At 70.8% G+C, this 56,644-nt stretch carries 53 protein-coding genes (1 of these 53 cut by a window edge); 20 read left to right on the plus strand and 33 right to left on the minus strand.

What is annotated here, in order from left to right; all coding sequences use genetic code 11:
* Window positions 1-1,361: MFS transporter (locus tag IMZ11_RS20890; protein WP_228643975.1), on the plus strand; the 1,361-nt coding region annotated here is incomplete at its 5' end.
* Between the two features lie 12 nt (window positions 1,362-1,373).
* Here IMZ11_RS20890 and IMZ11_RS20895 read toward each other — a convergent pair.
* The gene (locus tag IMZ11_RS20895; RefSeq protein WP_061257860.1) at window positions 1,374-2,186 is read right to left on the minus strand and encodes a tryptophan 2,3-dioxygenase; all 813 of its coding nucleotides are present in this window, start codon (window positions 2,184-2,186) and stop codon (window positions 1,374-1,376) included.
* A 186-nt stretch (window positions 2,187-2,372) separates the two neighbouring features.
* Between IMZ11_RS20895 and IMZ11_RS20900 the strand changes: the two genes are divergently transcribed.
* Entirely contained in the window at window positions 2,373-2,852 is a 480-nt protein-coding gene (locus IMZ11_RS20900) for an Lrp/AsnC family transcriptional regulator (protein WP_228643977.1), read from the plus strand.
* 46 nt (window positions 2,853-2,898) lie between these two features.
* Here IMZ11_RS20900 and soxR read toward each other — a convergent pair whose 3' ends face one another.
* The gene (gene soxR, locus IMZ11_RS20905; RefSeq protein ID WP_228643979.1) at window positions 2,899-3,387 is read right to left on the minus strand and encodes a redox-sensitive transcriptional activator SoxR; all 489 of its coding nucleotides are present in this window, start codon (window positions 3,385-3,387) and stop codon (window positions 2,899-2,901) included.
* Window positions 3,388-3,441: 54 nt separating this feature from the next.
* Between soxR and IMZ11_RS20910 the strand changes: the two genes are divergently transcribed.
* Window positions 3,442-5,007: an MFS transporter gene (locus IMZ11_RS20910; RefSeq protein ID WP_228643981.1), complete on the plus strand. Its 1,566-nt coding sequence runs from the start codon at window positions 3,442-3,444 to the stop codon at window positions 5,005-5,007.
* 24 nt (window positions 5,008-5,031) lie between these two features.
* Here the strand turns inward: IMZ11_RS20910 and IMZ11_RS20915 are convergent, their stop codons facing one another.
* The gene (locus IMZ11_RS20915; protein WP_228643983.1) at window positions 5,032-6,282 is read right to left on the minus strand and encodes an RNA polymerase sigma factor; all 1,251 of its coding nucleotides are present in this window, start codon (window positions 6,280-6,282) and stop codon (window positions 5,032-5,034) included.
* A complete protein-coding gene (locus IMZ11_RS20920) occupies window positions 6,279-6,647 on the minus strand; it encodes a YciI family protein (protein ID WP_228643985.1) in 369 nt (122 codons plus the stop codon). Before IMZ11_RS20920 ends, IMZ11_RS20915 begins: the two co-directional genes overlap by 4 nt.
* Window positions 6,648-6,964: 317 nt before the next feature.
* Between IMZ11_RS20920 and IMZ11_RS20925 the strand changes: the two genes are divergently transcribed.
* Window positions 6,965-8,581, plus strand: coding sequence for an MFS transporter (locus tag IMZ11_RS20925; RefSeq protein WP_228643987.1), 1,617 nt, complete (start codon window positions 6,965-6,967; stop codon window positions 8,579-8,581).
* A gap of 239 nt (window positions 8,582-8,820) precedes the next feature.
* Here the strand turns inward: IMZ11_RS20925 and IMZ11_RS20930 are convergent, their stop codons facing one another.
* Window positions 8,821-9,777 carry a LysR family transcriptional regulator gene (locus IMZ11_RS20930; protein WP_061257854.1) on the minus strand — a complete coding sequence of 319 codons (957 nt, stop codon included), beginning with the start codon at window positions 9,775-9,777 and terminating at the stop codon, window positions 8,821-8,823.
* A 216-nt stretch (window positions 9,778-9,993) separates the two neighbouring features.
* Here IMZ11_RS20930 and IMZ11_RS20935 point away from each other — a divergent pair, with 216 nt between their 5' ends.
* Window positions 9,994-10,776 carry an ATP-binding protein gene (locus tag IMZ11_RS20935; RefSeq protein WP_228643989.1) on the plus strand — a complete coding sequence of 261 codons (783 nt, stop codon included), beginning with the start codon at window positions 9,994-9,996 and terminating at the stop codon, window positions 10,774-10,776.
* 267 nt (window positions 10,777-11,043) lie between these two features.
* Complete coding sequence (locus IMZ11_RS20940; protein WP_228643991.1) at window positions 11,044-13,593, plus strand: collagenase; 2,550 nt, start codon at window positions 11,044-11,046, stop codon at window positions 13,591-13,593.
* Window positions 13,594-13,665: 72 nt separating this feature from the next.
* Here IMZ11_RS20940 and IMZ11_RS20945 read toward each other — a convergent pair whose 3' ends face one another.
* Both IMZ11_RS20945 and IMZ11_RS20950 read right to left on the minus strand, forming a co-directional pair.
* On the minus strand, window positions 13,666-14,118 hold the full coding sequence (locus IMZ11_RS20945) for an NUDIX domain-containing protein (protein ID WP_228643993.1): 453 nt from the start codon (window positions 14,116-14,118) through the stop codon (window positions 13,666-13,668).
* A gap of 126 nt (window positions 14,119-14,244) precedes the next feature.
* Window positions 14,245-16,374, minus strand: a complete 2,130-nt coding sequence (locus IMZ11_RS20950) for an AAA family ATPase (RefSeq protein WP_228643995.1) — start codon at window positions 16,372-16,374, stop codon at window positions 14,245-14,247.
* A 65-nt stretch (window positions 16,375-16,439) separates the two neighbouring features.
* Between IMZ11_RS20950 and IMZ11_RS20955 the strand changes: the two genes are divergently transcribed.
* Window positions 16,440-17,066: a TetR/AcrR family transcriptional regulator gene (locus tag IMZ11_RS20955; RefSeq protein ID WP_228643997.1), complete on the plus strand. Its 627-nt coding sequence runs from the start codon at window positions 16,440-16,442 to the stop codon at window positions 17,064-17,066.
* On the opposite strand, the gene IMZ11_RS20960 is transcribed toward IMZ11_RS20955, so the two are convergent.
* The 6 genes from IMZ11_RS20960 to IMZ11_RS20985 form a co-directional block, all read right to left on the minus strand.
* Window positions 17,041-18,099 (minus strand): alcohol dehydrogenase catalytic domain-containing protein, encoded by a 1,059-nt coding sequence (locus IMZ11_RS20960; RefSeq protein ID WP_228644000.1) that lies wholly within the window; start codon window positions 18,097-18,099, stop codon window positions 17,041-17,043. The two genes, IMZ11_RS20955 and IMZ11_RS20960, sit on opposite strands and share 26 nt — an antisense overlap.
* 230 nt (window positions 18,100-18,329) lie before the next feature.
* Window positions 18,330-18,599: a metal-sensitive transcriptional regulator gene (locus tag IMZ11_RS20965; protein ID WP_061257848.1), complete on the minus strand. Its 270-nt coding sequence runs from the start codon at window positions 18,597-18,599 to the stop codon at window positions 18,330-18,332.
* Between the two features lie 107 nt (window positions 18,600-18,706).
* Entirely contained in the window at window positions 18,707-19,021 is a 315-nt protein-coding gene (locus tag IMZ11_RS20970; RefSeq protein ID WP_228644002.1) for a hypothetical protein, read from the minus strand.
* 7 nt (window positions 19,022-19,028) lie between these two features.
* Window positions 19,029-21,950, minus strand: a complete 2,922-nt coding sequence (locus IMZ11_RS20975; RefSeq protein ID WP_228644004.1) for a DUF3626 domain-containing protein — start codon at window positions 21,948-21,950, stop codon at window positions 19,029-19,031.
* 1 nt (window position 21,951) lies between these two features.
* On the minus strand, window positions 21,952-22,272 hold the full coding sequence (locus tag IMZ11_RS20980) for a hypothetical protein (RefSeq protein WP_228644006.1): 321 nt from the start codon (window positions 22,270-22,272) through the stop codon (window positions 21,952-21,954).
* Window positions 22,269-22,508 carry a YbaB/EbfC family nucleoid-associated protein gene (locus tag IMZ11_RS20985; protein ID WP_228644008.1) on the minus strand — a complete coding sequence of 80 codons (240 nt, stop codon included), beginning with the start codon at window positions 22,506-22,508 and terminating at the stop codon, window positions 22,269-22,271. Before IMZ11_RS20985 ends, IMZ11_RS20980 begins: the two co-directional genes overlap by 4 nt.
* Window positions 22,509-22,825: 317 nt before the next feature.
* On the opposite strand from IMZ11_RS20985, the gene IMZ11_RS20990 reads away from it, so the two are divergent.
* Together IMZ11_RS20990 and IMZ11_RS20995 are read left to right on the plus strand one after the other, a co-directional pair.
* Window positions 22,826-23,935, plus strand: coding sequence for an ADP-ribosylglycohydrolase family protein (locus IMZ11_RS20990; RefSeq protein ID WP_228644010.1), 1,110 nt, complete (start codon window positions 22,826-22,828; stop codon window positions 23,933-23,935).
* A 13-nt stretch (window positions 23,936-23,948) separates the two neighbouring features.
* Window positions 23,949-24,113 (plus strand): hypothetical protein, encoded by a 165-nt coding sequence (locus tag IMZ11_RS20995; RefSeq protein ID WP_228644012.1) that lies wholly within the window; start codon window positions 23,949-23,951, stop codon window positions 24,111-24,113.
* Between the two features lie 184 nt (window positions 24,114-24,297).
* Here the strand turns inward: IMZ11_RS20995 and IMZ11_RS21000 are convergent, their stop codons facing one another.
* From IMZ11_RS21000 to IMZ11_RS21035, 8 genes are all read right to left on the minus strand, one after another.
* The gene (locus IMZ11_RS21000) at window positions 24,298-25,092 is read right to left on the minus strand and encodes an SAM-dependent methyltransferase (RefSeq protein ID WP_374462462.1); all 795 of its coding nucleotides are present in this window, start codon (window positions 25,090-25,092) and stop codon (window positions 24,298-24,300) included.
* Between the two features lie 248 nt (window positions 25,093-25,340).
* Window positions 25,341-25,928 carry a hypothetical protein gene (locus IMZ11_RS21005; protein WP_228644016.1) on the minus strand — a complete coding sequence of 196 codons (588 nt, stop codon included), beginning with the start codon at window positions 25,926-25,928 and terminating at the stop codon, window positions 25,341-25,343.
* A gap of 106 nt (window positions 25,929-26,034) precedes the next feature.
* On the minus strand, window positions 26,035-28,299 hold the full coding sequence (locus IMZ11_RS21010) for a cation-translocating P-type ATPase (RefSeq protein ID WP_228644018.1): 2,265 nt from the start codon (window positions 28,297-28,299) through the stop codon (window positions 26,035-26,037).
* A gap of 29 nt (window positions 28,300-28,328) precedes the next feature.
* Entirely contained in the window at window positions 28,329-29,342 is a 1,014-nt protein-coding gene (locus IMZ11_RS21015) for a hypothetical protein (RefSeq protein WP_228644122.1), read from the minus strand.
* A complete protein-coding gene (locus tag IMZ11_RS21020) occupies window positions 29,342-29,551 on the minus strand; it encodes a heavy-metal-associated domain-containing protein (RefSeq protein WP_061257841.1) in 210 nt (69 codons plus the stop codon). The genes IMZ11_RS21015 and IMZ11_RS21020 overlap by 1 nt, the downstream gene beginning before the upstream one ends.
* A gap of 80 nt (window positions 29,552-29,631) precedes the next feature.
* A complete protein-coding gene (locus IMZ11_RS21025; protein WP_061257840.1) occupies window positions 29,632-29,913 on the minus strand; it encodes a metal-sensitive transcriptional regulator in 282 nt (93 codons plus the stop codon).
* 114 nt (window positions 29,914-30,027) lie between these two features.
* Entirely contained in the window at window positions 30,028-31,458 is a 1,431-nt protein-coding gene (locus IMZ11_RS21030; protein WP_228644020.1) for an MFS transporter, read from the minus strand.
* A gap of 171 nt (window positions 31,459-31,629) precedes the next feature.
* Window positions 31,630-31,857, minus strand: a complete 228-nt coding sequence (locus IMZ11_RS21035) for a heavy-metal-associated domain-containing protein (protein ID WP_228644022.1) — start codon at window positions 31,855-31,857, stop codon at window positions 31,630-31,632.
* A 297-nt stretch (window positions 31,858-32,154) separates the two neighbouring features.
* Between IMZ11_RS21035 and IMZ11_RS21040 the strand changes: the two genes are divergently transcribed.
* Entirely contained in the window at window positions 32,155-32,364 is a 210-nt protein-coding gene (locus IMZ11_RS21040; RefSeq protein WP_061257837.1) for a heavy-metal-associated domain-containing protein, read from the plus strand.
* A gap of 156 nt (window positions 32,365-32,520) precedes the next feature.
* Window positions 32,521-33,396, plus strand: a complete 876-nt coding sequence (locus IMZ11_RS21045; protein ID WP_228644024.1) for a D-alanyl-D-alanine carboxypeptidase family protein — start codon at window positions 32,521-32,523, stop codon at window positions 33,394-33,396.
* 159 nt (window positions 33,397-33,555) lie between these two features.
* Here IMZ11_RS21045 and IMZ11_RS21050 read toward each other — a convergent pair whose 3' ends face one another.
* The 5 genes from IMZ11_RS21050 to IMZ11_RS21070 form a co-directional block, all read right to left on the minus strand.
* Window positions 33,556-34,371: an SAM-dependent methyltransferase gene (locus IMZ11_RS21050; protein ID WP_228644027.1), complete on the minus strand. Its 816-nt coding sequence runs from the start codon at window positions 34,369-34,371 to the stop codon at window positions 33,556-33,558.
* A 138-nt stretch (window positions 34,372-34,509) separates the two neighbouring features.
* Entirely contained in the window at window positions 34,510-35,139 is a 630-nt protein-coding gene (locus IMZ11_RS21055) for a hypothetical protein (protein ID WP_228644029.1), read from the minus strand.
* Window positions 35,139-35,321, minus strand: coding sequence for a hypothetical protein (locus tag IMZ11_RS21060; protein ID WP_228644031.1), 183 nt, complete (start codon window positions 35,319-35,321; stop codon window positions 35,139-35,141). The genes IMZ11_RS21055 and IMZ11_RS21060 overlap by 1 nt, the downstream gene beginning before the upstream one ends.
* A gap of 171 nt (window positions 35,322-35,492) precedes the next feature.
* On the minus strand, window positions 35,493-38,258 hold the full coding sequence (locus IMZ11_RS21065; protein ID WP_228644033.1) for a cation-transporting P-type ATPase: 2,766 nt from the start codon (window positions 38,256-38,258) through the stop codon (window positions 35,493-35,495).
* Between the two features lie 84 nt (window positions 38,259-38,342).
* The gene (locus IMZ11_RS21070; protein WP_228644035.1) at window positions 38,343-41,384 is read right to left on the minus strand and encodes an AfsR/SARP family transcriptional regulator; all 3,042 of its coding nucleotides are present in this window, start codon (window positions 41,382-41,384) and stop codon (window positions 38,343-38,345) included.
* Window positions 41,385-41,588: 204 nt separating this feature from the next.
* On the opposite strand from IMZ11_RS21070, the gene IMZ11_RS21075 reads away from it, so the two are divergent.
* On the plus strand, window positions 41,589-42,536 hold the full coding sequence (locus tag IMZ11_RS21075) for a M23 family metallopeptidase (protein WP_228644037.1): 948 nt from the start codon (window positions 41,589-41,591) through the stop codon (window positions 42,534-42,536).
* A gap of 117 nt (window positions 42,537-42,653) precedes the next feature.
* Window positions 42,654-43,076 carry an aspartate 1-decarboxylase gene (gene panD / locus IMZ11_RS21080; protein ID WP_061257829.1) on the plus strand — a complete coding sequence of 141 codons (423 nt, stop codon included), beginning with the start codon at window positions 42,654-42,656 and terminating at the stop codon, window positions 43,074-43,076.
* Window positions 43,077-43,183: 107 nt separating this feature from the next.
* Here panD and IMZ11_RS21085 read toward each other — a convergent pair whose 3' ends face one another.
* The 4 genes from IMZ11_RS21085 to IMZ11_RS21100 all read right to left on the minus strand — a co-directional run bounded on the left by IMZ11_RS21085 (window position 43,184) and on the right by IMZ11_RS21100 (window position 47,578).
* Window positions 43,184-44,068: a carbohydrate ABC transporter permease gene (locus IMZ11_RS21085; protein ID WP_228644039.1), complete on the minus strand. Its 885-nt coding sequence runs from the start codon at window positions 44,066-44,068 to the stop codon at window positions 43,184-43,186.
* Window positions 44,068-44,973, minus strand: a complete 906-nt coding sequence (locus IMZ11_RS21090; protein ID WP_228644041.1) for a carbohydrate ABC transporter permease — start codon at window positions 44,971-44,973, stop codon at window positions 44,068-44,070. The genes IMZ11_RS21085 and IMZ11_RS21090 overlap by 1 nt, the downstream gene beginning before the upstream one ends.
* 62 nt (window positions 44,974-45,035) lie before the next feature.
* Complete coding sequence (locus IMZ11_RS21095) at window positions 45,036-46,304, minus strand: extracellular solute-binding protein (protein WP_228644043.1); 1,269 nt, start codon at window positions 46,302-46,304, stop codon at window positions 45,036-45,038.
* A 488-nt stretch (window positions 46,305-46,792) separates the two neighbouring features.
* Entirely contained in the window at window positions 46,793-47,578 is a 786-nt protein-coding gene (locus IMZ11_RS21100) for a DeoR/GlpR family DNA-binding transcription regulator (protein ID WP_061257826.1), read from the minus strand.
* A 133-nt stretch (window positions 47,579-47,711) separates the two neighbouring features.
* On the opposite strand from IMZ11_RS21100, the gene IMZ11_RS21105 reads away from it, so the two are divergent.
* Together IMZ11_RS21105 and IMZ11_RS21110 are read left to right on the plus strand one after the other, a co-directional pair.
* Window positions 47,712-48,635, plus strand: coding sequence for a 1-phosphofructokinase family hexose kinase (locus tag IMZ11_RS21105; protein ID WP_228644045.1), 924 nt, complete (start codon window positions 47,712-47,714; stop codon window positions 48,633-48,635).
* The gene (locus IMZ11_RS21110) at window positions 48,608-49,447 is read left to right on the plus strand and encodes a class II fructose-bisphosphate aldolase (RefSeq protein ID WP_228644047.1); all 840 of its coding nucleotides are present in this window, start codon (window positions 48,608-48,610) and stop codon (window positions 49,445-49,447) included. The genes IMZ11_RS21105 and IMZ11_RS21110 overlap by 28 nt, the downstream gene beginning before the upstream one ends.
* Here IMZ11_RS21110 and IMZ11_RS21115 read toward each other — a convergent pair.
* Window positions 49,429-50,103, minus strand: coding sequence for a response regulator (locus IMZ11_RS21115; protein WP_228644049.1), 675 nt, complete (start codon window positions 50,101-50,103; stop codon window positions 49,429-49,431). The two genes, IMZ11_RS21110 and IMZ11_RS21115, sit on opposite strands and share 19 nt — an antisense overlap.
* Window positions 50,100-51,773: an ATP-binding protein gene (locus IMZ11_RS21120; protein ID WP_228644051.1), complete on the minus strand. Its 1,674-nt coding sequence runs from the start codon at window positions 51,771-51,773 to the stop codon at window positions 50,100-50,102. The genes IMZ11_RS21115 and IMZ11_RS21120 overlap by 4 nt, the downstream gene beginning before the upstream one ends.
* 99 nt (window positions 51,774-51,872) lie before the next feature.
* On the opposite strand from IMZ11_RS21120, the gene IMZ11_RS21125 reads away from it, so the two are divergent.
* From IMZ11_RS21125 to IMZ11_RS21145, 5 genes are all read left to right on the plus strand, one after another.
* On the plus strand, window positions 51,873-52,883 hold the full coding sequence (locus tag IMZ11_RS21125; RefSeq protein ID WP_228644054.1) for a tripartite tricarboxylate transporter substrate binding protein: 1,011 nt from the start codon (window positions 51,873-51,875) through the stop codon (window positions 52,881-52,883).
* On the plus strand, window positions 52,880-53,416 hold the full coding sequence (locus tag IMZ11_RS21130; RefSeq protein WP_228644056.1) for a tripartite tricarboxylate transporter TctB family protein: 537 nt from the start codon (window positions 52,880-52,882) through the stop codon (window positions 53,414-53,416). Before IMZ11_RS21125 ends, IMZ11_RS21130 begins: the two co-directional genes overlap by 4 nt.
* Window positions 53,416-54,912: a tripartite tricarboxylate transporter permease gene (locus IMZ11_RS21135; protein WP_228644058.1), complete on the plus strand. Its 1,497-nt coding sequence runs from the start codon at window positions 53,416-53,418 to the stop codon at window positions 54,910-54,912. Before IMZ11_RS21130 ends, IMZ11_RS21135 begins: the two co-directional genes overlap by 1 nt.
* On the plus strand, window positions 54,909-55,301 hold the full coding sequence (locus tag IMZ11_RS21140; RefSeq protein ID WP_061257818.1) for a universal stress protein: 393 nt from the start codon (window positions 54,909-54,911) through the stop codon (window positions 55,299-55,301). Before IMZ11_RS21135 ends, IMZ11_RS21140 begins: the two co-directional genes overlap by 4 nt.
* Window positions 55,302-55,399: 98 nt before the next feature.
* Window positions 55,400-56,572, plus strand: coding sequence for an MFS transporter (locus IMZ11_RS21145; RefSeq protein ID WP_228644060.1), 1,173 nt, complete (start codon window positions 55,400-55,402; stop codon window positions 56,570-56,572).
* A gap of 27 nt (window positions 56,573-56,599) precedes the next feature.
* Here IMZ11_RS21145 and IMZ11_RS21150 read toward each other — a convergent pair whose 3' ends face one another.
* Window positions 56,600-56,644, minus strand: partial view of a PP2C family protein-serine/threonine phosphatase gene (locus IMZ11_RS21150; protein WP_228644062.1) — the 3' end only. The gene runs 1,203 nt beyond the window's last position; 45 of the gene's 1,248 nt are visible here — the last part of the coding sequence; its start codon lies off the right edge, out of view — the gene reads right to left on this strand; the stop codon is at window positions 56,600-56,602.

Below are 56,644 nucleotides of genomic sequence, written 5' to 3' on the forward strand. Positions count from 1 at the left end.
AGGGCGGGGATCGGGGGCACGATCGGCGCGCGGTCCAGGCGGCGCCGAGCCCGCGCGACCTGCGCGGCTTCTTCACCGTGGCGATCGGCCAGCTCGTGTCGATGGTCGGCAGCTCGCTCAGTTCGTTCGGCCTCGGAGTGTGGACCTTCCAGCGCAGCGGCGCGGTCTTCGACTTCGCGCTGGTCACGATGCTGGCGTTGCTGCCCTCCGTACTGATGGGGCCGGTCGGCGGCGCGGTCGCCGACCGGTACGACCGGCGGCGGATCATGCTGGTCTGCGACGCGCTCAACGGACTCGGCATGGCCGCCGTGGCGCTCCTGCTGTGGCTGGACCGGCTCGACTTCGTCGTGGTCTGCGGCATCGTGACGCTCACCTCGGTGGTCACGGCGTTCCACCGGCCCGCGTACCTGGCCGCGATCGCCCAACTGGTGCCGAAGCCGTACCTGCCGCAGGCCAACGCGCTGGCGCAGGCGGGTATCGGCCTGGGCAACCTGGTCGCCCCGCTGGCGGGAGGCGCGCTCGTCGCGCTCGCCGGGCTGCCCGTCGTGGTCGGCGCCGACGTGGTGACGTTCGCGGTCGCGTTCTTCTCCCTGCTCGCCGTACGGATCCCGGACCGGATGTTCCGGCGCAGGGAGGAGTCGTTCCGCGCGGCCGTGGCCGGTGGATGGCGGTTCTTCGTCCGGCGGCCCCCGCTGATGGTGATGGCCGGGTACTTCATGGTCGTCAACTACTTCACCGCGCTGACGCTCGCCGTGGTCTCGCCGATGGTGCTGTCTCTCGGGGACGCCACGGACCTGGGCGTGGTGACGGCCGTCGGCGGCCTCGGCGCGGTGCTCGGCAGCGTCGTGATGATGGTCTGGGGAGGCACCCGGCGGCTGGCCGACGGGATGGTCGGGTTCGTGGCCGTGGCGGGCCTGGCGACGGTGCTGGTCGGGCTGACCGGCGCGCTGGCGGTGGTCCCGCTCGTCGCCGTCGGCCTGGCGCTGCGCTGGGGTGCCACCAGCGTGATCAACGCCCACTGGCTGTCGATCATCCAGCTCAAGGTCAGGATCGAGTTGCAGGGCCGCGTGCTGTCCACGAACCAGATGCTGGCCACCGTGATGACCCCGGTCGGGTACCTCACCGCGGCGCCGCTCACCACCTGGTCGGAGTCGCTGACGGGGGCCGCGACGGGGCCGGCCATCGGGGTGCTCCTGGGCGCGTCCGGCGTGCTGCTCTCGCTGTGGGGCGTCGCCGGGCTGCGGATCAGGCGGTTGCGCCACATCGAGGACGAACTGCCGGACGCCCTGCCGACGGCGGTGATCAGCACCGATCTCGACGAGCTCCAGGAGGAGGCCGACCGGCACGCCCTGGCCGGGTGACCGGCGGGCGGGTCACATCGCGGTGCGGGCGGACCACAGCTCGGGGAAGACCTCCCGGCGCATCGAGCGCTCCAGCCAGCCCGCACCGCTGGAGCCGCCCGTGCCGATCTTGGCGCCCATCGTCCGCCGCACCGACATCAGGTGCCGGTACCGCCACTCGGAGAACCGCTCGGACATGTCGGTGAGCGTCTCCGCCAGCTCCCACAGCTCGTCGCCGGGCCCGTGCTCGGTGTAGACGCGCACCCATGCGGCCTCCACCACCGGGCTCGGCGTGTACGGCTCCGCACGGTCGCGGGCGAGCGTCTCGGCGGGGATCGGGTGGCCGTGCCGGGACAGCAGGGCCAGCACGGCGTCGTACAGGCTCGGCGCGCGCAGCGCCTCCAGCAGTTCCCGGTAGTGTTCCGGGCTGCCCCGGTGCGGCCTCGTCAGCGGCTCCGACTTGTTGCCGAGCAGGAACTCCACGTGGCGGTACATCGCCGACTGGAATCCGGACCCCTCGCCCAGGCTGTCCCTGAAGGCGTTGAACTGGGGCGGGGTGAGCGCGCCGAGCGCCGACCAGGCGACGTTCAGCACCTCCAGGTAGCGCGTGACGCGGCGCAGGACGACGGTCGCGGCGGTGACGTCGTCCTCGTCCAGCCGCCGTACGGCGAGGCGCAACTCGGCCCGGATCAGCCCGAAATACAACTCCATGACCTGCGTGGTCACCAGGAAGGCGGGCTCCTCGGGGACGTCGGTCCGCGGCCGCAGCAGCGTGTGCAGGACGTCGGTGCCGACGTACTCGTCGTAGGGCGTGCCGTGTGCGAAGTCCACCGTGGGCGATCTCATGTTCCCTCCTCGTTCTCTTTCAATGATCTGCGACTACGGCAAAGCATGAAATAGCATGTGAAAGGCGATATGGCCGAGATGCTTTACGATCGGAAGCCAAATCGGCCGTTCACCTTTCACCTCTGCTCGTCTCTGCTCGTCTCTACGAGCTCGGCCCCGCGAGCTCATCCACCGGAGGGTGTGGTCATGGACACGATGGACTGGGCGATCCTGGCCGAGCTGCAGGCGGACGCGCGGCTCTCCTACAGCGAGCTGTCCCGCCGGGTGCACATGTCGGCCCCCGCCGTGGCGGAGCGGGTCCGGCGGCTGGAGGAGACCGGGGTGATCTCGGGCTACCACGCCCATGTGGACCTGGCGGCGGCCGGGCGGACGGTGCGCGCGCTGATCCGCATGTCCTGCTACGGCGCGCGCTGCGTGCTCCGGGACGAGCAGGCCCTGGCCCGTCCGGAGATCCTCCAGGTGTACCGGGTCACCGGCGACACCTGCTGCCTGCTCCTGGTCGCGGTGCCGTCGATGGGCGAGTTCGAGGCGCTGATCGACCGGCTCGCGCAGTACGGCAGGCCGTCCAGCACGATGGTCCTGTCCAGCCCGGTGCCCTGGCGCCCGGTCACCGCCCCTCCCGCCCCGCACCATCGGGATCGCCAGGACGCCGCCGAACCATGGTGAAGCCGCCTCGCGGCGGACGTTCCGGAGGATGTTCAGGGGTGGACGTTCACGATGAGGTGTAGTGGTCCTCCTGGGCGATCCGGCGGCTGAGCAGGCGGCGCGGACCGGGGCCGACGTCCCCCAGCCGGTCGTCCAGGTTGCGCAGCGCGCATCTGTCGAGGGACAGGCAGCCGCACCCGATGCAGTCGGACAACCGGTCACGCAGGCGGACGAGCTGGTCGATGCGGGCGTCGAGCTCGGCCCGCCACTCGGTGGACAGCCGCGCCCAGTCCTCCGGAGTCGGCGTCCGGCCTTCGGGGAGCGTCTCCAGCGCCTCGGCCACGACGCGCAGGGGGATGCCGACCCGCTGCGCCACGCGGATGACCGCGACCTGGCGCAGCGTGTCCCGTGAGTAGCGGCGCTGGTTCCCTGCCGTCCTGCGGCTGGTGATGAGGCCCTTGGCCTCGTAGAAGTGCAGGGCGCTCACCGCGACGCCGGACCGCTCCGAGAGCTGCCCCACGGTGAGCTCCTTGATCTCCAGGGGGAGTTTGGGCATGCGCCGATCATACGACTTGACCTCAATATTGCTTGAGGTTCCAGGATCGACCGCATGACGACACACGAGGAGAGAATCGACCCCGTCGGACACCGTCCGGCCGGCGGGCGTGAATGGGCCGGGCTCGCCGTACTGGCACTTCCCGCCCTGCTCGCGTCCCTTGAACTGACCGTGACACATCTCGCGCTGCCCGCCATCGGCAGGGACCTGTCCGCGAGCAGCACCGAGCTGCTGTGGATCGTGGACGTGTACGCGTTCCTGCTCGCGGGGTCGCTCATCACCATGGGCGCGTGGGGCGACCGGATCGGACGCCGCCGTCTGCTCCTGATCGGCGCCGCCGCGTACGGTGCCGCCTCGGTGCTCGCGGCGTACGCGTCCGGCGCCCCGGCGCTGATCGCGGCCCGCGCCCTGATGGGGGTCGCGGGCTCGACCCTGATGCCGTCCACGCTGTCCCTCACCGCGACCATGTTCCGCGACCCCCGGCAGCGGACGGTGGCGGTCGGGATCATCGTCGCCAGTGTCTCCGCCGGCACCGCGATCGGACCCCTGGTGGGCGGATGGCTGCTGGAACGCTACTGGTGGGGGTCGGTCTTCCTGCTGGGCGTCCCGGTGATGGCGTGCCTGCTGCTCGCCGGCCCCCTCCTGCTGCCGGAACACCGCGATCCGTCGGCGGGCCGGATGGACGCCGTCAGCGCGCTGTCGTCCCTGGCCGCCGTCCTGCCGGTGGTCTACGGGCTCAAGCGGATCGCGGCCGACGGCCCGGACCCGGTCTCCGTACTGGCTGTCCTGGCCGGTGGCGTTTTGGCGGTGTTGTTCGTGCGCAGGCAGCGTGGCCTCGCCGACCCGTTCGTCGATCCGCGCCTGTTCGCCGACCGGGCGTTCAGCACGTCGGCGGGCACGCTGGCGCTCGGCATCTTCGTGCTGTGGGGGTCGAACTACGCCGTCGCGCAGTATCTCCAGCTCGTGCACGGGCTGTCGCCGCTGGACGCGGGGCTGTGGACGGCGCCGTCCGCCGTCGGCGTCATCGCCGGGTCCATCCTCGCGCCGAGGATCGTCCGCCGGGTCCGCCCGGCGGCGGTCATCGGCGCGGGCCTGGCCGTGTCGGCCGTCGGGTACGGCATGCTCACCCAGGTGAGCGAGCCGGGTGGCCTCGGCCTGCTCGTGTCCGGGGCCGTCGTCGTCTCCGCCGGGCTGGGCCCGATGATGGCGCTGGCCACCGACATGGTCGTCGCCGCCGCGCCACGCGAGCGCGCCGGAGCCGCGGCGGCGATCTCCTCGACGGCACCCCAGCTCGGCGGGGCTCTCGGGATCGCGGTACTCGGCAGCGTCATCACCGCCGTCTACCGCGGCGAGATGTCGGAGAGCGTCCCGCCCGGTGTCCCCGCCGCCGTGGCCGCCGCCGCCCGGGACAACCTGGGCGCGGCCGTGTCCGCGGCGGGCACGTTGCCCGGCCGGTTGGGCGCCGAGACGCTCGACCTGGCCCGTGAGGCGTTCACGCATGGATTTCACCTGACCGCCACGATCAGCGCGGTGCTGATGGGCGGAGCCGCCGTCCTGGTCACGGTCCTGCTCGGACGCGCCGTCTCACCGCTTCATGCCACACCGCCCCGGTCCTCGTGACGCGGCCGTCCGGCGGGCCGGACGTCACGGGTCCGGTGGCAGCCGGGCGGCACGGGAGTGGAGATAGCGTTGCTCGGGCAGGCTGGCCGTACGGCGTGCGGCCAGCAGGTAGCACTCACGGGCGGCGACATGGTCCCCGGCCATCTCCAGCAGATGGGCGCGCACGGCGTGGAGGCGGTGGTGAGCGGCCATCCGATCGTCGTCCTCCAGCGTCCGCAGCAGGTCGAGCCCGGCTCGGGGCCCCTCGGTCATCGCGACGGCGACGGCGCGGTTGAGGGTGACCATCGGGTTGGGCGCGACTCGTTCGAGGATCCTGTACAGCACGGCGATCTGCCGCCAGTCGGTGTCCTCCGGCTTGGGGGCGTGGACGTGCACCGCCGCGATGGCCGCCTGGAGCTGGTACGGCCCGAGCGGGGACCGGGCCATGGCGTCGGTGACCAGCGCGGTGCCCTCCTCGATGGCCGCGGCGTCCCACAGCGTACGGTCCTGTTCCTCCAGGGGTACCAGGGCGCCGTCGTCCGTGGTGCGGGCCGGGTGCCGCGCGTCGGTGAGCAGCATGAGCGCCAGCAGCCCGGCGACCTCGCCGTCGTCGGGCAGCAGCCGGCGCAGCATCCTGGCCAGCCGGATCGCCTCCCCTGTCAGGTCGTGGCGGTGCAGGTCGGGACCGGAGGTCGCCGCGTAGCCCTCGTTGAAGATCAGGTACAGCACGTGCAGCACCACGCGCAGCCGCTCGGCCCGCTCGTCCTCCGGCGGCATCCCGAACGAGGCGCCCGCGTCCCTGATCTGCTTCTTGGCCCGGCTGATACGCGGGCCCATGGTCGCCTCGGGCACGAGGAAGGCGCGGGCGATCTGCGCGGTGGTCAGGCCGCCGACGGCGCGCAGGGTCAGCGCGACCTGGGAAGCCGGAGTCAGCGCGGGATGGCAGCACAGGAAAAGCAGGGTCAGCGTGTCGTCCCCGCCCGGCGGCCGCTCCTCCTCCGGCCCCGGCGCGAGACGCTCGTCGTACGGCGTGCGGGCGGCCACGGCGGCCTCCCTGTCGCGCCGCGCCTGGTCTCCGCGCATCTGGTCGATCACCCGGCGCCCGGCGACGGTGGTCATCCATGCCTGGGCGTTGCGGGGCACCCCCTCGACCGGCCACTGCAGCGACGCGGCGAGCAGCGCCTCCTGGACGGCGTCCTCACAGGTCTCGAACTGGCCGTACCTGCGGACGAGTAGGCCGAGGACCCGCGGCGCCAGCTCGCGCAGCAGGTCCTCGATCTCCGTTGTCGTCGTCACATTTCCATTCCGGCCGAGAACATGACCGGCCGCACCTCGATGCCCAACCCGGGAACCGCGGCGTCCGGGATCATGGCGGCCAACTCGATCGCCCGTTCCCTGCTCTCGCAGTCGACCAGGTAGAAGCCGGCGAGGTACTCCTTGGCCTCCAGGTACGGCCCGTCGGTCACGGCCGGGTTCCCGTCGCGGACGCGGACGACCGCGCTGGTGGACGGGTCGGCCAGCGCCTGGGTGCCGATCATCTCGCCGGACTCCTGGATCGTCTTGATGAATCCGCCGTGGCCGTTCATCACGTCCTGGCGCTCCTCCTCGGTCAGCGCGTCCCAGATCTGCGGGTTCATGTGCATGATCAACAGGAACTGCACGTCGTTCTCCTCGCTGTCGTTCGTACGACGTCCGTGGTGCCCCCGATGGGCGCCCTCATAGATGAGTCGTGGCGGGCGACGCGGTTTTGACATCCCCGCGGCATCTCCTCCGGACGACTTTCCGGCATTCCCCCGGACGTGCTTACGGACGTCCGCGCATACATTCAACCCGGCGTCCGCCCGGGTTTCCCGAGGACCCGCATGTCGCGCGCCAGGATCCCCGCGGCCGGGCGCAAGAATCGGCTTCCCGCTCCGACCCCCTGTGGGGGGACCGCGAATCTGCGCGGACCATTCGAGTCGACGAGGAAGGACATCTCATGCCCCAAGCTCCGAAAGCGGGCTGGCGCGAATGGGCCGGACTGGCGGTGCTGACGCTGCCCACGTTGCTGGTGGCGCTGGACATCAACTCACTGTTCCTGGCCCTGCCACATCTGAGCGCGGATCTCGGCACCAGCGGCGCCGAACAGCTGTGGATCACGGACATCTACGGGTTCATGGTCGCCGGTCTCGTCGTCACGATGGGCACCCTCGGCGACCGGATCGGTCGCCGCAGACTGCTCCTGATCGGCGGGACCGCCTTCGGTCTCGCCTCGCTGCTGGCGGCGTACTCCGTCAGCCCGGCGATGCTGATCGGCTCCCGCGCGGTCCTGGGCGTCGCGGGGGCCACCCTGATGCCCTCGACCCTGGCACTGATCGGCTCCATGTTCCGGGACGCGGCACAGCGGGGCACGGCCATCGCGATCTGGGCGACCTGCCAGTTCGCGGGCGCGGCCCTCGGGCCCGTGCTCGGCGGGGTCCTGCTGCAGCACTTCTGGTGGGGGTCGGTGTTCCTGCTGGCCGTGCCGATCATCGTCATCCTGCTGCTGGCCGGGCCGCTCCTGCTGCCCGAGTTCCGCAACCCGGACGCCGGACGGCTCGACCCGGCAAGCGTCGCCCTCTCACTGCTCGCGATCCTGCCGATCGTGTACGGCATCAAGCAGCTCGCGGTCACCGGGGCCGGCCTGTCGGCCGTGCCACTGTCGGCGATCATCATGGGAGCCGTCTTCGCGGTGGTCTTCGCCCGCCGCCAGATGCGGCTGGACCATCCGCTCCTGGACCTGCGCCTGTTCGCGCGGCGCTCGTTCCGCCTGATCCTGATCGCGCTGGCGCTCGCCGGGGTGGCCATGGCCGGAACCGGCCTGCTCGTGACGCAGTATCTCCAGAGCGTCCTCGGGTTCGCCCCGGCGGAGGCGGCGCTGTGGTTCGCGCCCATGGGACTGGCCGTGGCCCTGGGCACCATGCTGACCCCGATGATCGTACGGTGGCTCTCCCCCACCGCGGCCATCGCGGGCGGGCTGGCACTGTCCGCGGCGGGCACGGGACTGCTCGCCCTGGTCACCCGGGCCGACGGCGACGCGCAGGGGCCGGTCCTCATCGTGGCGGGCATCGCCGTACTCGCGCTGGGCACCGGGCCGTTGTTCGCGCTCGGCACCGACATGGTGGTCGGATCGGTCCCGCCGGAGCGGGCCGGTTCGGCGGCGGCGACGTCGGAGACCAGCAACTACCTCGGGGGGACGCTCGGCGTGGCCGTCCTCGGCACCGTCGGCGCGGCCGTCTACCGTCATCACATGTCCGGAGCCGTCCCGTCGCGGGTTCCGGCCGAGGCGGCGCGGGCCGCCCGCGAGACCGTCGCGGGCGCCAACGGCGCGGCGGCGGGCCTGCCCGGCGAGGAGGCGGCCGAGCTCCTGCACGCCGCGCACGACGCGTTCACCGGCGGGCTGGTCACCGTCAGCCTGATCGGCGTGGTCCTCTTCGCCCTCCTCGCGCTCCTCATGACACGCCTGCCCCGGCGGAGCGGTCACGACGGGGACACCGCCGACGCCGTCGAGGGGAGCGCCGTGGGCGAGCCCGACGCGACCGCCGGGCAGGCACGGGGGGCACACCGGGACGCGTGACGACCCGGCCGACGATCACGGTCTCCGCGCCGTTCACGCCGAGGGGACCGGGATCGTCGGTGATGAACCGGTGGCGATGCGACAGGTCCCCGATCCAGACCGCCGCGTGCAGGCTGGAGGGCCGCCGGTGGCGAACGCGCCGTGCACAGCCGAGTGCGCGGAGGTCTTGACGCGGGGACCCTCGTGGCGTTTTCATTAGGAAAGTTTCCTAATGGAAGTGAGGCATCGCCACATCGGCGTCACAGCAGCGGATGCACCTCGGGGTGCGCGTCCCACCAGCGTCCGAAGACGGGATTGTCGTCCACATGGTCGGTGAAAGCGGCGGCGAGGCCGCGATAGATCGCCCCGGCGGTCGCGTCGCTCAGGCGATCCCTGCGCCACGCGACGAGCAACCGGGCGACCTGCGGCTCTCCGGCGAGAGGCCGTACGACGGTCCCGTCCGGCGCGGGCCAGGAGGGATCGACCAGGCGCACGCCGTGCCCGTCCGCGACCAGCGGCCGCGCGGCTCCGCTCGGGGCCTCGAAGCGTATGTCGGGTTCGAAGCCCGCCGCGCGGCACGACGCCCGCAGCGCCGCGAGGGAGCCGTCGTCGGCGCCCGGCGGGCTGATCCAGGACTCGTCCTTGAGGTCGGCCAACCGGATCTCCTCGTTCCCCGACAGCGGGTGCGCGGCGGAGAGTGCGACAAATATCGGATACCGGGGGACCAGCGTCCTGCTGACGACCGGCGCCGCCAGCATGACGTCGAATCCCTCGATCACCCCGAGCAGTGCCGCGTCGAGACGGCCGTGGGTGAGCGCCTCGGCCAGCAACACCGCGGAGGGCTCGATGCGCAGTGAGATCTCGCGTCCGGGAAGCGCGTCGCCGACGCGGTTGACGATGCTCCCCACGCAGGCCACGTGCACCGATCCCAGCCGGAGGGAACCCGCCGCGCCGGAAGCTCCGCGCAGGTCACCGAACAGCGTGTCGACCTCCGACAGCACGATCCGGGCGCGGGCGATGACCTGGTCGCCCAGCGGTGTCGGCTCCACGCCGGAGCGGCTGCGGACGAAGAGCGCGCCTCCGACGAGACTCTCGACCCGGCGCAGCAGGTTGGTCATGGCCGGCTGGGAAAGCCCCACCTGGGCAGCGGCCCTTGTCAGGCTGCCCGACTCCGCTATCGCGCAAATCATACGGAGATGCCGGATATCGAGATCCATAACCGAGAATTATGCGACAACTAATAACAGCCGGCCGGGTTCCCCGGACAAACTGCCGCGTATAACTCCCCAATCCCTCTCCCGACGCTCACCGAAAGGAAGTCCGGGGACCACTCGGCCGTGGATCACGGCCATGCCCGGCGCCCGTTCCCGGGCCGCCGCGAAGGAGCGCGACATGGTCCTGACCACGGCTGATCTCCACCCCGGAACCGAGCCATGGACATCCCGGCGAACCTGAGCGACGGCGGCTTCCCCGCCTGGCCGTTGCCGCTGGACGCGACGTGCGCCGAGTTCGCACGGTCGGCCGTACGATCCGTGTACCGCGAGTTCGGCATGCCGCGCGACCTGACCTGCGACGCCACGGTGATCGCCTCAGAGATCGCCACGAACGCGCTGCTGCACGCGTACCGGGCTGAACGGACATCATCGGGAGCGGGCCGACCGGAGCTGTGGGCCTACCTGCGGCGGCACACCGGCCCGGAAATCGTGATCAAGGTGTTCGACCCCGTGCCATGGACGGGACCCGCCCGCCGCCCGCCGCGGTCGGCGCCGACGGACGCCACCGGCGGGCGCGGGCTGCACCTGGTGGACGCCCTGACCGCGGAGCACGGCGGGCGCTGGGGCATCCACCCGACACGCGGTCGCCTGGGCGCGGCGCCGAGTCCGGGAAAGGTGGTCTTCTTCACCGTTCCTCTGCCCGCCCAGGCGACGATGCCGCCGGCACTGCCGCGACCGAGGTCCCGCCGCAGGTCCGCCGAGCGGATACACACGCTGCTCACGGCCCGTGGTCTCCGGTCGCATCTGGCGGCCGACCGGAGCGTGCTGCACGCCGGCGCCGGGTGGCAGGTGTGGATCCGGGAGGAGTCGATCTCCTACCACCTGCCCGGCCGCGAGATCGCGTGGCTCCCCGCGTCGGACGAGATCGAGGTCGTCGAGCGGGTCGTCCGCCACAGCGAGGAGTTCACCCCGGTCTGCTCCCCCACGGCGCTCCCCCTGTAACACGGCCTCCCTCCGGCTCTTTCCCTACCGGGATTCCATTTCCGCGCAGAGGTCGTGGTTGAGGAGCACGCCGATTGGCGAGCCATAACCAACAATTATGTCCGCCTTTATGGCCGCTGGTCGGATTTCGTCACCAAACTACGGGCTGCACACCCCCTTCGATCCTCCGGATGTGAAACCCCGGAGCCACGCGGCCCGCGTACGCGGAGCCTCTTGCCCGAACACCCAACCTCACGCTCGTTCTTCGACACCCCCCGGAGGTTGCACGTGAGAATCACCTCACCCCTGCGCGCGCTCAGAAGACCACCGCTGCTCGCCCTCGTCCTCGGTCTGGGGCTCCTGCTCCAGCCGGCCGCGATCTCGGCGGCTCGCGCGGACGCCAGACCCGCGCCGGTCCCGGCGCTGACCGCCGACGACGGGGCCCGGCACGTCCAGCGCTCCCCGCTCCCGATCAGGGACCGCGCGCCGCTCCCCTCGTCCACCGACCACCTGCGGCAGGACTACGACCTGCCCGAGTCCGCCCCGACACACCCCCGGCCGTCGCTGAAGTCCAGGTCGGCCGCATCGGCCAAGGCCGCCGCCGCCGCGTGCAACGTCAGCGACTTCACCGGCCGTACCGGAAGCGCCCTCGTCCAGCAGATCACGTCCTCCACCACGGACTGCGTCAACACCCTCTTCAACCTGACCGGGGGCGACGCCGCGGCCGCGTTCCGCGAGGCGCAGATGACCAGCGTCGCGTACGGCCTGCGCGACAACGCGGTGAACTACCCCGGTGACAACAGCACCGGCACCGCGCAGCTCGTGCTGTACCTGCGGGCGGGTTACTACGTGCACTGGTACAACCCGTCCACCGTCGGCTCGTACGGGTCGACGCTGAAGACCGCGATCCGGGCCGGCCTGGACGCGTTCTTCGGCAACTCCCGCTCCTCGACGGTCAGCGACGCCAACGGCGAGGTGCTCGCCGAGGCGGTCATGCTGATCGACAGCGCCGAGGAGAACGACCGCTACCTGTACGTCGTGAAGCGGCTGCTGAGCGGCTACACCAGCGCCTACGACGCCCACTGGTGGATGCTGAACGCGGTCAACAACGTCTACACGGTGCTCTTCCGGGGCCACCAGGTGCCGGCGTTCGTCACCGCGGTCCAGGCCGACCCCAGCGTCCTGGACACGCTCGACTCCTTCGCCGTGAACCACCTCGACCTGCTCGGCACGGACCGCGCGTACCTGACCTCCAACGCGGGCCGTGAGCTCGGCCGTTTCCTGCAGCACTCCGCGCTGCTGTCCACGGTCCGGCCGCTGGCCAGGGACCTCCTCCAGCGCAGCGCCATCACCGGGAGGACCGCGCCGCTGTGGGTCGGCGTGGCCGAGATGACCGACAGCTACGACAAGGCCAACTGCTCCTACTACGGCACCTGCGACCTGCAGGCGCGGCTCGCGGCCAGCGTCCTGTCCATCACGTACTCGTGCGGTTCGAGCATCAGAATCCGCGCCCAGGACATGACCTCCGCGCAGCTCGCCGACTCCTGCGCCAGCCTCACCAACCAGGACGCGTACTTCCACACCCTGGTCAAGGACGGCGGCACGCCGGTCGCGAACGACAACAACACGACGATCGAGGTCTGCGTCTTCGACTCAAGCACGGACTACCAGACCTACGCCGGCGCGATGTTCGGCATCGACACCAACAACGGTGGCATGTACCTGGAGGGCGACCCCGCCGCCGCGGGCAACCAGCCGCGGTTCATCGCCTACGAGGCCGAGTGGGTACGGCCGGCGTTCCAGATCTGGAACCTCAACCACGAGTACACCCACTACCTCGACGGCCGGTTCGACATGTACGGCGACTTCAGCGCCGGGGTCACCACCCCGACCATCTGGTGGATCGAGGGGTTCGCCGAGTACGTCTCGTACTCCTACCGGAACGTCGCCTACGACGCCGCGATCGCCGAGGCGGCGAACCGGACGTACGCGCTGAGCACCCTGTGGGACACCACCTACTCGCACGACACCACGCGCATCTACCGGTGGGGCTACCTGGCGGTGCGGTACATGTTCGAGAAGCACGCGGCCGACGTCGCCACCGTCCTCGGCCACTACCGCTCCGGGAACTGGAACGGCGCGCGCACCTTCCTGACGAGCACGATCGGCGGCCGCTACGACGGCGACTGGTGGACGTGGCTGGCCGCGTGCGCGTCCGGCTCCTGCTCGGGCGGCGGGAGCGGCGGCAACCAGGCGCCGGTGGCGGGCTTCACGTTCACCGCGAGCGGTCTCGGCGTGACCTTCACCGACACCTCGACCGACTCCGACGGCACGGTCTCCTCGCGCCGCTGGGACTTCGGTGACGGCTCGTCGTCCACCTCGGCGAACCCCTCGCACACGTACGGCACGGCCGGCACGTACACGGTGACGCTGACCGTCACCGACGACGACGGCGCGACCGGGACGGCCACCCGGCAGGTGACGGTGTCGTCAGGGGGCGGATCCGTGCCCGAGTGCACCTCGGCCGACACCCGTGAGCTGGGCAAGAACTGCCGGCGGAGCAATGTGTCGGCGACCTCCGGCAACTACGCCTACTTCTACCTGTACGTCCCGGCGGGCACCGCGAGGCTCGTCATCACCTCGTCGGGCGGCACGGGGAACGCCGACCTCTACTACAGCGCCAGTGCCTGGGCCACGAAGACGGCGTACAGCCAGCGGTCGACCGGCTCCGGCAACAGCGAGACCCTGACGGTCACCGGACCGGCCGCCGGCTACCACTACGTCAGCCTGTACGCGAACGAGAACGTCAGCGGGGCCGCGGTGAAGGTCGAGTACTGACGCTCGACCACCGTTCGGTGGCACCGGATCCCCGGCCGGGATCGGACCTCGTGTCCGGTCCCGGCCTCCGTGTCAGACGCTCTCGCCCTTGATCAGAAGGTGGTGGGAGTCCTGCAGCCCTTCGGGAAGGTCGTCCGGCGAGAACCAGCCCGCCTCCAGGATCTCGAAGCCGTCGGTCCTGAGCGTGCCGCCGAGGAACTCGGCCTCGTAGGCCACCTCCACCCGCAGCCGGAAGCCGCTCCGGAGATGGACGAGCCGGTGCGCGCGGACGTCCAGTCCGGTCTCCTCGCGGACCTCGCGGACGACCGTCTCCTCGAACGTCTCCCTCCTTTTCGCGTAGCCCGACGGCAGACCCCACTGGCGCCCCTCCGGCCACAGCCGGTGCTTCAGGAGGAGCACCCGCCCCTCGGAATCGCGTACGACGCCGGTGACGCCGACCATGAACGTGGCGTGGGCCAGCCACAGCAGACGCCACTGCATCGGGCCGCGGATGGCCCGCCACAGGCGGGCGATGAGCCTCTTCACGTCGTTCACCTCGGGTGGTCCTGCCGATCGATGGCCCGTCAACGATGGCGTAACCACCACGCGTTTTCCACTCGGCACGGACTCCCACCGCCGTACGCTCCCGGCCCGATGCGGAGCCCGCCCGCGTCATGCGTCCGCCGGTCGGGGGAATCCCGCGGGCAGCGGGCGGGAGTGCAGCACGTCGAGCCGCGAGACCGCCCGGGTCAGCACAACGTAGAGCCGGTTGAGACCGCGTTTCTCCGCCTCGACGATGTCCGCCGGCTCGGCGACGATCACGTGGTCGTACTCCAGCCCCTTGGCCAGCGACGCGGGCAGCACGGTGACCCGGGCATGGCCATCGGCCATACCAGACCGACCGGATAGACCGGCGAGTTCAGACAGGTCGGGCAGGCCGGATGATTCGCCCGGGACGCCGCCGCCCGCCGGTTCTCCCCGCGGCACCCGATTCAGCTCTTCCGCCAGCGCGGTCGCCAGGGCGCCCACGGCCGCGGCATCGGCGATCACGGCGATCGAGCCGTCATGCCGGAGGGCGTCGCGCACGGCGGCGACGGTCGCCTCAGTGAGGTCGGGCACCCGCGTGACGCGAAGACGGCCGTCGCCACGGAAGGAACGCGTCGGCGGCACGTCCACCTCCAGCATGTCCAGCAGCCGGTTGGCGAGCCGGGCGACCGCGCCGGGGACGCGGAAGCCGGTCGTCAGCGCGATCACCGACGCCTCCGGCTTGCCCAGATGCGCGAGCAGGTGCCGCCAGTCGCGGGCGGCCCACGGCGTCGTGCCCTGCGCCAGGTCGCCGAGCACGGTGATCGAGCCGTACTCGCTCCTGCGGGCGATGACCCGGCACTGCATCGCGGACAGATCCTGCGCCTCGTCGACGATCACATGGCCGTAGCCCTCGGGGCGTCGCAGCAGACCGGCGACCTCGTCGATGAGCACCGCGTCGGCTGCGGACCACCGGGCGCTCTTGAATGTGCGCGGCGGGCTCGCCCACCGGATCGCCGCCTGCTCGTCCGGCGTCAGGACACCCTCGGCGGCCCTCGCCAGCACGGCGGGGTCGCCGAGCACCTCCGCCACGACCTCCTCCGGTCGTACGGCGGGCCACACCGCGTCCAGGAACGGGGTGGCCGCACGGGACATCCTGCGCGTCCAGACCGCGTTGAGATTCTGGCCGCGAGCCTCCGCCTGCCGTCCCAGCACGGAGACGATCCGGGACAGGACACGCTCGCGTCCCACGGCGTACGGCGTGGCCTCGCGCCGGGTGTCGTCCACGATGCGGCGCAGTTCCTCCTCGGAGACCCGCAGGCGAGAGGAGCCGTCGGCCACGCTGACCGGCCCGGCCGGCTTTCGCACGCGGCCGTACAGCGCCCGGCGCAGCACGGTGGCCATGCGGACGTCGTGCTTGACGGCGGCCGCCGCGTCGCCGTCCTCGGCCCGCGCCGGGCTCCCGCCCAGCAGCCGCTCCATGGTGGTCTGCTCGACGTCCACCTCGCCGAGCACCGGAAGCACCGCCGATATGTAGTGCAGGAACGCCGGGTTGGGCCCCAGCACCAGGACTCCTGTGCGGGAGAGCCGCTGCCGGTGGGCGTACAGCAGAAAGGCGGCCCGGTGCAGGCCGACGGCGGTCTTCCCCGTGCCCGGGGCGCCCTGGACGCAGATCGACTCCTCCAGTCCGGCGCGTACCAGGTCGTCCTGTTCGGGCTGGATGGTGGCCACGATGTCGCGCATGGGGCCGACGTGGGGGCGCTCGATCTCCGCCGCGACGATCCGGCCGCCGGCTCCCCCGTCCTCACCCCGGCCGCCGGCTCCCTCGTCCTCACCCCGGTCGAGGTGCTCGTCCTCGTATCCGGTCAGCTCGTTCTCCGCCCAGCCGAACCGGCGGCGTACGGCGAGGCCCTGCGTGGCACGCGCGCCGGCCCGGTAGAACGACCGGGCGACCGGGGCACGCCAGTCGATCACCATCGGCTGCTCTCCGACACCGCCGGAGATGTGCCGCCGGCCCATGTAGTACCGCCGGCCCCGGTGGTCTCCCGCGTCCGCGCCGGTGCCGAAGTCCATCCGGCCGAAGAACGGCGGCCCGCCGGGCTCCTCGGCAAGCTCCTTGGCCAGGCTCTTGAGGTGACGTCCGAGCCTCTCGGCGCTGTAACGGTCGCCCGCCACCTGTTCGCCGACGATGACGTTCAGCCGGGCGCCGTCCAGCATCGCGCGCAGCGCGGCCCCGCATCGCACGGCGTAGACCTTCTCCTCGTCGAGTTCGCTCATCGCACCACCTTAGATTAACTCGGTTAAGATATTAACCGAGTCAACACGCTTGGTATGCTGGGCGCATGACAGGACTTCGCGGACTCAAGCGGCAGCGGATCCACGAGGCGATCTCCGCGGCGGCGATCTCGCTCTTCCTGGAGCGCGGCTTCGACGAGGTGTCCGTGGCCGAGATCGCGGCGGCGGCGGAGGTCTCCAAGCCCACGCTGTTCAAATACTTCGCGACCAAGGAGGACCTCGTCCTGCACCGCATCGCCGACCACCAGGGCGAGGCCGCACGCGTCGTACGGCGGCGCACTCCCGGTGAGGAGCCGCTGGCCGCGCTGCACCGGCACTTCCTGGACGGGCTGGCACGGCGCGATCCCGTCACCGGCCTCAACGACGACGCCGAGGTCATCGGCTACCACCGGATGGTCTTCTCGACCCCCGGCCTGGCCGCCCGCCTGCTCCATCACATGGCCACGGACGAGGAGGCGCTCGCCGAAGCGCTCGGCGAAAGCATGGACGATCTCACCGCCCGTCTCCTGGCCGGACAGGTGCTCGCCGTCCAGCGGGTGCTGGCGCGGCGCAACTGGCTGGCGCTCGCCGAGGGAACGAGCGCCGAGGACGCCTACCCGTCAGCCGTCGGCGCCGCCGACCGCGCCTTCACCCTGCTCCGTCACGGCCTCACCGCCGCCGACCGGTCTGGTTGATCACGACCTTCAGCGCGTGGTTCTCCGCGGCGTTCGCGAAGACGTCGTACGCCTCCTCCATCTGGCCGAATGTGAACGAGTGGGTGCCCAGGTTCTCGGCCGGGATCCGGCCGTTGGCGACCATCGTGAGCAACGTGGGAATCGACACCGTGTCGACCAGCCCCATGGTCAACTTCACGTTCCGGATCCACATGTCCTGCATCGGCAGTTCCACCGGAGAGCCGTGCACGCCGGCGTTGGCGATCGTGCCGCCCGGCCGTACGAGCGACACCGCGGCCCTGAGCGTGTCCGGATGTCCCACCGCCTCGACGGCCACGTCCACGCCGAGCCCGTCGGTGAGCGCGATGACGTCGGCGACCGCGCCGGGCCCGGCACGTACCGCGTGGGTGGCGCCGAACTCGAGCGCCTTGTCCAGCCGGAACCCGTCGGTGTCGATCGCGACGACTTTGGACGCGCCCCACAGTCCCGCCGTCAGGACCACCGAGAGCCCGACCGCTCCGGCTCCGACCACCGCCACCGTGTCACCCGGGCGTACGTTCCCGGCCAGCACGCCGACCTCGTACCCCGTGGGCAGCGAGTCGGCGAGGAAGATGGCCTGCTCGTTGGTCACGCCCTCCGGTACGGCGTACAGCGAGGTGTCGGCGAACGGCACGCGGACGGTCTCGGCCTGGGTGCCGTCGATGAGGTGGCCGAAGATCCAGCCGATGCCTCCCACGGTCTGGCAGTGCGAGGGCATGCCGCGCAGGCAGTACCCGCATCGGCCGCACCGCGTGACCGCCGGGACGAGCACGCGGTCGCCGACCCGGAACGCCCTGATCGCGTCGCCGACCTCGGTCACGGTGCCGACGGCCTCGTGTCCCAGGATGCGACCTGCGGTCACGGCCGCGACGTCGCCCTGCAGGATGTGCAGGTCGGTGCCGCAGATCGTCGTGGTGTCGACGCGGACGACCACGTCAGTCGGCTCCTGGAGCGTGGCGTCGGGAACGTCCTCCCAGGACTTCGCCCCCGGGCCGTGATATACGAGCGCCTTCATCCCGCTCCCCCGTTGGTCTGGCGCGCACCGGGCCCGTGATCCCACGAGCCGTCCACCGCCGCACGTCCTCGCGGAGAGATCCGCCGAGGAGGCGGCGCGCGATTCCCGGTTCCGGTACCCGCTGGAGTGCCGATTACCCACCGGGCGCCGCCATCCATTCCAGATACCGCAGCCATACCCCCGGGGGTATTGCGCGGACATAGAGAAGGGCCTGAGCCCTTCACGAAGGCTTACGCGAGAGCCAGGAACAACTTCTCCAGCTCGGCGACGCTCATCGGCGGCTGCTCGCCACGCTCCTGTGCGGCCTGGCAGTGCCGCAGGCCACTCGCGACGAGCTTGAAGCCGGCCCGGTCCAGCGCCTTGGAGACTGCGGCGAGCTGGGTGAGCACCTTCGTGCAGTCCTCTCCCGCCTCGATCATCGCGATCACTCCGGCGAGCTGGCCGTGTGCCCGCCGCAGGCGCGTCACCGCGTCGCCGACCATCGCTTCGTTCATCTCCATGCGGCCACCATACCCACGGGGGTATGAGCGGGCAAATTCGTCGCACCGTGCCGAAGACCTCGGCCTCGTGTGCCATGACCTCGGCCACCCGCGAGAGCCCCTCAGCCTCATGCTCCGTTCGCCTTCTTCTCGGCCTCCTCGGCGTGGCGCCGGATCAGCGCCCTCATGAACGGGCCGTCCATCCGGCGCTGCTCGTCGGCGAAGGCGCGCATCGCCGCGACGATCTCCGCGGGCAGCATTCCCTCGGGCACGGGCTCGTCCACCATCTCCCACACGGGATGTGCGAGCGCCGAGTCCACCAGGACAATCGTGGCGAGGGAGGGGTCGGCGGGGATCCGGCCGTCTGGGGGAACGATCACTCCGGTGGAGCCGATGGCGACGAGAGCCGTCCCGTCGGCCTGTCTCGCGATTATCCTGGCCATGATCTCATCAACTCCTGCGTGGAAAACGGTAGTCCCATGGAATCCTCGCGGCGTCGAGAGCCTGCTGTACGTCTGGGGGCGGCGTCTCCACGAACATGACGTGCTCGATGTCCGCGACGGTCACGCCACCGTGGATCTGCGCCTCGACGTACAGCGACCGCAGGAACTTGGGATCTGTGTAATCACGCGCGAGCCCTCGCAGCGACGGCCGCGGCATTCTGTCCCCCACATAACCGCGCGGAAACGCGCCGAACGACACAGGGCGAGGGTCGAGCATCGGGCTGGGCATCGTAATCTTGCGCTCCGTGAGGGAGTCACCCACGCAGATGGTCGTCCGTGTCCGCACCCCAGGCCGAAGCGTGACCTGCGCGTCTCCGTACAAACTGAGGCCACCGGGAAGGGGTGTGTACCGACCGGCTCCGGAGTCGGCCAAGGTAGCCAAGGTGTTGACGTATCCGTAGATAGGCCGCAACCTGGCCGGAAGGTTCGACGGATAGCCGAACCACGCCTCCTCGAAAGCCGCCCGCCTTACGGGATCATAAAGTCCCTCCGATCGAGCGGTCTCGAACTGCGACTTGAATCGGCCATCTCCAAGTACGTTCAGCAGATTTTCTGTCCATATGCCCACGACCACCGGCTTGTCGCCCAGAAGTTCCACCAGCTCGGCCCGCATGATCTCGGTGGCCGCGTCCACCGACAGCCCCTCCTCCTCCGCGAGCAGCTCGATGTTCTTCCGCACCTGCGCGTACTGCTCATAGAAGGCACGCTCTCCCGGATCGGGGACAAGCCTTTCCATCCGCTCGAGAAGGCCGTCGAACTGCGACGAAAGCGCGTCAGCCTCCTGCCGTCTGCCCGACCGGGCAAGCCGACTACGCTCGGCGTCCAGCTCAAGGATGGCCGCGAACCCGTCGGCGATCGCTTCATCCGGCCTCTCGCGCACGAGCGGTCCCGTACGGCCTTCTCCATGGTCGGTTCGCGGAAGGCTCACGTCTGAAGGCGGATGACCACTCCTCCCGGGAGGCTCCTCCCCCGGAGACCTCAGATCAGCGACCTCATCGCCGTCACGGCGCCGCCCGGGAGGCCTCAGATCGGCAACCCAATCCTCAGCGTGCGTACGCCCCGGAGGCCTCAGATCGGCGACCTCGTCACCACCCCCCGAACGTCGTGGATCGCCGCCTCGGCCACCACCGCCGGCCTCCTCACCATCAGAGGTCCGGCGAGCACCGTCCCCATCCCCTGGACGCCGGACATCTGCGGTTTCCGAGCCGTCGGAGGTCCGTACGGACGGGTCCGGAGGCTCGGTCGGTGGTTTCCGCGCCGTGCCGCTCTCCGGAGCCCGTTCCCGCGTCGGGTCCGAGTGATTGATCAACTGGTCGATGTCCGGGCGCGTGCCGGTCGTCGGGGCCTCGTCCACCGGACCGGAAGACCGTGCGCCATCACCCTTCGCCGGCCCGCCCTTCGCAGCCCCGCCCTCCGCGTCCGGCCGTACCGGATCGGGCGTGGCACGCGATGCCCTTCCCTCGGCCCTTCCCTCAGCGGCGCGTGGTTCACCGGCAGTACGCGAGCCTCCATCCGGCCTGGCCGCCGCCCCCTCAGCCCGGCCCCCATCCACCGGTCTGGGAGCTCCTCCGTCGGACCTCGCGGCCCTCCCCTCCGGCCTGGTCACCCCACCGTCCGGGCGGGCCGCCACTCCATCGGGTCTGGCGGCCGTGCCTTCCGGCCGGGCCGCGTCGTGCCCGGGCCGGGCGTCGCCTCCGTCCGCGCGAGTCACGCCCTCCGGCCGCGCCGTGCCGTCAGGCCGGGCCGTCCCATCGTCCGGTGCGTAGTGCGCCAGAGATGTGCTGTCAGCATCCTCGGCCGGCCGGCGCGTGGACGGATCGGCCATCGCCCCGCCCGGCGGATCGGACGTCCCCCCGGACGGCTCACCGGATCGCGGCCCCGCCGACGCATCAGACGATCCCGACAACCGCGCCGGATCCGCCACCGGATCGCCCGACGGGTCCTCAAGGGAACGCGACCCGGACGAGGATGACGTCCGCCCGGAAGGATCCCAACTCGCCCAATGCGCGTCAGCGCCTCCCAGAAAACCTGACGTACCGCCCTTGAGAACCATCTCCCAGTCGAACTGACCCGACAAACCCAAGGACACCGCCGTAGCCCCCGCGTTCGCCACGGCGGACTGCCCCATCATCCCCCACATCGACGTACCAGACGCCGCCACAAACTTCTCAAACATCGACATCTCTGCAGGAGACATCCCCAACCGCAAAGCAGGAGTGGACAACCGCGAAAGGCCACCCGACAACGTCGTGAGGAACGCGCCCGTCAACGCGCCCGTCCCCGCCGAGGCCAGCACCTGCTTCCAATCCACCTCGTCACGACGGGACTGGGTCACCTGCACCACCAGGTCCATCCCACCCACCAGCGCCCCGAACAGACCGACGTTGATCAGCAGCCGCCTCGCAAGCTGGACGACCGTCATCCGCGTCATCACCACACGCGGGCCGATCAGCGCCAGCGAGATCCCACCCCACGGCCCCGCCGCCGCGGCGAGCAGCCACCCGATCTGAAAGATCAGAAACGCGACCGAAAACTTGATCATCCGCTTGGTGTACTGGATCTCCACACCGATCCGGTTGAACTCCAGCGCGACGCGCACCAGGCGCTGGACCAGCTCTGCCTCACGCCCCCCATACACCCGCGCCACATGCTCGGCGAACGCCTTGAGCGCCTCACCGTCCCACTCCCGGCCCAGCCCCTCCGTGGCGCCCCTCCTGGCCCCACCCTTCACCACCAGCCGCGCCGTCGCCGCACACGCGTCCGCCAACCGGAAACACGCCGACTCATCCCCCTTGGGCCAGTCCATCCCCACGACCCAGCCCACCCAGGGTTTCGCCCAGTCCGGGACGAGGAGCCCATCAAGATCCATGTCAGGTTCGCTGCTCCGGATCGTTCGCCTGCTCGGCCCGCTCGTAGTTCGCGGCGTTCTCCCTCAGACGCTCGCTCACACTCCCGACCTCACCGATGTACGCGTCGAACGCATCGAAGATCCCTGTCTTCATCTCAGTCAGGTTCTTCTGGAACTGGGCGCCGTACTGGTCGTCTCCCAGCGGGTTGCCCTCGCGCTGGAACGCCTCGTTCAGCGCGGCACGGACCTCGCCCAGGAAGTCGCGTTCCTCGTCGACGACCTGGGCCTGTCGCTGGAGTTCCACCCAGCGCACGTAGTAGCCGCTACCCCCAGCCGTCGTCACGCCTCACCTTTGATCGAATGCGACAGCTCGGACGGCGACGACTTTCGGTAGACCCGGGGATCGAGCTCGATGTTCCGCACCTGGCCACGCGGACCGACGGTCACGGTGACCATCCCGTCCTCCGAGTGGGAGGTCACGGTCAGCTCGCCCAGCCTGCCGTACATCTCACGGGCCGGCCCGGCCCGGATGTACTCCTCGGTGAGGCTTTCGATCATCGCCTCGCGCGCGTCACTCATCGGCGATCGCCCTGGCACACCGTGAGCGTGTATCGAGCCAGATTCATCGATCACGCAACAAACGGTGGCATCACTCCCGAACCCCCGTCAACGCGACAGCAGCCTCTGTTCCGCGTCAAAAAGTCGGCTCAGATGACCCGGTCTGAATGTCGGGGACGCATACGCGGGTCGGTGGAGACCTCGATCAAGCGACCTCCTGAAGCGGGTCTGATCCGCGGGTGAAGGCGCGGTAGACAGGTGCGAGGATGCCGCGCTGATCGCGTTGCCGGTTTCTGTCGCTACGGTCGAATCGAGCCGTACGAGAGGAGACCATCGCTGTGACCGACAGCGCGACGACAGACACCGGAACGGACGACCCGGCCTTCGGGAGCAGGGTGCGCGGGTGCCTCCTCGGCGGGGCGATCGGCGACGCTCTGGGCGCTCCCGTGGAGTTCGACTCGATCGCCGCCATCCGCCGCGTCCACGGCCAGGACGGGCTGACCGACCTCGTCCACGACAGGCGCGGCGCCGTCGGTCTGATCACCGACGACACCCAGATGACCTTGTTCACCGTGGAAGGGCTGATCCGCGCCCATCTGCGCGCCCGGAGCAGGGGCTTCGGGGGTGCCGAGGTGGCGGTCGTCCGCAACGCCTACCTGCGCTGGCTGGACACCCAGGACCATCGCGTGCCGCCGCCCGCCGACGGCCTCGTACGCACCGGCCGGCTTCGCGAGCAGGCGTGGCTGTACTCCCGCCGCGCGCCCGGGAACGCCTGCCTGTCCGGCCTGCGCACCGAGCTCGGGCCGCTCGCCTCCCCCGGAGCGCCGGGGCCGGTCAATCCCGGCTCCAAGGGATGCGGCACCGTCATGCGCTCGGCCCCCTTCGGCCTGGCCGCCTCCGACGCGCGCCGTGCCTTCCGGCTCGCGGCCGAATGCGCCCAGATCACGCACGGGCACCCCACCGGCTACCTCGCCGCCGGAGCCTGCGCCGCGATCGTCTTCTTCCTCGTACGAGGCGCGCCGCTGGAACACGCCGTACAGGAGACCCTGGACCTGCTCGGCGAGCAGCCCGCGCACGAGGAGACCACCGCCGCGGTCCGCGCCGCGGTCGCGCTGGCGGCCGGGAGGAGCCCGTCACCCGAGGCGGTGGAGTCGCTCGGCGGCGCGTGGGTCGCCGAGGAGGCGCTCGCGATCGCCGTCTACTGCGCGCTGGTCGGCGGGGACGACGTGGAGCGGGCGCTGCTGCTCGCCGTCAACCACTCCGGTGACAGCGACTCCACCGGCGCGGTCTGCGGCAACATCCTCGGCGCGCGGTACGGCGAAGCCGCGCTCCCCCGGCGATGGTCGTCCAGGGTCGAAGGCGGAGACGCCATCATCCGGCTCGCCGACGACTTCACCACCGCGTTCACCGGCGGCCGCCTCCCCTCGGACGCCTATCCCGGCTGCTGATCCCCCGCGCGGCGTGCCGGCAGCACTGTCCGAGGCATGGCAGAAGGTCCGCGCGGAGGGCGGCGACGGCGACGGGCTGGCCGACCTTCTTGCCGGGCCCATGCTTCTGGTCGAGCCGCTCGACGCGGCCGCCGCACGCCGCGCAGGCGAGCTGGTCGCCGACACATCTCCACCTTGAGGGGTCAGAACGAAGAGATGATCTCAGCCAACTCCCGACCAGGCATGGTGTCCGCCCAAGCTTCGACCCCTGCCGGGCGGCGCTGGCTGTCGGCGAGGAGATCGCGGCCAAGACCGGGAAACGGTCGGGAGCGGTCCGAAGGTAAGGCCGCCGCAGCGAGGGCCGCGGCCGCCTCGGAGCGGCGCTAGACCTTGCGGGCGACGCCGCACCAGGAGTTGAGCTTGCGCTTCGGGCCGTCGACTTCCCCATCGGGGCTCCACCGGCCGAGGCCGATGACGCCGGGCCCGACGAGCTCCAGGCCGTCGAAGAACCGGGTCACCTCGTCCTTCGTGCGGTAGGTGAGCGGCACCCTCAGCTGGCTGTTCAGCCCGAACATGCGCTCCCCGAGTTCGGGGTCGATGTCGTCACTGGTGACGTGGGCGAGGATCACATAGCTGCCGGGGCAGAGCTGGTCCGCGTATCCGGCGACCACACCGTACGGGTCGTCGCTGTCGTCGATGAAGTGGACGACCGCGACGAGGAGAACGGCGACGGGCTTGGTGAAATCGAGCATGCGCGCGGTTTCAGGGTGCCGGAGCACCGCCGGGTAGTCACGCGCGTCGGCCTCGATGTAGACGGTCTGCGGGTCACCCTGGATAAGGGTCTGGGCGTGCGGGAGCACGGAGGGGTCGTTGTCGACGTACACGGTGCGGGAGTCTGGCGCGACGGACTGCGCGGCCTCGTGGACGTTCTTCTGCGTGGGCAGCCCGGAGCCGATGTCGAGGAACTGGCGGATGCCCTGCCTGGCGCAGTATTCGACCGCGTCCGTGAGGAAGGAGCGGTTGTCCAGCGACAATTCGCGAAGCTCTGGGGCGATCTTCAGAAGTTGGTCGGCGATCTGCCGGTCCACCTCGTAGTTGTCCGTGCCGCCCAGCATGTAGTCGTATAACCGCGCTGGTGAAGGGGTGTTTGCGTCAATCTCTCGCGGGGTCGATTGCACCGCTCTCCTCGGAGGTTCTCGCCGGCCATGTGGGGAAGGGCGGCCGGGCGTGCAGAGAGCCGATCGTAGTGGGCGAGGGGGACGATTTGTGGGGGTCCGCGAGGTTAGGTGATCATTCCCGGTTGCGGCCATGCGGCGGCGAGCTCTTGCTCACAGAGCTGGTTGACCCGGTCGAGAATCCCTGCACCACCCCCACGGGGTACGGCATCCGTCCCCGTGGAGGCGGCACCCGCCGAAGGTGCTCGGCGTCACGGCGTCGACGGCTTGGGGAAGTCGCGGGCCTTGATCTTCGCCATCCGTAGGCCGTCGGGGTGGTGCCAGACGATGCCCTCACAGCCGTACTGCTCCGCGAGCCGGGTGACGGCGGCCCGGATCCCGTCGTACGTGAGGTCGGAGACGTCGAGGACTTCGGCCTCCGCATGCCTGATGAGGCGGTGGCAGTCCTTCCGCTCGGGGTTGCCGTTGACCTTCGGCCCGACGAGCTCGTAGGTGCCGATCTGCGGTTCCATCCCGTCGAGCGCCTCGGCGTGCCACCTCGCGAACGCCGACTGCTCGATGGGCTCCCAGCCGATCGTCTTCCCCGTCTCCTCGTCTGTGGAGAGCGGCCGGAAGCCGTCCGGTGCGGTCTTGCCGGGCTTCACCTCGCGGCGGGCATACCAGCCGGGGGTTCCGCCGGCCCCGTCCAGGGCCAGGTACGCGACGCAGGTGCCGTCGTACTTGCGGGTGGCGACGCCTTCTCCGTTGAAGACCCAGGCGCAGCCCGTGTTGGGCTCCTGGGTCACGTGCTTGGGGGTGCCGTCCCAGTCACGGAGGAAGATGGTGGGGATCTTCTTCACGGGGGTTCCCTCCTGGAAGGTAGCGGGATACGGCGGCCCTCGGAAGGTTGTGCCGAGGGCCGCCGTTCTCGTTCCCGCCGGTACGGCTCCGCGCCGGCGGCGGGTCCTACTTGAAGCCGCGCAGCCGGAGGCTGTTGCTGACCACGAAGACCGAGGAGAACGCCATGGCGGCGCCCGCGATCATCGGGTTGAGCAGCCCGGCGGCGGCCAGCGGCAAGGCGGCCACGTTGTAGGCGAACGCCCAGAACAGGTTGCCCTTGATGGTGCGCAGGGTCCGCCGCGACAACCGGATCGCGTCGCCCGCCACCCGCAGGTCACCGCGGACCAGGGTGAGATCGGACGCCTCGATCGCCGCGTCGGTGCCGGTGCCCATGGCCAGGCCGAGGTCGGCCTGCGCGAGCGCCGCCGCGTCGTTGACGCCGTCGCCCACCATGGCGACCGTACGGCCCTCGGACTGCAGGCGCTTGACCACGTCCACCTTGTCGGCGGGCAGCACCTCGGCGATGACCTCGTCGATGCCGACCTCGGCGGCGACCGTACGCGCGACGGCCTCGTTGTCGCCGGTGAGCAGCACCGGGGTCAGCCCGAGCGCGCGCAGGTCGCGGATGGCGTCGGCCGAGGTGGCCTTGACCGTGTCGGCGACGACGAGCACGGCACGGGCCGCGCCGTCCCAGCCCACCGCGACGGCCGTACGGCCCGCGGCCTGGGCCGCGGCGAACGCCCGCTCCAACTCGACCGGGAGGTGCTGCGACCACTCGGCCAGCAGCTTCGGCCGGCCGACCAGCACCGCGTGGCCGTCGACGATGCCCTGGACGCCGAGTCCCTCGACGTTGGCGAAGTCCTCGGGCGCGGGCAACGTGCCCACCCGCTCGGCCGCGCCCCTGGCGACGGCCTGCGCGATGGGGTGCTCGGACGCGTGCTCCAGCGCTCCGGCGAGCCGCAGCACCTCGGCCTCGTCCTGGCCTTCGGCGGTGTGCACCTCGACCAGGGTCATCTTGCCCTCGGTGACCGTGCCGGTCTTGTCCAGCACGACCGTGTCGATCTTCCGGGTGGACTCCAGCACCTCGGGCCCCTTGATCAGGATGCCGAGCTGGGCTCCTCTGCCGGTCCCGACGAGCAGCGCGGTCGGGGTGGCCAGGCCGAGGGCGCAGGGGCAGGCGATGATCAGCACGGCGACCGCCGCGGTGAACGCCGCTCCCACACCGTCGCCGGTACCGAGCCAGAAGCCGAGCGTGCCCAGGGCCAGCGCGATCACGACCGGGACGAAGATCCCGGAGATCCGGTCGGCGAGCCGCTGGACCTGCGCCTTGCCGGTCTGGGCCTCCTCGACCAGCTTGGCCATCTGGGCGAGCTGGGTGTCGGACCCGACCCGGGTGGCGCGGACCACCAGGCGGCCGCCCGCGTTGACGGTGGCTCCGGTCACCGCCTCGCCCGGCCGTACCTCGACGGGAACGGACTCGCCGGTCAGCATCGAGGCGTCGACGGCGGAGGTGCCCTCCTCGATCACGCCGTCGGTGGCGATCTTCTCGCCCGGCCGGACCACGAACCGGTCCCCGACCACGAGCTCATCGCTCGGGATGCGGACCTCGGCGCCGTTCCGCAGCACCGCCACGTCCTTGGCGCCGAGTTCGAGCAGGGCACGCAGCGCGGCGCCGGCACGGCGCTTGGACCGCGCCTCGAAGTAGCGTCCGGCCAGGATGAACGCCGTCACACCCGCGGCGGCCTCCAGATAGATGTTGCCGGAGCCGTCGCTGCGCTGAATCGTGAAGTCGAACGGGTGCGTCATGCCGGGAGTGCCCGCGGTGCCGAAGAACAGCGCCCACAACGACCAGCCGAGCGCGGCGATCGTACCGAGCGACACCAGCGTGTCCATGGTCGCCGCCCCGTGGCGCAGGTTGGTCCAGGCCGCCTTGTGGAACGGCCAGCCCGCGTACACCACGACCGGCGCGGCCAGCGTCAGCGACAACCACTGCCAGTTGGTGAACTGCAGCGGGGGGATCATCGCCATCGCGATCACGGGCACGGCGAGCACCAGTGCGCTGATCAACCGGTTGCGCAGCGGCCGGAGCTCGTCCTCCGGCTCCTCCGGCGCGCCGCCGCCCTCGGTCTCCCTACGGGGCGGGGCGGGCAGCGCCGCGGTATAGCCGGCCTTCTCCACTTCGGCGATCAGGTCCTGCGGGACGATCCCGTCGGCGAAGGTGACCTTCGCCTTCTCGGTGGCGTAGTTGACCGTCGCGGTCACGCCGTCCATCTTGTTGAGTTTGCGCTCGATCCGGTTGGCGCAGGACGCGCAGGTCATGCCGCCGATCGAGAGCTCGACCGAGCCCTGGGGCCGGTCCTGGGTGATGGAAGACTCGGTGGTGGAGGTCATCGTCTCTCCTTTCTCGCGTCACGCCCGCGTCAGTGCGCGTGCTCGCCGTGCCCACCGGACGGGGACGGGGTCGGGGACTCGTCGTGCCCACCGGACGCCGGGGCCTCGCCCGCGCGGACGGTGAAGTCGGCGGTGCGCACCTCGCCCTTGTGCTGGAAGTCCAGGAAGAGCCGGTAGTCGCCGCGGCTGGGGACCTCCGCGTAGAAGACGATCTCCGGCCCCGGCCGGGTCCTGCCGTCGCCCGGCTCCCCGTCGGGGTGCACGTGCAGGTAGGCCAGGTCGCCGCCGCGCAGCGCCACCAGGTGACCGTACGCCCCGAGGTAGGGCTGGAGGTCGGTGACCGGCTCGCCGTCCTTGCTGATCTTCAGGGTGATCCGGCTCGCCCTGCCTGGGACGAGGTCCCCGTCGAGGGTGACCGTGTATCCGTCCACCGTCGCCGTACGGGCGGCGCTCGGGAGGGCCTTCGGCGCGTAGTCGCCGGCGGCGTGCAGGTCCGCGCCGAGGGTCATGCCGCTGCCGCCGTCCGGGGCGAAGTCGGCGAACATCCGGTACGCGCCGGCCGAGGGGAGGGTCAGCGGCACCGACCACACGCCGCCTCCGGCCTCGACCGGGTGCAGGTGCCGGAACTGCGCGAGGTCCCTGGAGACCAGGATGAAGTGCAGCTTCTTGTCGTGCCGCACCTGGTAAGCGGTGACCGGCCTGCCGTCGGGCCCGGTGACCGTGAACCTGAAGTTCGTGGTCTCCCCAGGCTCGACCGTCGTGGTCAGCGGGGTGAGGGTGTAGCCGTTCTGGGACACTTGGAGCCCTCCTGGGACAGACGCGGAACCGGCCGGGTTCACCTGCGTGGAGCCCGTGGGCGCCTTGCCGGCATCACCTGCGTCACTGTGGTCACCGGCGTCGCCGTCGTTCGCTCCGTGGACGGTGTGCTCGTTCGCGACCGGCGGGGTGCCGACGCCGCCCACGGCGGTGCCCACTCCGAAGGTCGCGCCGAAGACCACAGCGAGTCCGAGGGCGTAGGCACCGAGCTTGGCGGGGGTGTTCATCACCGGTTCACCACTTCGTATCCGGCCTCTTCGACCGCCGCGACGATCGCGGCCGCGTCGACGGGACCGTCACTGCCGACCGTCACCAGGCCGGTGGCCAGGTCCACCTCGACGTTCGTGACGCCGGCGACCTCTCCGACCTCTTCCTTGACCGAGCTGACGCAGTGGCCGCAGGTCATTCCGGTGACGGTGTACGTGGTGGTGGTCATAACGATCACTCCTGTGGGGTTCGAGATCTCTTGGGGATCCATGGGGTCCATGGGGAAGGAGAAGCCGCGCGTCGCGGGGTTCAGGATCGGACGAGCCGGGCGATGGCCTGAGAGGCTTCCTTGATCTTGGCGTCCGCCTCCGCGCCGCCCTTCGCCGTGGCGTCGGCGACGCAGTGGGCCATGTGCTCGTCCAGCAGGGCCAGGGCGAAGGACTGCAGTGCCCGGCTGGCCGCCGACACCTGGGTGAGGATGTCGATGCAGTACTGGTCCTCTTCGACCATCCGCTGCAGGCCCCGGACCTGCCCCTCGATCCGGCGCAGCCGCCGGAGGTGCTCCTGCTTGGTGTCACTGTAACCGGCCATCTCTCCACCCCTCTCATTCACGCTCTGCCGACTATAACACCATACCCCCCTACGGTATTCCGGAGGGTGCGATCCGCGCTTCGCCGACCGTACGCGCCGCGCCCCGGCGCCCGGTCACGCCCCGATCGACGACGGCTCGGTACGGCCGCTCTCCTGGGCGGCGGCGGCCTTCCTGCCGCGCATGAGCAGCAAGCTGAGCACGGCGCCGAGCACGGCCACCGCGCCCGCCCCGACGAAGGCGGCCTGGAAGCCGTCGGTGAGCCTGGGCAGGTTCCCCAGCTCGGCCGCGCCCCGCGAGGTGGCGATCGCGGTCATGACGACCAGACCGAGGGCCGAGCCCACCTGGTAGGTGGTGTTGACGATGCCCGAGGCGAGACCGCTCTCCTCCGGCCGCGCGCCGGACATGGCCGACATCATGGCCGGGATGTAGGCCAGCGACATGCCGACCGCCGCGACCAGCGAAGCGGGCAGCACGTCGGACACGAAGGCGCCGTCGGGCCGGACCAGCGACAGCCCCCCGACGCCCGCCGCCAGGACCAGGAGGCCGATCACGATGAGCGGCTTGGCCCCGAAGCGACCCAGCAGCCGCGCGGTGATGCCGATCATGAAGATCATGATCGCGACGGTCATCGGGACCAGGGCTGCGCCGCTCGGGAACGCGCCGTACCCCAGGACCTGCTGCAGGTAGAGGTTGAGGAAGTACCACATCGGGATCCACGCGGCGCCGAGCAGCGCCATCGCGAGGTTCGCGGTGGCCAGCCCGGGGGTGCGCCAGATCCGCAGCGGCATGAGCGGCTCACGGACCGTCCGCTGGACGGCCAGGAACAGCACCAGCAGTGCCGCGGCACCGGCGGCCTGGGCCACGGTGGCGCCGACGCCCTGCTCGGGAGCCCGGACGATCGCGAACACGGCGAGGGCGATGCCCGCGGTGACCGCGGCCGCACCCAGGAGATCGACCGATCCGCGCCTGCCCCGAGTGGCGGGAAGCAGCCCGGGAACGGCGGCCAGGGTGGCCAGGCCGATCGGGATGTAGACGATGAACACCCACGGCCAGCTCAGGTACTCGGTGATGACTCCGCCGAGGAACACGCCCGCCGTGCCGCCCGCCGGGGCGGCCGCGCCGTACAGGGCCATGGCCTTGCCCAGCTCGCGCTGGTCGTGCCCGAAGAGCATCATCAGCAGCGTCATCGCGGCGGGCGCGATCAGCGCCCCACCGACGCCCTGCACCGCCCGGCCGGTGATCTCGATCGCGGGACCGCTCGCCACCGCCGCGACGACGGACCCGGCGATCAGCACGACCCAACCCGCGGTGAACACCTTGCGCGCGCCGAGCAGGTCGGACAACCGCCCACCGAGCAGCAGCAACCCGCCGAAGGCGATGACGTACGCGTTGAAGACCCACTGCAGGTCGCCCTGCGAGAAGCCGAGGTCGCGCTGCATGTCGGGCAGCGCGACTCCGATGATCGATGTGTCCATGATGACCATGAACTGCGCGGCGGCGAGCACGATCAGTGCCTGCCACCTGCGTGGATTGACGGCATTCATGCCTGTCTCCTGGTTTCTTCGCACCATAGGATGCGAGACGGGGATTGGGTGTGATGACGAGTCGGACCGGCCCCAGGTGGGCGTGCACGGCAATGCACGCCCACCCCTTTCTGTCCCGGGAGGTCTCCCGGTGATCGTCCGGGTCGTCTCCGGACGCTCCGTGTGGTTCTGCTACGCCGACGTCTCGGCCAGCTCGTAGCCGGCCTCCTCCACCGCCGCGCGGATCTCCTCGTCGGAGAAGCCCGCCCCGCTGACGGTGACGGCTCCGGTCGGCAGATCGACGGCCACGCCGGTTACCCCGGCGATTTTGCCGATCTCGCCGGAGACCGACGAGACGCAGTGGCCGCAGGTCATGCCGTTGACCGCGTAGACGCGCGTGGCGTCGTCGGCGATCGCCACGGTGGTGGTGGCGCCTTCTCCGCTACCGCATGAGCATGCCGTGCACATATGGTCCTCCGCTTCCAGATACCCGCCGGGGGTATCTCTTCGGCGGTGAACGTAACATACCCCCTCGGGGTTTCTCAAGCCGTGCGGATCAGAGAGGTGACCGCGCGGAGGACGCTCCCCGCGGGGATTCCGGGAACGCGCGATGTGGATCACGCCACACCGGCGGCGGGTATCGTTGCGTGGCGCTTCCCGCGTCACTATCTTTCCCCTGGATCGTTACCCACCCGGGGTATGTGACGAAGGAGCGACATGAGCGTCAGCACGTACACCGTCACCGGCATGACCTGCGGCCACTGCGTGGGCACGGTGACGTCCGAGATCGGCAGGGTCGCCGGCGTCACCGCGGTCGACGTTCAGCTCGCGACCGGCACGGTGACCGTGACGAGCGACGGCCCCCTTGACGACGCCCTGGTACGGGACGCCGTCGAGGAAGCGGGCTACGAGCTCGCCGCGAGCTGAACGAACGGCGCGCGCTCGCGAAGGGCGCGCCCCACGGGCGTTTCCCCGGGCGGTTCACGGACGGTTCCACGGGCGGTTCTAGAGGGCGGCAAACTTTTACCAACGGAGTGCCCATCCTCGTCAAAGGCACTGTCAAACACATGGCAACCTGGGGAAATGCTCAACGGGAAAGTTCGAATCTCCGTCTGCGCAACGCTCCTCACCTTCGCCGCCGGGCTCACCACGCCCGCGGTCGCGCAGGCCACTCCGACACGGATTCCGGTCACCGAGACCGCGCACAACGCTCCCGCGACCTATGGGCGCGCGGCGTATCTGATCGACGCCACGACCGGCAAGGTCGCGCTCAGCAAGCAGGGCACCGAGCGCATGCCCGTGGCCAGCCTCACCAAGTCGATGACGGCACTCGTCGTCCTCAAGGAGGCCAAGCTGACGGACACCGTCACGATCACCTCCGCCGACGTCCGGCACGCCGACGACAACGGCGGCACCAGCGCCGACCTGCGGCCCGGCGAGCGGGTCGCGGTCAAGGACCTGCTGTACGGCCTGATGCTTCCCTCCGGCGCCGACGCGGCGTACGCGCTGGCCCGCACGTACGGCCCCGGGCTCGACGGGTTCGTCGGCAAGATGAACGCCACCGCGCGCCAGCTCGGCATGAAGGACACCAAGTACGTCAACGCCGACGGGCTGCCCATGTCCGGCGGCGACGGCTACTCCACCGCGCGGGACCAGGCGCGGCTCGCTGAGGTGGCGCTGCGTAACGCGACCTTCAGGACCGTCACCTCCTCCCAGAGCCACTACGTCCCGCGCACCGCGGCGCACCGGTCCCACACCTGGACCAACACCAACAAGATGCTTGGCACACCGGGCGCGCTCGGTGTCAAGACCGGTTTCACCCGGGCCGCGGGTTACTGCCTGACCTTCGCCGCCGACCGCGACGGGCACCGGCTGATCGGTGTCATCCTCGGCGAGTCCGCCTCCAACCGGCGGTTCGACACCGCCCAGAGCCTGATCGAATGGGCCAGAACGGCGTGACCGCGCCGCTCTACCGGGCCGCGTGATCCTAGAACGTCTTCGGGAGAGCACCACCGAAGAGAGGGCGTCGCCGGGGACCGGGTCGGTACACGACCCGATCCCCGGCGGCGCCCTGCGCGCTTCGTCCTCCGCCTTCCGCCCGCCGCCGACCGCGAGCGTTCAGGGGAGCCGGGCGACGCCTCCGAGCACGGTGGGCCTGCTCAGATCGACCACGGCGTCCCGCCCCCTGCCCGGACGCCAGGCGTCCACCGGCACGAGGCCGGGTTCGAGCAGCTCCATGCCGTCGAAGTACGCGGCGATCTCGGCGTGGTCCCTGGGCTTGACCGACCCCGTGGCGGTCGTGGTGTAGAGGTCGCGGACCTCCTGGTCGGTCCGGCCGCCGATCTCACCGGTGTATCCGTGGGAGAGGACCAGATAGCTCCCGGGCGCCATCGCGTCGCGGAACCGCGCGACGATCGCCGCCGCGCTCTCGTCGTCCGGGACGAAGTGCAGGATCGCGAGCATCAGCACGGCGACCGGCCGGGAGAAGTCGATCTTCTCCCTGATCGCGGGGTCGTCGAGGATCGCCTTCGGCTCGTTGACGTCGCCCTGGACGACGACGGTGTCCCGGTTGTTCGCGAGCAGCGCCCGCGCGTGGATCAGCACGATCGGGTCGTTGTCGACGTAGACGACCCGGGCGCCCGGCGCCGCCTCCCTGGCCACCTGGTGGACGTTCTGCTGCGTGGGCAGTCCGGTGCCGATGTCGAGGAACTGCCTGATCCCCGATTCGGCCAGGAGCCGTACGGCATGGCCGAGGAACTCGCGGTTCGCCCGCGCGACCTCGCGGATGTTCGGCACCAAGGAGATCATCTTCTCGGCGGCCGCGCGGTCGGACGCGTAGTTGTCCTTGCCGCCAAGGTAGTAGTCGTACATGCGTGCCACGCTGGGAACCGCCGGGTTGATCCCCGCCGGCGCCGTCTCGTCATGATCAGCCATGCCCTCGCCCTCCGTCTGAGCGGATCTTACGGGGGCATATCGGCCTTGAGGATCTATGTACGGATTTTGTGATGATCCTTCGTCAAGGCCGGCGAGGCCCCGGAAGAATCTTCGGTCACCCACTCCCCCGGAGCCCCGTCACCCGGCGTTCACCGCATGCTCAGCTGATGAGGATGGTCGTACGACCGGGGACAGATGAAGATCCAAAGACTGTACCCCCGCCCGATCACGATCATCGTCGGCTCGTCCGCCCTCGGATAGCGCGGCTCCGTGCCCGTGGGCTCGTCCTCGACGGGCCGCCACACGGCGTCGCCGTCCTTCGGAGCTGGCCACCCTCAGCAGCAGCCGCATGTCCTCGCCGCAGTCACAGACCATCGGATAGGGATCGGTGAGGTGCCACGACGCCCACCCGCCCGCCTTCCATCCGTCCGCGATGGAAAGATCCTGGTAGCTGTGCTCGCCGATCTCCTCCCACGCCTCGATCCGCTCTTGCAGAGCGTGGGGAAGCAGGTCGGCGTACTGGTACTCGACCACGCGCTCGGGATGGAGCACGCATGGCTCGGGCAGGTACTCGCCGTATTCCATCACCGGCGGCTCGGGCTGCTCGGCGATGACGTCCACCACATCGGCCGAGCGACGCCACTTCAACAGGACGCGGGGGCAGCCCATCTCGTGATCGACGGGGCACCACAGCACCTGCAGCAGATCCGCCCCCTCCGGGCAGGCGAGTTCGGGCACGTCCCGGGCGAACAACTGCGCGACCGCCATCAAGCCTCGTCGGCGGGCCACAGCAGGGGTCCCCCGACCGAACTGCTCCTGACATCCGGAACGCCGGGACGGGGGTGCAACCGCGTGGCGGTGCGCGCGTGGCCCTCCAGCTCGGAGAACACGGCGGTCAGATCCACGGGGCGAGGGGGCGTCGTCCGGCCCATGCCGGTCCTCCTGATCATCGGTGATCATCGTTGCCGGATCCGCCGACCCTAGTGGCCGGTGCCGACAATTCGGAGATCAGGAGGCGCGCGTCGGGCCGCTCCCTGGCCGGGTGTGGCGACGGGTCTGGCGCGGGCTCCTCCCGGTGCGCCGCGGTCACATGGACGCCGCGACGACCAGGCGCCCGCGGATCACATGATCCGGCGGCGTACACGCTTGTCGACGGCGACGACGAGCGAGGCCAGCGCGCTGATGCCGATGATCCGCGACCAGACCGGGAGGCCGATCGGGGCGGTGTGGAAGAGGCGGTTCATGACCGGCAGGTAGGTGAGGGCGAGCTGGCCGGCCATCTGGACCGTCACCCCGCCGATGATCCAGTGGTTGCTGAACAGGCCGACGTGCCACATGGAGCGGGTGAGCGAGCGGCAGCTGAACAGGTAGAACAGCTCGACCATGACGAACAGGTTCACCGCGGCGGTACGCGCCACGGCCTCGCCGGCGCCGTTCGCGAGCTCCCATTGGAACAACCACCAGGATCCGCCGACGAGCAGCGTGGAGACCAGCAGGACGCGGGCGACGAGGGAGCCGGTGAGCAGCGGCCGCGCGGGGTCCCGCGGCGGGCGGCCCATGATCCCCTCCTCCTTCGGTTCGAAGGCGAGCATCAGGCCCAGCGCCACCGCGGTCGTCATGTTGATCCAGAGGATCTGCGTGGGCAGGATCGGCAGCGCCGCGCCGAACAGGATGGCCACCAGGATGACCAGGCCCTCGGCCATGTTCGTCGGCAGCGTCCAGACGATGAACTTGGTGAGGTTGTCGAAGACGCCGCGTCCTTCCTCGACGGCCGCCTCGATGGTGGCGAAGTCGTCGTCGGTGAGCACCATGTCGGCGGCCTCCTTGGCGACCTCGGTGCCGTTCCTGCCCATGGCGACGCCGATGTTCGCCTGCCGCAGCGCGGGGGCGTCGTTGACGCCGTCGCCGGTCATCGCGACCACCTGGCCGTGGGACTGCAGCGCGTCGACCAGCCGGAGCTTCTGCTCGGGTGAGACCCGGGCGAAGACCCGGGCCCGCTCGACCGCGCCCGGGTACTCCTCCTCGGGCAGCCCGGCGAGCTGGGCCCCGGTCAGCACCTCATGGTCGCTGTGGTCGCCGAGCAGGCCGATCCCCCTCGCGACCGCCGTGGCCGTGGCCGCGTGGTCCCCCGTGATCATTTTGACCTCGATGCCGGCGGCATGGCAGGCCCGCACGGCCCGGGCCGCGGCGGCGCGCGGCGGATCGAGCATGGCCTGCAGGCCGGTCAGCACCATCGTTCCCCGCAGGCCCCGCTCGTCGAGTTCCTCGGGTTCCCCGCGCCGAGCGGGCTCGGCGTCGAAGCGCACGGCGGTGGCGAGCACCCGGAGGCCACCGGCGGCCAGCTCGTCCGCGGCCCGGAGCACGGCGTCGCCGTCCAGCGGCCGGACACCGCCGTCGGCGTCCATCCACGTGTCGCACAGGTCGAGCGCCCGTTCCACCGCCCCCTTGAGCAGGACGACGTGGTCGCCGCCGCGCGCCCGGTGGAGGGTGGCCATGTACTGCCGTTCCGAACTGAACGGAATGGCCGCCACGCGCGGGTAGGCGTCCGCGAGCGCGTCCCGGTCCAGGCCGGCCTTGGCGGCGGCCACCAGCATCGCGCCCTCCGTGGGATCGCCGGTGAGCGTCCACCGCCCGTCCTGCCGGGCGAGCGTCGCGTCGTTGCACGCGGCGCCGGCCAGCAGGCACCACCGCAACGCCCCGCTCGTGGGCGATGTGACCACGGCGCCGCCGGGCTCGCGTATCTCGCCCTCGGGGGCGTAGCCGGAACCGGTGACGTCGTAGCGATCGCCCTCGGGCGTCCACAGCGCGCGGACCGTCATCTGGTTCTCGGTCAGCGTGCCGGTCTTGTCGGAGCAGATGACCGTGGTGCCGCCCAGCGTCTCCACCGCGGGCAGCCGCCGGATGACCGCCCGCCTGCGCGCCATCCGGGCCACCCCGATGGCCAGCGTGATGGTGACGGCGGCGGGCAGCCCCTCGGGGATCGCGCCCACCGCGAGGGCGACCGCCGCGGTGAACATCGGGACCACGCCCTCGCCCCTGATCAGGCCGATGACGAAGGTCACCGCCGCCAGCGCCAGGATGGCCACGGTGAGCACCTTGCTGAACCGGGCGAGCTTCTCGGTCAACGGCGTGGCCAGCAGCTCCGCCGAGCCGACCAGCCGGTGGATCTCGCCGAGCTCGGTCCGCGCGCCGGTCGCCACCGCGACGCCCGCCCCGGTGCCGGCTGTGACCAGCGTCCCGGAGTAGACCATGTTCCGCCGGTCGGCCACGGGCGTCGCCACGGACAGGACGACCTCGTCCTTGCTCACCGGGGCGGACTCTCCGGTGAGCGCGGACTCGTCGACCCGTAACTCCGACGACCGGACCAGCCGAAGGTCGGCGGGCGCCTTGTCCCCCGCCTCGACGAGGACGAGATCTCCGGGGACGAGTTCCTCCGAGGGCAGCGGCCGCACATGCCCGCCGCGTACCGCCCTGGCCTCGGTACGGACCATCGACCGCAGGGCGTCGAGCGCGGCCTCCGCTCTGGATTCCTGGACGAAGCCCACGACGGCGTTGATCAGCACGACCCCGAAGATCACTGCGGAGTCGACGAACTCGCCCAGCACGGCCGTGATCACACCCGAGGCGAGCAGGATGTAGATCAGCGGGTGGTGGAACTGGCGCAGCATCCGCATCAGCGTGTTGTCGCGCGCCGAGGCGGGCAGCACGTTGGGGCCGAACCTCGCCAGCCGGCGTCGCGCCTCGTCGTCGTCCAGCCCGTGCAGCGGGTCGGTGTCCATCATCAGGACGACCTCGTGGGCCGCGAGGCCGTGGGACGCGGCGGCGGACGACGGCGAAGCGGCCCGCGACGACGACGGCGGCGACGGCCGCGATACGGATGACCTCATGGTCCAACCCCACTTCGTCCGGCTGCTGCCGACCAGGGCCATGCGGCCCTACCTTCGACCACTACCCGCGCCGGCGGCCTTCCGCTACGCGCCCGCTCCGGCGCGGAGGCCGCGGCGCAGGCCGACGGCCCGGTCCAGGTAGTCCCTGGCCAGGCCGGTACGCCCCGCGGATCGGTGCAACTCGCCGAGCATCTGGGTGCTGGCGGCGGCGCCGCTCAGGTCGCCGAGTTGCTGGAAGATCGTCAACGAGCGTTCGAGCTGGACGAAGGCGGGCCGGAGGTCGCCGCGCGCCGCCTGGAGGCCGCCGATCCCCTGCATCGCGTAGGCCCCGCAGTGCCGGTCGCCGAGGCTCTCGAAGATGTCCAGCGCCCGCCCCTGGAAACGCATCGCCGCCTCGGCGTCCGCGGCCAGGTCGTGCAGACGTCCGACCTGCATGGAGACGCATCCCTCGCGATGGGCGTCGCCCATGTCCCTGGCCAGCCGCAGCGCGCCGTCCAGCCATTCCGCCGCCTGCGCGAGGTCGCCCGACTTCAGCCAGACACGGCCGATCGCCTGCCGGGCGTACGCCTCGCCCTGCCGGTCCTCCAGCCCGAGGAACATCGCGAGGGCCCGCCGGAAATAGCGGAACGCGGTGGCGTGATCGTCGCGGAACTGGGTCACCGCGCCCAGCCCGCAGATGGAGATCGCCTCGCCTCTGGTGTCACCCACCTGCCGGAACATGGCGCGGGAGCGCCGGAACATCTCCCCCGACTCGCGGTAGCGGTCCTGGTAGAGGCACACCTGCGCGAGGCCGCGGAGCATGGCCGCCTCGCCGTGCCGGTCTCCGGCCGCGCGGGCGGCGTCGAGGGCCGCGTGGTGCGTGCGCTGCCACATGCCGAGATGGCAGCGCAGGTCGAAGAACGGCACAAGGGCCGCCGCGAGGCCCCAGGCCGACCCGGCCAGCCCGGCTCCGGCCGCCGACTCCACCGCCCGCGCGAGGGTGTCCCGTTCCTGGTCGAACCAGGAGAGCGGGCTCTCCGCGAGCCGCGCGAGTGTGTCGACGGCCGGAGTCCAGCGCGTCGCCGCCGTGGACGTGACGCTGAAGACGGTGGTGGGCAGCCCCGCGGTGGCCTGTTCCGCCGCCACCAGCCAGGCACCGACGACGCGGGCCAGGGCGTGGGGATCGGGATCACGTGCCGCGCGTTCCCCGGCGTCGCAGCGGACGAGGTCGTGCAGCCGGTATCGGGGCTGTCCGAGCGTGTCGGTGCCGACCTGTCGCAGCAGGTTCTCGTCGATGAGGACGTCCATCACATCGTCCGCGCGGTGCCGGTCGAGCACCGCGTCCACCACCCACGCGGGGAGCGGGTGCGAGCCGAGCGTCCCGAGCGCCCGGAGCGCCCGTGCGGCGTCGGCGGACAGCAGGCGGTAGCTCCGTCCGAGGCTCTCCCGTACCTCCAGGTCGCCCGCCCGCAGCTCGCCAAGGCGGGTGGACTCGTCCGCCAGCCGCTCTTCGAGGACGCGCAGCGTCCATCCCGGCCGCCCCACCAACCGCGCTCCGGCGATTCTGATGGCCAGGGGCAGGTACCCGCAGGCCCGTGCGATGGCGGCGGCCGACTCCGGTTCGGCGCCGACCCGGTCGGCGCCGGCGATCCTGCCGAGCAGCTCCACCGCTTCGGGTCGCGGCAGCGGGTCCAGCTCCACCAGAGCCGCGCCGGGGATCTCGGTGATCCGCCGCCTGCTCGTCACGAGCACGGCCGAGCCGCTGCCGGGCAGCAGGTGCCGGAGCTGGGCACCACCGGCGGCGTCGTCGAGCAGCACGAGCATGGGACGCTCGGCCAGCAACGACCGGTAGAGCGCCGCCCGCTCGTGCACGCCGTACGGCAGGGCGGCCCCGGCGATCCCGAGCGCCCGCAGCGCCTCGGCGAGCAGGTCGGCGGGTTCGGCGGGGGCGCCGGACACCCCGCCGAGGCACAGGTAGAGCTGCCCGTGCGGGAACCGTTCCCGTACGGCCTGCGCGCAGTGGACCGCGAGCGCCGACTTGCCCACGCCTGGAGGCCCGACGATCACGGCGATCACCGGAGGCCCGCTCGGAACCCTCGACGGTGGCCCGGTCAGAGACCCGGGTGCGGGCACGGCCGACGGCGGGGTTGGGCGCGCGGACGGAGTCGGGGCCGCGAGCGCCAGCACGTCCAGGAGCGCGGCGACGGCTTCCGCGCGCCCGGTGAAGTCCGGAACGTCCGGGGGAAGCTGGCGCGGCGCGGGAACGACATGCCGAACGGCTACGGGCGTCTCCCTCGTCTCGACACCCGCCTCCCCTGGCGAGGCGACCGTGCTCCCGGACAGTGCGGTGGCGCTCTTGGGCAGTGCGGTGGCGCCCTCGGGCAGTGCGGTGGCGCCCTCGGGCAGTGCGGTGGCGTCTCCGGACAGGATGGCGAGGTGGACCCGCCGCAGTTCCGGGCCCGGTTCGACACCGAGCTCGGCGACGAGCCGCCGCCGGATCTCTCCGTAGCAACGCAGCGCCTCGGCCTGCCTGCCGCCCCAGTGCAGCGCGAGCATGAGCCGCTGCCAGAGGTCCTCCCGGAACGGATGCTCCGCGAGCAGGCCGCGTAACTCGGCGATCGCGGCCGGGTACTCCCGCGCGGCCAGGCGCACCGCGACCAGTTCCTCCGCGGCGCGGAGCCGTACCCCGGAGATCCGCTCGATGCGGCGGTCCCACAGCGGGCTGCCGGGCAGGTCGGAAAGGGGGGCGCCACGCCACAGCGCGAGCGCGCGGCGCAGGTGGGAACCCGCGCCCGCCGGGTCCCGCCCGGCTCGCTCGACCAGCTCTTCGAAGATCAGGACGTCGAGGTCGTCCGGTGCCACCTCGACGGCGTAGCCACCGGGCCTGGTCTGGATGCCGGTGCCGGCCGGGCCGAGTGCGGTGCGGAGCGCGCTCGCGTAGGTGCGCAGGTTCGCGACGGCCGAACGGGGACGGGTCCTGGGCCACAGCACCTCGACGAGCAGCTCCGTGCTGACCGTCCGGTTGGCGTCGAGCAGCAACGTGGCGAGCAGCATCCGCGGTTTCGGACCACCGATCCGGAGGGGCCGCCCCGATATTCGGACGTCCAGCGAGCCGAGGACTCTGTGCGTGGGCTGATCAACCGTCATGACCGCCTGCTCCTCTTACAGAGGCACTGCCACCATTTATCGCCTTATGTCATGTCTTCGCCAGCCCTTTGTATGGATTTTGGATGTTCCATGTGCGGTCAATCCGGACCCTTGGCTCCCATCAGCACCTTTCGACGGGCTGTCACAGTCAGTTCGCGGCTTGCGTCAGGAGAATCCGGCGGTCGGCCGCGAGGAAGGATCGGCATGAGACTCACGTCCATCGTCAAGGCGGGGCTGGCATTGCTGCTCGGCGTCACCGCGGGCGCCTCCACCGGCGCCGCCGCCTCCGCCTCCGCCAGCCTCACCACCAGCGCCACCGCTGCCACAGCCGCCTCGGCGGCCATGGCGGAGCCTGCCTTCCAGCTCCCCTTCCCCTGCGGCCAGTCCTGGACCGGCAACTCCAGCGCGAGCAGCGCCCACCAGTCGTGGGAGATCGACTTCAACCGGGGCAGCACGGCCGACGCCGATCTGGGTGACACCGTGGTCGCCGCCGCCTCCGGCACGGTCGTGATCTCCGCGCACCAGGGTTCGACGAACGGCTTCGGCAACCTGATCAAGATCGACCACGGCGGCGGCTGGTACACGTACTACGCCCACCTGCTGGTCCGCTCCGTGAGCGCGGGCGCCACGGTCAGCCAGGGCCAGAAGATCGGCGAGGTCGGCAACACCAGCAAGCCGGGCAACAACATCTCGCCGCACCTGCACTACGAGGTGCGCACCGACGCCACCTCCTACCCGGCGAACATCCAGAAGGCCAAGTTCAACGGCGTCACATTCGGCTATCCGGTCCAGACCGTGACGTCCAACAACTGCGGCGGAAGCAGCAGCAACCCGTACACGCCGGAGCAGGTGTGCGGCAGCGGCTACAGCGTGATCGACTCGGCCGCCCTCGGCTCCGCCGGAACCGTCTACCTCCTCTACAACACCTCCAACGGCTACAACTGCGTCGCCACCTTCAAACGCACCTCCCTCGGCAGCAAGACCGCCACCAGCGCCTACCTCGAGGTCCAGGGCAAGACCCGCTCCACCGACTCGGGCGACTACGGCTACTACGCCGGCCCCGTACGCGCCTCGGCCGCCGGCACCTGCGTCAAGTGGGGCGGCGCCACGGGCGGAAGCAGCTACAACAGCCCCTTCGAACACTGCGGGTGACAGACGTCCCACCGGAGCCACGGGCCGGAACGGGTCGGGTGGGCATCCCGTACTATCGACGGCGCAGGACCGGAGCCATCGCGCCCGGTACCCAGTTCCGAGACTCTGCGGGGGACCATGTTCCGCACGATGATGAAGTCCAAGATCCACCGCGCCACCGTCACTCAGGCGGACCTGCACTACGTGGGATCCGTGACGATCAGCGGCGAGCTGATGGCCGCGGCGAACCTGGTGGAGGGTGAGAAGGTCGACATCGTCGACATCGACAACGGCAACCGCCTCTCCACGTACGTCATCGAGGGTCCGGCGGACTCCGGGGTGATCGGGATCAACGGCGCGGCCGCCCGGCTGATCGACGTCGGCGATCTCGTGATCATCATCGCGTACGCGCTGGTGGCGGAGGAGAGGATCGGCGAGCTGCGGCCGAGTGTCGTCTTCGTCGACCAGGACAACAAGGTGGTCCAGACCGGCGATGACCCGGCCGGAGTCCCCGACGGCGTCGGCCTCGTCCGCGGGGATCTCGCCGCCTCCGCCGGCTGAACCCGCAGGTGAACGCGGGCGGAACGCCCGCCGGACCGTACGCGCGCGAGGGGCCCGCTCCCAGCGGGGAGCGGGCCCCTTGGCGTCCGCCGCGCCGTACGGAGCGGCTATTTGATGGACCCGGCGGTGAGACCGGAGACGACCTTCCGCTCGATCAGCGCGAACAGGATGATGACCGGGATGGTGGCGATCACCGAGCCGGCGAACAGGTTCTGCCAGTCGACCTGGTACTGCCCGATGAAGGAGTTGAGCCGCACGGTCAGCGGCTGCTGCTCGGGCGAGGTGGTCAGGGTCAGGGCGACCACGAACTCGTTCCAGGCCGCGATGAACGTGAAGATCAGCGCGGTGACCACGCCGGGCGCGGCCAGCGGGAGCGTGATCCGGAACAGCGCCCCGAACCGCCCCGTCCCGTCGATGAACGCCGCCTCCTCCAGCTCGCGCGGGATCGAGGAGAAGTACGCGTTGAGGATCCACACCGCGAAGGCCAGGTTGAAACCTCCGTTGACCAGGATCAGCGACCAGATCGAGTCGACCAGGCCGAGCTGGGAGAACTCCCGGTAGATCCCGACCAGCATCGCGGTCGGCTGGAACATCTGGGTGACCAGCACCAGGATCAGGAACGCCATGCGACCCCGGAAGCGGTGCCTGGCGGTGTAGTACGCCGCGGGCAGGGCGACCAGCAGCACGAGGATCGTCGATCCGGCCGCGACCTGCAACGTGATCAGCAGGTTCCCGGACAGCCCGCCCTTCCAGAAGTTGGCGAAGTTCTCCCACGCGAAGACCGTCGGCAGGTAGGCGCGCTCGCGCAGCTCCGCCTGCGGCCGCAGCGCGGTCAGGATCATCACCAGGTACGGGAAGAGGAAGACGAACGCGATCAGGTACGCGCTCGCGGCGACGACCACCGTCCTGATCCGCGGCATCCGCCGCCCGGGAGCGGCGGCCGAGGCGGCGCCCGTGGCCGCGGTGACCGGAGGGGTCTCGGTGGCGGTCATCACGACACCTCGTTCTTCCACTTGCTGACCTTGAGGAAGATCGCCACCAGGACGATCACCATGCCGAAGTTCACGACCGACATCGCGGCGGACTCGCCGATGTCGGAGCCCTTGAGGATGAACATGAAGATCGTGGATGTGGCGGTCGAGTAGCCGGGCTGGCCGTGCGTCATCACCCAGATGATCGGGAAGTTGTTGAAGACGTTCATCACGTTGATGAGCGTCGCCACGGTCAGCGCGGGCCGCAGCAGCGGCAGCGTGATCGACCAGTATGTGCGCAGCCGGGAGGCCCCGTCCGTCTTGGCCGCCTCGTAGACCTCCGCGGGGATCGTCGACAACCCGGCGAGCAGCGCGTACGTCGTGAACGGCAGCGAGACGAACACCGCGACGGCGATCAGCCACGGCATGGCCGTGGACGCCTGACCGAGCGGGTCGGCGTCCGCGGTGCCGAGCGCGTCGAGCAGGCCGAGATCGTGCCGCAGCATGTTGAGGAGGCCGACCTCGGGGTCGAGCATCCACTTGAAGATGATCGCCGTCATCAGCACCGACGCGGCCCACGGCGCGATCATCGCCCAGCGGGCGAGGCGGCGGCCGGGGAAACGCTGGTTGAAGAGCTGGGCGAGGCCGAGTGAGAGCAGGACCGTGATGGCGACCACGGCCACGACCCAGATCACGCTGCGTGCCATCACCCCGCCGAAGTCGGGCTCTTCGAACAGCTTGGCGTAGTTGTCCGTGCCGTTGGAGCCCTGGACCACGCCGAACCGGCTGATCTTCAGGAAGGACGACTTGATCATCTCGATGACGGGCCACACGACCACGACGCCGATCAGCACCACGGCGGGGCCGATCCACGCGAGGGGCGCCAGCGCGTGCGCCGCCCGCTTCAGGGGGGAGGTCTGCTGCATAACTCCTGCTTCCTGCGAAGAGGTACGGCCCGCGCCGCCGGGGCGCGGGCCGTACCACCGGATCAGCCGGCCGCGGCGACCTTCTGGATCGCCCCGAGGACCTTCGCGGGATCACCGGTGACGGCGCCGCCGATGGTCTGCTTGATCTGGGAGTTCACCTCGGACCACTTCGGGTCGGTGAAGGGGTAGAAGGTGGCGTTGGGCAGGGCGTCGAGGAACGGCTTGAGCTTCTCGTCGGTGGAGAGCTTCTCGATGCCCGACTTGGTCACCGGCAGCAGCTTGTAGGTGTCGCTGATCTTCTGGACGGCGGACGAGGCGTAGAAGAAGTCGAAGAACTTCTTGATCTCCTCCTGGTGGCCGTTCTTGTTGAAGGCCATGATCCAGTCCTCGACTCCGAGGGTGGTCTCGAGCGGGCCGGTCTTGCCGGGGATCGGGGCGACGCCGTAGTTGGTCAGGCCGCCCTTCTCGAAGATCGGCATCGACATGGGGCCGCCGTTGGCCATGCCGACCTTGCCGGCCGCGAAGTCCTCCCAGACCGTCTTGCGGTCCTTGGTGCCCGGGTTCGGCGTGGTGAGGCCGGCCGCGTGCAGGTCCTTGAGGAACGTGAACGTCTCGACGTTCTGCGCCGAGTCGATCGCCCACGCGCCGGAGGCGTCCTTGTAGCCGCCGCCGTTGCCCATGAACCACAGGAACGACTCGCCCTGGGCCTCCTCCTGCCCGAGCGGCAGGCCGAACGGCTGGGACACCCCGGCCTTCTTCAGCTTCTCCGCGTCGGCCTTCAGCTCGTCCCAGGTCTTCGGCGGCTCGCTGATCCCGGCCTTGGCGAACAGGTCCTTGTTGTAGAACAGCGCGCGGGCGGAGGAGACGAACGGGATGCCGTACGCCGTGCCGTCCACTTTGCCGAACTCGGCGAACTTCTCCAGCAGGTCGGACTGGGTGTTCGGCGAGAGCACCTCGTCGACCTTGTGCAGCAGCCCGTCCTTGACGAACCCGGAGTAGTCGCCGGTCTGCAGGATGTCGGGCATCTGCCCGTTCTGCACCATGGTGGCGACCTGGGTGTCGATGTCGTTCCAGTTGATGACCTGGACGTCGACCTTGATGGTCGGGTTGGCGGCCTGGAACTCGTCGACGACGCCCTTCCAGAACTTGTCGCCGCTGTTGTCCGCGGTCGGGCCGTCGCCGTAGTCGGCGGCGACGAGCTTCAGCGTCACCGAGCCTCCGGCGGCCTTGTCGGCGCCACCGCCGTCACCGCCGCTCGACTCGCCGCAGGCGGACAGGGCCAGCGCGGCGGCCACGCCGAGGGTGACCACCCCGGCAATCCTCTTGCTCATCTCGACTACCACCTTGATTTAGGGATGACTGGTCTGTACCGGTTGAGAGCCGAACAGGGGGTAGGCCGCTTTTGAGCGGCTTGGGAGCCAAGGTTAAACAGGTCGCAAAGCGCCGGTCCATACCGCGAAATATCGGATTTGCAACGAAGGTGCATCGCCGGAGCGGCAGTGGTCTATACCGGGTGGCCATCACGAGGAGGCACGGCACCCCGCGGACACCCCGTGGACACCCGGAGGCACGACCGGATGCCCCGACCGGCCGGGCACGCGCGCTGCGCAATGTTGCGCATATTAGCGCTTTTCCGCTCGTATACGAGCTACCGGCACCAGCACAAAGAACACAAATCACCAAATATCACGAAGCGAGATGGAGTATTGACGGTACGTAATCGAGGAGGGCGCCCTCAGGACGCGCGGCAGCCCGACGCTCAGGGCCCGGGCAAGGATGAGCAGAGGGCGGCCCGGCCCGGCCGCCGCTCGGATGAGCGTCAGGCCTGGACCACGTCGACGCCGGCGTCCCGGAACCTCTGGACCGTCTCGGCGGGGGCGTCGCGGTCGGTGACCAGGGTGTCGATGGCGGAGCAGGGGCAGATCCGCGCGAACGCGCGGCCGCCGAGCTTCGAGGAGTCGGCCACGACGATCACCCGGCCGGCCCGGGAGGCCATGAGCCGGTTGATGCCCGCCTCGCCCTCGTGATGGGCGAAGGCGCCACCCTCCGGGTCGAGCGCGTCCACGCCGAGGACCGCGAAGTCGAGCGAGATCTCCCGCAGCACGCCGTCCGCCAGCGGGCCGATCAGCTCGTACGACTCGGGCAGCGCGACACCCCCGATCACCACGATCTTGACGTGCCTGCGGACGACGAGTTCATTGGCGATGTTCAGCGCGTTCGTCACCACCGTGACGCTCGGCTCGCCGCCCTGCCGGTCGAGGTCCGCGCGACTGGCGAGGGATCGGGCGACCTCGGTGGTCGTGGTCCCCCCGTTCAGCCCGACGATCGCTCCGGGCGGGAGCAGGGCCGCCGCGGCCGTGGCGATGCGGTGCTTCTCGGGCGCGTGCCGCGCCGCCTTGTACTGCAGCGGCAGGTCGTAGGAGATCGCTCCGGCGACGGCGCCGCCGCGCGTCCTGGTCAACATCTGCTGGCGGCTCAGGTGGTCCAGATCGCGCCGGATGGTGGCGGCCGACACGCCGAGCTCGGCGGCCACGGCGTCCACCTCGACCTTGCCGTCCCTGGCCAGGATCGCGAGCAGCTCGTTCCACCGTTCGTGGCTCGACATGGGCCCCTCCTCGCCGCTTCCACCCGTTCTCGGTTCCGCGAAGCGTAAGCGTATCCAACCTCCGGCTTGCGCATATTTGATTGCTAATGACATATTGTGCACAGAAATACGCATCAGGAGGTCAGGTCGCGACATGATCCTCACCGTCACCCTCAACGCCGCCCTGGACGTGACGTACGAGGTGGACGGGCTGGTGCCGAACTCCAGCCACCGCGTCACCGCGGTCCACCAGCGGGCCGGAGGAAAGGGCGTCAACGTCGCCCGCGTGCTCGCCTCCCTCGGCGCCGACGTCCGCGTCACCGGTCTGGCCGGCGGCCGCACCGGAGCGGAGATCACCGACGACCTCTCCCGGGCCGGGATCCCGGCCCGCTTCGGGACGATCGAGGGCGACTCCCGGCGCACCGTCACGGTGGTGTCCGGCGACGCCACCGTGTTCAACGAGCCCGGCCCCTCGGTCACGGAGCCGGAGTGGCGGCGGTTCCGCGCCCTGTTCGTGGAGCTGTGCCGGGACGCCCGGGTCGTCGTGCTGTCGGGAAGCGTGCCGCCCGGGGTCGGCCAGGACGCCTACGCCCAGCTCATCGCCGACGCCCGACGCCACGACGTGCGCGTCCTGCTCGACGCCGACCACGAGCCGCTCCGGCTCGGGCTGGCGGCGCGACCCGACGTCGCCAAGCCGAACGCCGCCGAGCTGGCCAGGGTCGCCGGGCCGGGGCCCGTCGAGGAGGCCGCGCGGGAACTGCTCGCCGCCGGACCCGCCGCGGTGGTCGTCTCGCGCGGCGCCGACGGCCTCCTCGGGGTCACGCCCGGCGGGAGCTGGACCGTCCGCCCGCCCAGGCGGCTGTCGGGCAATCCCACCGGAGCTGGGGACGCCGTGGCCGCCGCGCTGGCCAGGGCCCTGCTCTCCCCCGGGCCGGTCGACTGGCCCGGCGCCCTCGCGGACGCGGCCGCGATGTCGGCCGCCGCCGTCCTCTCCCCCGTCGCGGGGGACATCGACCTGACCGCCTACCGCGAATTCCTGCAGGAGATCACATGCCGCTCGCCACGACCGCCTCGATAGTCGGGACCGCACCCGGCGGAGTGTGCGCGTTCAACATCATCACTCTCGAGCACGCCGAGGCCGTCGCGGCGGCGGCCGAGCGGGTCGGTACGCCGGTGATCCTCCAGATCAGCGAGAACGCCGTACGGTTCCGGCTCGGGAGGCTGGCGCCCCTCGCCGCCGCCGCGACCGCCATCGCCGCCGCCGCGGCGGTGCCGGTCGCCCTCCACCTCGACCACGTGACCGACGACGCGCTGATGTACCAGGCCGCCGACGCCGGGTTCAGCTCCGTGATGTACGACGCGTCGCTGGATCCGTACGAGATGAACGTGGCCAGGACGAGGGCCGCCGCCGAGTGGGCGCACGAGAACGGCCTGTGGCTGGAGGCCGAGCTCGGCGAGGTCGGCGGGAAGGACGGCGCGCACGCGCCGGGTGTGCGCACGGATCCCGGCGAGGCCGCCGCGTTCGTCTCCGCCACCGGCGTGGACGCCCTCGCGGTCGCGGTGGGCAGTTCGCACGCGATGACCGCGCGCGTCGCACGGCTCGACCACACGTTGATCGCGGCGCTGCGCGCGGCGCTGCCGGTGCCGCTGGTCCTGCACGGCTCCTCGGGGGTACCCGACGACGAGCTGCGCCGGGCCGTCGCGGCCGGCATGAAGAAGATCAACATCGGTACGGCGCTGAACGTCGCGTTCACCGAGGCGATCAGCAGGTCGATCGCGCAGAACCCGTCCGGCGCGGACCCCCGGCCGCGTCTCACCGCCGCCAGGGACGGCATGATCGACGCGACCGCCCACCTGCTCCGTACGGTCGCTCAGCGCAGCCAGGTGTAGCGGCGCTCCGGCCGGCCGGCGGCGCCGTACCGCAGGGACACCTCGGCGCGGCCGGTCTCGCAGAAGTATTCGAGGTAGCGGCGCGCGCTGACCCGCGAGATGCCGACCAGGACCGCGCATTCGGCGGCGGACAGCGTCCCGTCCTCACCGCGCAGGGCACGCGCGACCAGGTCCGCGGTCTCGGCGCTCATGCCCTTCGGCGGCGGGGCCGCCACCGCCGCGACGCCGCCCCGGGCCAGCACCCGGTCCACGTCGCTCTGGCCCAGGAGCGCCTCCGTGGGCACGTCCTTGCGCTGGGCGGCGTACTGCTCCAGGCGGACGCGCAGGTCCTCGATGTCGAACGGCTTCAGCAGGTAGTTGACCACGCCCTGGCGTACGGCGCCGCGGACGGCGTCGATCTCCCGCGCGGCACTGATCACCAGGACGTCGCAGTCGTGGCCGGCGGCCCGCAGCCGCGTGATGACGTCCAGGCCGAAGATGTCGGGCAGGTAGAGGTCGAGCAGGACAAGGTCGGGACGCAGTTCGGCGACGGCCGTGAGCGTCTGCTCGCCGGTGTTCGCCGTGCCCACGACGCGGAACCCGTCGACCCGGTCGACGAACCCGCGGTTGATCCGGGCCACCATGAAGTCGTCGTCGACGACCAAGACGTCGATCATCGGCGCCCCTCCGCCATCTTGGCGGCCGGGTGGCCGACGGACAGCGAGGCCGTGAACATGGCTCCCTCGGGGGTGTTGGCGACCGCGACCTCGCCGCCGCGGCGCTCGCAGACGAGCCGGGTGAGCGCAAGGCCCATGCCGCGCTCGCCGCCCTGGGCGGCCTTCGTGGTGAACCCCCTGGTGAACACCTCGTGGGCCAGTTCGGGCGCGATCCCCGGCCCGGAGTCGCGCACCACGATCTCCACGCTGGACGCGTCCTGGCGCAGCTCGACCTCCACCCACGCCTCCTTGTCCGCGTCGCCGCCCGCGTCCATCGCGGCTCCCGTGTCCGCCGCGCCCGCCGCGTCCACGGCGTTGTCGACGAGGTTGCCGACCACCGTGGCGACGTCGGCGGAGTCCGCCGGCTCCAGCCGTTCCAGCGCCGTACGCTGCGAGACCCGCAGGTGGACCTTGCGCTCCGCGGCCAGGGACGACTTCGCCATCAGCAGCGCGGCGACGGCCGTGTCCCGGACCTGGCTGGTCAGGGTCAGGTCGAGCGACTCGCGGTGGCGGCGCAGCGCGCGTACGTATCGCACCACTTCGTCATGCTCCTCGATCTGGATCAGCCCCGAGATGATGTGCAGTTGGTTGGAGAACTCGTGCGCCTGGGCGCGGAGCAGTTCGGTGGAACTGCGGAACGAGCCGAGCTCGCGTTCGAGCTGGGCCAGCTCGGTCCGGTCCCGCAGCGTCGTCACGGATCCGAGCCTGCGCCCGTCCTTGGTGACGTTCATCCGGTTCATGACCAGCACCCGGCCGCGCCGTACGACGACCTCGTCCCGGGCCTCGGTCTCGTCGCCGGTGCCGGCCAGCACGTCGTGCAGCCGGCCCTCGATCCGCAGGTCGGCCAGGCTCATCCCGACACAGTGGTCCGGGAGGTCGAGCAGCTTGCGGCCGACCTCGTTGACCAGGGTGAGCCGCAGCTGCGGGTCGAGCGCGATCACCCCCTCGGCGATGCCGTACAGCATGGCCTCCCGGTGCTCGGCGAGGCCGGCGATCTCGCGCGGCTCCAGGCCGAGGGTCTGGTGCTTGATCCGGCGGGCCAGCAGCCACGACCCGATCAGCCCGAGCGCGCTCGCGATGCCGAGATAGGTGAGCAGGTACGAGGACGCGCCCACCAACCGTTCCCAGACCGTCGGCGACGCCCGGCCGATCATCACGGTGCCGAGGTGATGGCCGAGGTTGTCGGGGCCGGCCCCGAGCACGGGGACCTGGGCCACCAGCTCACGGGTGGACCCCACGCCGAGCTCCCCGGACCAGCCGCGCGCGTGGGCGACGCCGGGGTCTCCGTACGGCAGCCGCGTTCCCACCAGTCGGGGATTCGACGAGCTGATGATCTTGCCGTCGAGGTTCGCCACCGTCACCGAGGTGACGCCGGACTGGGTGAGCGTGGTCTGGACCAGCGGGGCGAGCATCTCTCCGGGTGCCGGCCGGTCGATCTGGATGCGCACCAGCGGGGTGCTGGCCATCTGCTCGGCCAGCGCGGTCACCCGCCGTCCCTCGACGCGGTCGAACGTCGCCTTCGACTGGGCCACGGAGACGGCGCCGACCGCGACCAGGACGACCACGATGATGGCGAGTTGGAGCGCCAATAGCTCGCCCGCCAGGGTGTGCCGGCGGAATATCACGACCACAATGAACTCAATCTTCGCTGGTGACACAAGGCAGACGGGATGCGGCCCGGTCGCCACAATCATGGCGCTGGGATGCCGCAAAACGAAAGAGACGGACCTGTGAGAACTCGATTCACCGCACTTCTCAGCGCCGTGACCGGCGTCGTGATGCTCGCGGCGACCGCCTGTGGCGCCACCGCGCAGAAGGACGAGACCACCGCCGCGGGCGCGGCCGGAGCGCCCGTCGCCGGCCTGCGCCTCATGGTCCCCAACACCCCCGGCGGAGGGTACGACACCACGGCCAGGACCGTGGCGAAGGTGATGGAGGACGCCAAGATCGCCTCCGGTGTGCAGGTGTTCAACCTGCCCGGCGCGGGCGGCACGGTCGGCCTCCAGCGCACGGTGAACGAGAAGGGCAACGGCAAGCTCGCCATGCAGATGGGGCTCGGCGTGGTCGGCGCCTCCTACACCTCGAAGTCGCAGGCGACCCTGACCCAGACGACCCCGATCGCCAAGCTGATCGAGGAGGCCGGCGCCATCGTGGTGCCCAAGGACTCCCCGTACCAGACGATCAACGATCTCGTCACCGCGTGGAAGAAGAACCCCAAGGGGCTGGCGGTCGGCGGCGGATCGCTGCCCGGCGGCCCGGACCACCTCCTGCCGATGCAACTCGCCAAGCAGGTCGGCATCGACCCCAAGGAGGTCAACTTCATCTCCTACGACGGCGGTGGAGAGCTGCTGCCGGCGATCCTCGGCAACAAGATCGCCTTCGGCGCCAGCGGGTACAGCGAGTTCCTCGACCAGGTCCAGGCCGGCCAGATCCGGGTGCTCGCGGTGACCAGCGAGGAGCCGGTCGAGGTGATCAAGGACGTCCCGACGATGAAGTCCGCCGGCATCGACTTCGTCTTCACGAACTGGCGCGGCATCGTCGCGCCGCCCGGCATCAGCGACGCGGACAAGAAGGTGTGGATCGACGCGCTGACCACGATGCACGGCTCTGACCTCTGGAAGGGCGAGCTGGTCAAGCGCGGCTGGACCGACGCCTTCGTCACCGGCGACCAGTTCACCGCCTTCCTCGCGGAGCAGGACAAGCTGGTCGCGGAGATCCTGACGCAGCTCGGGCTGGCATGAGCGTAAGGACAGACGAGCGGAACGGCGACGTGGACGCTCAGCCGTCAGGGGCCGGGGATCGCGCGCAGTACGGCGTGTGCGTGTTCCTCGCCCTGACGGGCGCCCTGGTGATCGTCGACGCGACCGGTATCGCGCACCTGACGAGCAGCAACGATCCCATCGGGCCCCGCCCGGTGCCGATGATCCTGGGCGTGCTGCTCCTCGTGGTCGCCGTGATCTACGCGATCGACGTCGCGCGTGGAGGCCGCGGCGAGCCCGAGGGCGGCGAGGACGTCGACCTGTCCAGCCGGATCGACTGGCGTACGGTGCTGCTGCTGATCGGCGCCTTCGCCGTGAACGCGGTGCTGATCGACTGGCTCGGCTGGGTGATCAGCGGGACCCTCCTGTTCTGGGGGTCGGCGTTCGCCCTGGGCAACCGGCACTACGTCCGCAATCTGGCGATCGCGCTGACGCTGTCGCTGGTCACCTTCTACGGGTTCGCCATCGGGCTCGGGGTCAACCTCCCGGCCGGCGTCCTGCAAGGAATCCTCTGATGGACAACCTGTTCCACCTGCTCGAGGGGTTCGCGAACGTCGTCACCCCGATGAACCTGCTGCTCTCCCTGGTCGGCGTCACCGTCGGCACGGCGGTCGGCGTGCTGCCGGGCATCGGCCCGGCGATGACCGTGGCGCTGCTGCTGCCCGTGACGTACGGGATGAACCCGACGCAGGCGTTCATCCTGTTCGCCGGCATCTTCTACGGCGGCATGTACGGCGGGTCCACCACCTCGATCCTGCTGAACACCCCGGGCGAGTCGTCCTCGGTCGTCACCGCCGTCGAGGGCAACAAGATGGCGAAGGCCGGGCGGGCGGCGCAGGCGCTCGCGACCGCGGCGATCGGCTCGTTCGTGGCGGGGACGATCGGCACGCTGCTCCTCGTGTTCGTCACCCCCGTGGTGGTGACGTTCGCGATCGACCTCGGCGCGCCGGACTACTTCGCGATCATGATCCTGGCCTTCATCGCGGTCACCGCGGTGCTCGGCACCTCGCGCGTGCGCGGTTTCGCCTCGCTGCTGATCGGCCTGGTGATCGGCCTGGTGGGCATCGACGCGGTGAGCGGGCAGCAGCGGCTCACGTTCGGCCTCCCGCAGCTCGCCGACGGCATCGACGTGGTCATCGTGGCCGTCGGGATCTTCGCCGTCGGCGAGGCCCTGTGGGTGGCCGCGCACCTTCGCGGGAGGCCGGGAGAGGTGATCCCGGTCGGCCGGCCGTGGATGGGCCGCGACGACTGGAAACGGTCGTGGAAGCCGTGGCTGCGCGGCACCGCGTACGGGTTCCCGTTCGGGGCGCTTCCCGCGGGCGGCGCGGAGATCCCCACCTTCCTGTCGTACGCGACGGAGCGGAAGCTGACCAGGCACCCGGAGCAGTTCGGCAAGGGGGCGATCGAGGGCGTCGCGGGCCCGGAGGCGGCGAACAACGCGTCCGCGGCGGGCACGCTCGTGCCGATGCTGGCCATCGGCCTGCCGACGAACGCGACCGCCGCGGTCATGCTGGCGGCGTTCCAGTCGTACGGTATCCAGCCGGGGCCGCTGCTGTTCGAGCGCGAGTCCACGCTGGTCTGGACGCTGATCGCCAGCCTGTTCATCGGCAACCTGCTGCTGCTCGTCCTGAATCTGCCGCTCGCCCCCGCCTGGGCGAGGCTGCTGCGGATCCCCCGGCCCTACCTGTACGCGGGGATCCTGTTCTTCGCGACGATGGGCGCCTACGCGGTGAACGCCCAGCCGCTCGACCTGCTGCTGCTCCTGCTGCTCGGACTGCTCGGGTTCGGCATGCGCAGGTTCGGCCTGCCGGTGCTGCCCCTCATCGTCGGGGTCATCCTCGGCCCGCGCGCCGAGCTCCAGGGCAGGCGCTCGCTCCAGCTCTCGGGAGGCGACCTGTCCGGGCTGATGGGCGGGCCCGTCTCCTATGTGATCTACACCGTCATTGTGATCCTGCTGGCCTGGCCGCTGATCCAGCGGTACGCGCCGCACCTGAGGAGGACGCGATCGTGACCGTTCTGGTCGGATACATCCCTTCGCCCGAGGGCGAGGCCGCACTGCACGCGGCGACCGACGAGGCCCGCAGGCGCGGGGAGCCGCTGCTGGTCGTGAACGCGTCACGGGGCGACGCCTACGTCGACCCGAGGTTCGCGCAGCTGGACGACCTGGACCGGGTCCGCCGCGACCTGACCGAGGCGGGGGTCATCTTCGGCGTGCACCAGGTGGTCGGCGAGCGCGACGCCACCGAGGAGATCATCGATCTGGCCGCGTCGGAGGGGGTGTCCCTGCTCGTGATCGGGCTCCGGCATCGCAACCCCTTGGGGAAACTGATCATGGGCTCGGCGGCGCAGCGGATCCTCCTGGAAGCGGCCTGCCCGATACTGGCGGTGAAGGCCGCCTGAATCCCCGGAATCCCGGTACGCCATCATCGGATGGTCCGGCCCGGACACCGGCAGGACGCTCATGACGCACACGGAACGGCGAGCACCCACGCGATCAGATGGAACGTGAATCCCGACGACGACGGCACCGTACGGCCGTTCTGCTGGCCCACGCCCTGGGCACGCAGATCGTCACCTTCGTGCTGCGCCCGACCATGTCCTATCGCGCGATCGAACTCGACGTCCCGGCGGTCTGGCTCGGCGTCCTGAGCGCGAGTTTCGCCATCGCCCCGCTGGTGCTGGCCATCCCGGCGGGGCACGCGGCCGACCGGGTCGGTGAACGCCGGGTGGCCCTGGCGGGCGCCGTCCTGCTCGTGTGCTCAAGCCTGGTGTTCCTGCTGCTCGGCCACAACGTGGCGGGCCTGGTCTTCGGGGGCGTGCTGCTCGGGACCGGCCACCTCGGCTGCGTCGTCGGGCAGCAGGCCCTGGTGGCCAACACCACGGAGAGCGGCCGTTTCGACACCGCATTCGGGCACTACACGTTCGCGGCGTCGCTGGGGCAGGCGGCCGGGCCGGTCCTGATCACGGCCTTCGGCGGTTCCCGGGCGATCCCCGACACGGGGGCCATCTTCCTGGTGGTCCTGTTCCTCACCGCGGGCCTCGCGGGGTTGTCGGCGTTCCTGACCGGCAGCCCTCGAGCCGCGGCCCGCGAGGACGCCGGGGAGGCCGGGATCCGCTCGCTGATCCGCCTGCCCGGCCTCGTCAACGCGCTCGCGACCAGCTGCGTCGTCCTGGCCGCCGTCGACATCACCCTCGTCTACCTGCCCGCGCTGGGCGCGGAGCGGGGTCTCGCGTCGAGCACGGTCGGCCTGCTGCTGACCGTACGCGGCGTGGCGTCGATGGGCTCCCGCCTGTTCCTCGGCCGCCTGTCCCGGGCGTTCGGGCGCCGCAGGCTCCTGGTCACCAGCACCATCGCGGCGGCGCTGGCGCTGCTCGCCACCCCGTTGCCCGTGCCGGTCTGGGCGCTCGCCGGGCTCCTCGTCGCCGCCGGTTTCGGGCTGGGCGTCGGGCAACCACTGACCATGTCCTGGCTGGCCGAGTCCGCTCCCCCTGGGCTGAGAGGGCGGGCGATGTCCCTGCGCCTCGTCGGCAACCGTACCGGCCAGGTGCTGATCCCCAGCGCGGCCGGGCTGGTGGCGGCCGGCCTCGGCGCGGGCGGGGTGCTGTGGATCACCGCGCTCAGCCTCGGCTGGGCCGGAGTGGCGGCGCGGCGCCTCCCCGTGGACGGCTGACGGTCATGGTGCGGGCGAGCGGCGCCCTCACAGCGTCAGCCGCCGCTGCGTCTGGGTACGCCACTCGAGCAG

Origin of the sequence: Microtetraspora sp. AC03309 (genome assembly GCF_020826795.1) — a bacterium.
Taxonomy (GTDB): domain Bacteria; phylum Actinomycetota; class Actinomycetes; order Streptosporangiales; family Streptosporangiaceae; genus Microtetraspora; species Microtetraspora glauca.

Coding starts and splice junctions, on each gene's coding strand:
- IMZ11_RS20895 (WP_061257860.1), bottom strand. CDS start 2,186: ATGAGATCGCCCACGGTGGACTTCGCACACGGCACGCCCTACGACGAG.
- IMZ11_RS20900 (WP_228643977.1), top strand. CDS start 2,373: ATGGACACGATGGACTGGGCGATCCTGGCCGAGCTGCAGGCGGACGCG.
- soxR (WP_228643979.1), bottom strand. CDS start 3,387: ATGCCCAAACTCCCCCTGGAGATCAAGGAGCTCACCGTGGGGCAGCTC.
- IMZ11_RS20910 (WP_228643981.1), top strand. CDS start 3,442: ATGACGACACACGAGGAGAGAATCGACCCCGTCGGACACCGTCCGGCC.
- IMZ11_RS20925 (WP_228643987.1), top strand. CDS start 6,965: ATGCCCCAAGCTCCGAAAGCGGGCTGGCGCGAATGGGCCGGACTGGCG.
- IMZ11_RS20930 (WP_061257854.1), bottom strand. CDS start 9,777: ATGGATCTCGATATCCGGCATCTCCGTATGATTTGCGCGATAGCGGAG.
- IMZ11_RS20935 (WP_228643989.1), top strand. CDS start 9,994: ATGGACATCCCGGCGAACCTGAGCGACGGCGGCTTCCCCGCCTGGCCG.
- IMZ11_RS20950 (WP_228643995.1), bottom strand. CDS start 16,374: ATGAGCGAACTCGACGAGGAGAAGGTCTACGCCGTGCGATGCGGGGCC.
- IMZ11_RS20955 (WP_228643997.1), top strand. CDS start 16,440: ATGACAGGACTTCGCGGACTCAAGCGGCAGCGGATCCACGAGGCGATC.
- IMZ11_RS20960 (WP_228644000.1), bottom strand. CDS start 18,099: ATGAAGGCGCTCGTATATCACGGCCCGGGGGCGAAGTCCTGGGAGGAC.
- IMZ11_RS20965 (WP_061257848.1), bottom strand. CDS start 18,599: ATGGAGATGAACGAAGCGATGGTCGGCGACGCGGTGACGCGCCTGCGG.
- IMZ11_RS20970 (WP_228644002.1), bottom strand. CDS start 19,021: ATGGCCAGGATAATCGCGAGACAGGCCGACGGGACGGCTCTCGTCGCC.
- IMZ11_RS20975 (WP_228644004.1), bottom strand. CDS start 21,950: ATGGATCTTGATGGGCTCCTCGTCCCGGACTGGGCGAAACCCTGGGTG.
- IMZ11_RS20985 (WP_228644008.1), bottom strand. CDS start 22,508: ATGAGTGACGCGCGCGAGGCGATGATCGAAAGCCTCACCGAGGAGTAC.
- IMZ11_RS21010 (WP_228644018.1), bottom strand. CDS start 28,299: ATGACCTCCACCACCGAGTCTTCCATCACCCAGGACCGGCCCCAGGGC.
- IMZ11_RS21015 (WP_228644122.1), bottom strand. CDS start 29,342: ATGAACACCCCCGCCAAGCTCGGTGCCTACGCCCTCGGACTCGCTGTG.
- IMZ11_RS21020 (WP_061257841.1), bottom strand. CDS start 29,551: ATGACCACCACCACGTACACCGTCACCGGAATGACCTGCGGCCACTGC.
- IMZ11_RS21025 (WP_061257840.1), bottom strand. CDS start 29,913: ATGGCCGGTTACAGTGACACCAAGCAGGAGCACCTCCGGCGGCTGCGC.
- IMZ11_RS21030 (WP_228644020.1), bottom strand. CDS start 31,458: ATGAATGCCGTCAATCCACGCAGGTGGCAGGCACTGATCGTGCTCGCC.
- IMZ11_RS21040 (WP_061257837.1), top strand. CDS start 32,155: ATGAGCGTCAGCACGTACACCGTCACCGGCATGACCTGCGGCCACTGC.
- IMZ11_RS21045 (WP_228644024.1), top strand. CDS start 32,521: ATGCTCAACGGGAAAGTTCGAATCTCCGTCTGCGCAACGCTCCTCACC.
- IMZ11_RS21050 (WP_228644027.1), bottom strand. CDS start 34,371: ATGGCTGATCATGACGAGACGGCGCCGGCGGGGATCAACCCGGCGGTT.
- IMZ11_RS21055 (WP_228644029.1), bottom strand. CDS start 35,139: ATGGCGGTCGCGCAGTTGTTCGCCCGGGACGTGCCCGAACTCGCCTGC.
- IMZ11_RS21060 (WP_228644031.1), bottom strand. CDS start 35,321: ATGATCAGGAGGACCGGCATGGGCCGGACGACGCCCCCTCGCCCCGTG.
- IMZ11_RS21065 (WP_228644033.1), bottom strand. CDS start 38,258: ATGAGGTCATCCGTATCGCGGCCGTCGCCGCCGTCGTCGTCGCGGGCC.
- IMZ11_RS21070 (WP_228644035.1), bottom strand. CDS start 41,384: ATGACGGTTGATCAGCCCACGCACAGAGTCCTCGGCTCGCTGGACGTC.
- IMZ11_RS21075 (WP_228644037.1), top strand. CDS start 41,589: ATGAGACTCACGTCCATCGTCAAGGCGGGGCTGGCATTGCTGCTCGGC.
- panD (WP_061257829.1), top strand. CDS start 42,654: ATGTTCCGCACGATGATGAAGTCCAAGATCCACCGCGCCACCGTCACT.
- IMZ11_RS21085 (WP_228644039.1), bottom strand. CDS start 44,068: ATGACCGCCACCGAGACCCCTCCGGTCACCGCGGCCACGGGCGCCGCC.
- IMZ11_RS21090 (WP_228644041.1), bottom strand. CDS start 44,973: ATGCAGCAGACCTCCCCCCTGAAGCGGGCGGCGCACGCGCTGGCGCCC.
- IMZ11_RS21095 (WP_228644043.1), bottom strand. CDS start 46,304: ATGAGCAAGAGGATTGCCGGGGTGGTCACCCTCGGCGTGGCCGCCGCG.
- IMZ11_RS21100 (WP_061257826.1), bottom strand. CDS start 47,578: ATGTCGAGCCACGAACGGTGGAACGAGCTGCTCGCGATCCTGGCCAGG.
- IMZ11_RS21105 (WP_228644045.1), top strand. CDS start 47,712: ATGATCCTCACCGTCACCCTCAACGCCGCCCTGGACGTGACGTACGAG.
- IMZ11_RS21110 (WP_228644047.1), top strand. CDS start 48,608: ATGCCGCTCGCCACGACCGCCTCGATAGTCGGGACCGCACCCGGCGGA.
- IMZ11_RS21115 (WP_228644049.1), bottom strand. CDS start 50,103: ATGATCGACGTCTTGGTCGTCGACGACGACTTCATGGTGGCCCGGATC.
- IMZ11_RS21130 (WP_228644056.1), top strand. CDS start 52,880: ATGAGCGTAAGGACAGACGAGCGGAACGGCGACGTGGACGCTCAGCCG.
- IMZ11_RS21135 (WP_228644058.1), top strand. CDS start 53,416: ATGGACAACCTGTTCCACCTGCTCGAGGGGTTCGCGAACGTCGTCACC.
- IMZ11_RS21145 (WP_228644060.1), top strand. CDS start 55,400: ATGGAACGTGAATCCCGACGACGACGGCACCGTACGGCCGTTCTGCTG.